The following is a 57,671-nucleotide window of genomic DNA, read 5'->3' as shown; positions in this document are numbered from 1 at the left end:
CAACGCAAACAAGACGCGTCCTCCACCATCCAACTCAACAATTCACCGAAAGAGATACCGGCCGCCTTGGCGATATCGGGCACGAGCGAGGTCGGAGTCATCCCCGGCTGGGTATTGATTTCCAGCCAGATAACCTCGCCATTTTCGGAGAAACGGTCATCGAAACGGAAGTCCGACCGGCTTACGCCCCGACACCCGATTGCCCGATGCGCCGTAAGGGCCATTGTTTGTATTTTTTGGTAAATATTTGGTAAAATTTTTGCCGGACACACGTGAGATGACGCGCCTGCAACATATTTTGAATCATAGTCGTAGAACTGATGGCCGATCGGAATGATCTCGCACACGTCCATGGCGCGATCGCCCATCACGGCACAGGTCAATTCGCGCCCGGCAATATAGCCCTCGACCATGACCTCATCGCCATATTTCCAGTCGGCGGAACCGATGACCTGCGGCGGATGCGACTGATCCTCCTTGACGATGACGACACCGAAGCTCGACCCCTCGCGCACCGGCTTTACCACATAAGGCGGCTCCATCGGGTGTTCCATGCCGATGTCGAAACGGTTCATGAGACGTGACGGCGCAACCGCGACACCCGCCGCAGCCGCAACCTTCTTGGCGCGATCCTTGTCCATGGCAAGAGCGGAAGCAAGCACGCCCGAATGCGTGTAGGGAATCTGGAGATATTCAAGGACGCCCTGGATGGCGCCGTCCTCACCGAAGGGACCATGCAGCGCATTGAACGCGACATCGGGCCTCAACTCGGCAAGAACGCTTGCGACATTGCGATCCACGTCGATGCGCGTCACGCGATAGCCGCGCTCCTCAAGGGTCGCGGCGCAAGCTGTTCCGGAAGACAAGCTGACGGGACGCTCCGAAGAGAAACCGCCCATCAAAACGGCGACGTGCTTTCCCGTCATGTTCGCATCCCCTCTGCGCAATCCCCTGCGCATCGATTAAACAGAATCCAGACAACCCAGCAGCACAGGCCGCAGGCACCCGCGGCAGGAAAATCCTGCCGAATCAAATCACTGTGTGGTTAACCCTAAAGAATCAGAGGATTGATTCCGTGACAAGACCCTATAGGAAGGGACGAACCTTACGTGTCGCTTGTGAAGGCAAAAAAGCCCGGAATTTCAGGTAGAAAATCCGGGCAACTTTTTTATCGGAACTTGCCGAGAAATGCTTCAACCGGCTCGCCCTCGCGGAACAAACCGAGACGTTTGATTTCCCAGTGAAGGCGAATGCCCGAATTTTCGAAAACCCTGGCGCGAACCGTTTCGCCCAAAGTCTCCAGATCATGCCCGGTTGCGGTGCCGGTATTGATCATGAAATTGCAGTGCATTTCAGACATCTGCGCACCGCCGACACGCAAGCCGCGACAGCCCGCCTTGTCGATTTCCTTCCAGGCCGATGTGCCTTCCGGGTTCTTGAAGGTCGATCCGCCCGTCTTCTCGCGCACCGGCTGCACCGTCTCGCGGTGATGCTGCACCTCGTCCATCGCGCGGCGGATCTCCTCGCGATCGCCCGGCACGCCCTCAAACAGGACCGACGTGAAGATCAGGTCCGGCGACGCCGCAGAATGGCGATAGGCATAGCCCATATCGGCATTGGACAGCACATGCACCTCGCCCTTGCGATCAAGCGCGCGCACTTCCACCACGCGCTCACGCGTTTCGACACCGTTCGCGCCCGCATTCATGCGCAAGGCGCCACCAATGCCGCCGGGAATGCCGTGATAGAAATGGAACCCCGCCAGTCCCGCTTCGAGCGCTGCCGCAGCCACGCGCTTGTCAGGCGTCGCCGCCCCAGCCCGCAACTGCGTCCGGGAAACCTGCTCGACCTCGCCAAAACCTTTCGCCGACAGCCGAACCACAAAGCCGGGCACGCCGCCGTCGCGCACCAGAAGATTGGAGCCGATGCCGACCACGAGAAGCGGTATCTCCTCCGGCACGGCTTTCAGAAATGCGGCAAGGTCTTCCTCGTCGGCAGGCTGGAACAGAACCTGTGCCGGTCCGCCGGCGCGGAACCAGGTGATCTTGTCCATGCCCGCATCGGGCGTCAGCCGGCCACGCAGGCCCGACAGTTTGCCGTCAAGCTTCTTCAGAAGCGTCTCGCCGCTTTCCATCTTACTTCTTACCCTGCTCGGCCAGTTCCTTCGGCAATGCATAGGCCCATTGCGTGATATTGCCCGCGCCGAGGCACACGACAAAATCGCCGGGCTCCGCGATGGAGGCAACCAATGGCGCCAGCGCTTCCGGCCCGCCTGCATAGCGCGCATCGCGATGGCCAGCCGTCTTGATGCGCGATACGAGCGCCTCGGAATTGACGCCTTCGATCGGATCTTCGCCGGCCGTATAGACCGGCGCCACGATGACCGTATCGGCATCGTTGAAACATGCCGCGAATTCGTCGAACAGGCTTGCCAGGCGCGTGAAGCGGTGCGGCTGCACGATGGCGACAACGCGACCCTTCGCGGCCTCACGCGCGGCTTTCAGCACGGCGCGGATTTCAACCGGGTGATGGCCGTAATCGTCGAATATCTCGACGCCGTTCCACGTGCCCGTATGGGTGAAGCGACGCTTCACACCGCCGAACGAGCCGAGGCCGCGACGAATATCATCGGCAGAGATACCCAGTTCATGCGCAACGGCGATTGCCGCCGTCGCATTGGACACATTGTGCTGGCCCGGCATCGGCAGGCGCAGATCGTTGATCTCAATCGTCTCGCCCTTGCGGGAGCGGATCACCACGTCGAACAGGCTCGCGGCCCCTTCCATGCGATGATTGACGAAACGCACTTCGGCCTGCGGGTTCTGACCGTAGGTGATGATGCGGCGATCCTCGATGCGGCTCACCAGAGCCTGCACTTCCGGATGATCGAGGCACATCACGCCGAAACCGTAGAAAGGCACATTCTCGACGAACTGGCGGAAAGCCGCGCGCACGGCATCGAAATTGCCGTAATGATCGAGATGCTCCGGGTCGATATTGGTGACGACGGCAATATCGGCGGGAAGCTTCAGGAATGTGCCGTCGCTTTCGTCGGCTTCCACCACCATCCAGTCACCATCGCCCATGCGGGCATTGGTGCCATAGGCGTTGATGATGCCGCCATTGATGACGGTCGGATCAAGGTGCCCGGCGTCGAGCAAGGCGGCAACCATCGAGGTCGTGGTGGTCTTGCCATGCGTGCCGCCAATCGCGACCGCGCGACGGAAGCGCATCAGCTCGGCCAGCATTTCGGCGCGGCGCACGACAGGCAGCAGCTTTTCGCGCGCGGCAACCAGCTCGGGATTGTTCTTCCTGATTGCCGTCGAAACCACGACCACTTCGGCATCGCCGATGTTTTCAGCCTTGTGGCCGACAAAAACCTCGATACCCTTCTCGCGCAGGCGCTGCACATTGGCGCTGTCGGACTGGTCCGAGCCCTGCACCTTATAGCCCAGATTATGCAGCACTTCGGCAATACCGCTCATGCCGATGCCGCCAATTCCGATGAAATGGACAAGCCCGATATTCAGCGGCATTTTCATGGCCGGTTTCCTTCTTTGAATTCCTGAACAGATTTACCCGCTGCAATAGCCTCTGCGAGATCGGCAAGCAACCGCGCTGCATCGGGCTTACCAACGCTTTTTGCAGCTTTTGCTTGTATTTCGAGACGTTCGGGCTCGTTCATCGCGGCCTGGAGTATCGTCGCCAGGCGTTCGGGCGACAATTCCGACTGGCGCACAACCTCACCACCGCCCACAGCCGCAAGCGCTGCCGCATTCGCCGCCTGATCGTGATCGAGCGCATGCGGAAACGGCACCAGCATGGCCGGGCGACCGATCACCGTGATCTCGGAAACGGTGGAAGCACCGGAGCGCGAAATCACGAACTGGGCATCCGCCATGCGCGCGGGCATATCGTTGAAGAACGGCGCGACATCGGCGGGAATGCCGAGCTTCTTGTACGCCTCACGAACAGCGGCCTCGTCTTCCTTGCGGGCCTGCTGCGTAATCAAAAGCCGCGCCCGATCCTTTTCCGGCAGCAAGGCCACCGCAGCGGGAATGGCGGTTGAAAAGAACTGCGCGCCCTGACTGCCGCCAAAGACCAGCAGGCGGAAACGTTCATCCGCCTTGGCCGGCTTGTAGGGCGTTCCGGCGGCGGCGAGAACTGGCGGACGCACCGGATTGCCCGTCGTGACCGTCTTGTCGGCATAGGCTCCGCCCGTCTCGGGCAGGAAGCCCCCGGCAATGGCCTTCACCCGACCGGCCAGCCCTTTATTGGCGCGGCCCATGACGGCATTCTGCTCATGCACCATGGTCGGAATGTTCATGTTGCTGGCCGCATAGAGCGGCGGCAGCGTCGGATATCCGCCAAAGCCTGCAACCAGCTTGGGTTTCAGCCGGCGGAACAGTTTGCGGGAATCGAGATTGCCCTGCCACAGCGACCAGAAAGTCTTCAGGAGCGCTATCGGATTGCGGCCTGCAATCGTTGCCGAGCGGATGACATGAACATGGTCTTCCGCAAACGCGCCTGCGAAACGCTGGGCGCGCGCATCGGTTGCCAGATGGACGTCCCAGCCCCGCGCCTTCAATTCATGCGCCAGCGCTTCCGCCGGAAACAGATGGCCGCCCGTTCCACCGGCGGCCAGTACGATTACGCCTTTCCCCATATTGCCCTCACAAAGCCGGAATGCGCCTGTTCACATCGGTGCCCATGCTGACCGTGTGGGTCATGCGCGCTTCCGGACGGCGGCGTGTCAAGGCAAGGAGAATACCCATCGTGATGGCGATGGCGACGAGCGAGGAACCGCCATAGGAGATGAACGGCAGGGTCATGCCTTTCGCGGGCATCAGATGCAGGTTCACCGCCATGTTGATGATCGACTGGAAGCCGAACAGGATGACGATCCCCGAAACGGCCAGACGGGTGAACGGATCGCGCTCGCGCAGCGCGATCGAAAGACCGCGCACGACGATGAAGGCAAACAGCAGCATGATGATCATGCACAGGATGATGCCGTATTCTTCCGCCGCGACCGAGAAAATGAAGTCGGTGTGGCTATCGGGAATGATCCGCTTGACGGTTCCTTCGCCCGGCCCCTGCCCGAACCAGCCGCCGCGCAGGATCGCTTCGCGACCGGCATCGACCTGAAACGTGTCGCCCTCGCCCGTCAGGAACCGGTTGATGCGTCCGGCCACGTGATCGAACATGAAATAGGCCGAAACGCCGCCGCAAACCGCAAGCCCGCCCAGGACCAGAATCCAGAACATCGGCAGACCGGCGAGGAAGAACATGGCCCCCCATGTGCCTGTGGTCAGCATTGTCTGGCCAAGGTCAGGCTGGAGAACGAGCAGGGCCGCAACCGTGCCGAACAGCAGCATGGCAAGAAAATTGCCGGGCATTTCGCCGCCGCGTTCGCGCTCCGAGAACAGCCAGGCGCAAACCACCACGAAAACGGGCTTCATGAATTCCGACGGCTGGATGGAGACGCCCGCCAGATTGACCCAGCGGCGCGCGCCCTTCACTTCGATGCCGAAAAACAGCGCGGCAACCATGAGCACGAGCGAAATGCCAAGCAGGATCAAGGCAAAGCGCCGGATCTGGCGCGGCGAGAGAAACGACACGCCGATCATGACCGCAACCGCCGGAAGCATGAAGAAAATCTGGCGCTCGACGAAATGAAAACTGTCCAGCCCGATGCGCGACGCCACGGCCGGGCTTGCGGCGAATGACAGCAGAATGCCAAGCCCCATCAGGGCCAGACATGCAGCGAGGAAGAAGCGGTCTATTGTCCACCACCAGTTGGCGACAGGACCGCGATCGACACGGCTTACCATCAGCTTTCCCCTCCAATTCTTTCGGCGCCCGGAAGCGCCAGAACGGCGCTGCGGAATGCATCGCCGCGTTTTTCAAAATTCTGGAACTGGTCGAAGCTCGCGCAGGCTGGCGACAGCAGCACGACCGGCTCGGGCGCGGCATCGTTACCGGCATCGTGGGCCGCGTGTTCAACGGCAACCGCAAGCGTGTCGGAAATCTCGAACGGCGCCGCATCGCCAAGCGTTGCCGCAAACTGTGCCGCGGCCTCGCCGATCAGATAGGCCTTGGCAATCCGCGGGAAGAACCCTGCCAGAGCGGCAATCCCGCCGGCTTTCGGCACGCCGCCTGCAATCCAGTAGATGTTCTGCGGGAAGGAAGACAATGCAGGCGCTGTGGCCTCCGCATTGGTCGCCTTGGAATCATTGACGAACAGCACTTTTCCACGGCGTCCCACCTGTTCCATGCGGTGGGCAAGGCCCGGAAAGCTCTTCAACCCGGCATGGATTTCCTCGATGCTCAAACCGACGGACAGACAGGCGACAATGGCCGCCAGCGCGTTCTGCGCATTATGCGCGCCGCGCAGCGAACCGATGCCCTCCAGCGAGGCGATTTCGTCGATTTCGCCATCCTGCGACCAGAACAGTTTGGCACCATCGGCGAAATAGCCCTTGCCGAGCCGCTTTTCCTTGGAAATCCGCACGACATCCACGCCGTCGCGATAAAGCCTGTCGGCAATGGCCTCGCAATAATGATCATCGACGCCGATGATCGCCGTATCGCTCGCCGCCACCAGACGTTCCTTGATCGCGGCATAGTTTTCCATCGAGCCGTGACGGTCCAGATGATCCGGCGTCAGATTGAGCAGGATGCCCGCCGTCGGGTTCAGCGACGGCGCGAGATCAATCTGGTAGGACGAGCATTCCACGACATAGAAACGGTCGGCGCGCGGCGGTTCCAGCGTCAGGATTGCCGTGCCGATATTGCCGCCAAGCTGCATGTCGCGACCGGAAGCCTTGATGATATGGGCGATCAGGGCGGTGGTCGTCGACTTGCCGTTGGTGCCGGTAATGGCGATGAACGGGCAATCGGGAGCGATATGATTGCGCTCGCGGACGAAAAGTTCCACGTCGCCGATGATTTCAACCCCGGCAGCATGGGCCAGGTCGACTGTCCAGTGCGGCTTTGGATGGGTCAGCGGAACACCGGGCGACAGCACGAAGGCGGCGAACTGCGACCAGTCGGCCTGCCTGAGATCGCCTGTGGCAATGCCCGCGCTCTGGGCACGGGCAACGCTGTCGGGATTGTCGTCCCAGGCGATGATCTTCGCCCCGCCGGCAAGAATGGCCCTGGCGGTGGCAATGCCCGACCCGCCCAGTCCGAAAAGGGCGACTGTCTTATCCTTGAGGGCGGTGATCGGGATCATTCTGTTTGCCTGTTATCTGAGCTTCAAGGTGGAGAGGCCGATCATCGCGAGGATGATCGCGACGATCCAGAACCGGATCACGACCTGGCTCTCGGTCCAGCCCTTCTTTTCGAAATGGTGGTGGATGGGCGCCATCAGGAAGACGCGCTTGCCCGTCAGCTTGAAGGAACCAACCTGAATGATGACGGAAAGGGCCTCCATGACGAACAGGCCGCCGATGATGGCGAGGACGATTTCGTGCTTTGTCGCAACCGCAACGGTGCCGAGCATGCCGCCCAGCGCCAGCGAACCCGTATCGCCCATGAAAATGGCGGCGGGCGGTGCGTTGAACCACAAGAAGCCAAGGCCCGCGCCGATGACGGCGCCGAGGACGACCGCAAGCTCACCCGTGCCCGGCACGAAATGGATTTGCAGATAATCGGCGAAGATCGCATTGCCGGAAAGATAGGCGATGAACCCGAAGGAAGCCGCGGCCACCATGACCGGAACGATTGCAAGACCGTCAAGACCATCGGTCAGGTTCACCGCATTGCCCGCGCCGACCATGACGAAGGCTGCAAACGGAATGAAGAACCAGCTCAGATTGATGACGAACTGCTTGGCGAATGGAAAGGTCAGCGAGGAGGAGAACGGCTCCTGCCCTGCCCGCATGATGATGAAAGCGGCGGCGGCGGCGATCAGGAATTCGATGCCCAGACGCGCCTTGCCGGAAAAGCCCTTGTCGGACTGCTTCGTCACCTTCAGATAATCGTCGTAAAAGCCGATGGCGCCGAAACCGACCGTGACCATCAGCACGACCCAGACATAGACGCTTGAGAGATTGGCCCAGAGCAGGCACGAGGCGAGAATGCCGGTCATGATCATGAGCCCGCCCATGGTCGGCGTGCCGGCCTTCTTGAAATGGGTCTGCGGACCGTCGGCGCGGATCGGCTGGCCTTTCCCCTGACGCACCCGGAGCGAATTGATGATCGACGGGCCGAACAGAAACACGATCAGCGCCGATGTAATCATCGCGCCGCCAGTGCGGAAAGTAATGTAGCGGAACACATTGAGCGGTGTCATATGTTCGGCGAAGAAGGTGAGAAACATCAACATCGTGGAGAAAGATCCCTCAAATACCGCTTATTCCGCGGGTTCCACCGGCGGAAACTGGGCAATCAGCGCCTTGACGATCCTGGAAAAGCCGATCCCCTTCGACGATTTCACCATGATGACATCGCCCGGACGGACCGCCTTGATCACCAGCGGCAACAATTCGTCGGTGCTTTGCCTGTACTCGGTCTGAATTTCAACCGGCAAGGCATTTTTAAGTGCCGACATGTCCGGTCCACCGATAAAAAGCGCATTCACATCGGCATCCACGATCGGACGCGCCAGATCGGCGTGGAGTTTGCCCGACTGGCGGCCAAGCTCCAGCATATCGCCCAGAACCGCGATGCGACGGCCGCGCGAGCCTTCCGGCGTCGTGGAATGCAAGAGCGACAGGGCCGCGCGCATCGAGGTCGGGTTGGCGTTATAGCTCTCGTCGATCAGCGTGAAGGTGCCTTCCGGGTGCTGAAGCACGTGGCGCGCGCCGCGGCCGCCCTCGGCGGACAGCGTCGCCATGGCCATCATCACCTTGGCGATATCCGCCCCGACCAGATCGGCCGCACCCAGCACGGCGAGCATGTTCTGCACGATATGGCGGCCCGGCATCCCGACCTTGACCGCAGCCTCATGCGTGCCGATCTTCACCGTCATGCACGAGCAGGTGGGATGCAGCTTCACTTCCCGCAGGCGATAATCGGAACGGGCATTCTCGCCGAATGTGGCAATGTGCTCGACGCCTGCCTTTGCGGCCAGTTCCTCCAGCTGCCTGAAGCGCTTGTCGTCGCGGTTGAGAAGCGCGTAGCCGCCCGGCACGATGCCTTCGAAAATCTCGGCCTTGGCGACGGCGATTTCCTCCAGATTGGCGAAATGACCAAGATGTGCGGGTGCAATCAGCGTAATCAGCGCCACATGCGGGCGCACCATCTTCACCAGCGGACGAATTTCGTCATGATGGTTCATGCCGATTTCAAAGATGCCGTAATCCGTGTCGGCCGGCATGCGCGCAAGCGTCAGCGGCACACCCCAATGATTGTTGAACGACGCCACGGAAGCGTGCACCTTGCCCACGTCCGAAAGCACATGGCGCAGGGCTTCCTTGGTCGTCGTCTTGCCGACGGAACCCGTCACAGCAATGATCTGCGCCTTGGAGCGGGCGCGCGAGGCAATGCCGAGCTTGATCAGGGCCTCGAGCACATCCTCGACCACGATCATCGGCACCTTGGAATTGCCGAATGCGGGCAGGCGATGCTCCGCCACCACAAGAAGACCCGCACCGGCGGCCATGGCGCTGGTTACGAAATCGTGCCCGTCGAACTGTTCGCCCTTGATGGCGAAGAATGCCTCGCCGGGCTTCAGCGAGCGGCTGTCGATGGAAATACCGGTTACGCCGCCGGGAAGGTTGCCGAACGGCCTGCCTTCCATGGCTTCGACCATATCGTCGGATGTCCAGAGCCATTCACTCATTGCGAGCGCTCCTCAAGACGGGCGGCAAGGGCGGCTGCAACTTCGGCATGATCGGAGAATGGCAGGGTGATGTTGCCGACGATCTGCCCCTCCTCGTGCCCCTTGCCTGCAACGACCAGCGTGTCGCCCGGCTGCATCATCGACACGGCGGTAAAGATCGCCTCGCGGCGATCGCCGATTTCGGTTGCGCCCGGTGCCGAAACCATGATTTCAGAGCGTATCTGGGCCGGAACTTCCGAGCGCGGATTGTCATCCGTGACGATTGCCACATCGGCCAGACGCGAGGCGATCTCGCCCATGATCGGGCGCTTGCCCTTGTCGCGGTCGCCGCCGCAGCCGAAAACCACGATCACCCGGCCCGTCGTGAACGGACGCACGGAAGTCAGGACATTTTCCAGCGCCTCCGGCTTATGGGCGTAATCGACATAGGCCGGCGCGCCATCTTCCGTCGCGCCGATGAGATCAAGCCGCCCCGGCGCGCCCTTCAGACGTTCCAGAGCGCGCATGGCCGCCGCCGCCGGAACGCCCGTAACCATGGCAAGCCCTGCCGCGACCAGCGCATTCGCCACCTGGAAATCACCGGCGAGCGGCAGTTCGATCTCAAAAATCTCGTCACCGATGCGCACTTCGACATGCTGGCGGAAACGCTCATGCTCCACGCGCTTGAGGGCGATGAAATTGCCTTTTCGCCCGACCGTCTTCACGTCGCAGCCGGCAAGGGTCGCCGCTTCGATGGCCTGTGCCGAGAATTGATCGTCGGAGAAGATGATGGCTGGCGCGCCCTTCGGCAAAAGCGTGTTGAAGAGGCGCATCTTCGCGCCCAGATATTCCTCGACGGTCGCGTGATAATCCATATGGTCGCGGCCGAGATTGGTGAAGGCCCCGGCAGCGAGCCTGACGCCGTCCAGGCGGCGCTGGTCGAGACCATGCGACGACGCTTCCATGGCCGCATGGGTCACGCCTTCATCGGCAAGCTCTGCCAGAACGCGATGCAGTTCCACCGGATCGGGCGTGGTCAGCGAATTATAGTCGCTGCGGGTCGGCGAGAACACGCCGGTCGTGCCGATATTCGCCGCCGGGAAACCGGCATAGGCCCAGATCTGGCGCGTGAAGGAGGCAACGGACGTCTTGCCGCTGGTGCCGGTCACGGCAACCATGACTTCCGGCTGCCTGCCGTAAAATTGAGCGGCGGCAATCGCGAGCGCATGGCGCGGATCGTCCACGTGCAGGACCGGCACGCCCGCATCGGCGATGGCTGTATCCTTGCCCGCGATAATGGCGCTTGCGCCGCGCTTGACGGCGTCGGCGGCAAAGGCCGCGCCATCCGCTTTCACGCCCTTCAGCGCCGCGAAAAGAAAACCGCGTTCGACCTTGCGGGAGTCCGACGTGACGCCGGCGATCTCCACCTCGCCGGCATTGCCGGAGGCCAGTTCCTTAAAGAGAGCGATTTCCTTCAGTTTCATGGTCCTACCAAATCCAGATCAGTTGTACGTATCGCTGCAAGGGCTGCGTTATGCGAATCAGTCGTATTCGTTGGAAACCATTGCTGGCGGCACTTCCTGTTGAAAATCAGGCCTGCCGCTCAAATTGCTAACCATTGCCGGCTGGGCTTCGAGTTGGAAATCGGGCTTCACACCGAGGAAGGACGCAGATCGGCGGATGATCTCCGAAACCATCGGCGCTGCATTGAGACCGGCGGTCGCGCTGAACTTGCCTTCTTCCGGCTTGGGTTCGTCGATGATGGTCAGCACCACATAGGTCGGGTCATCCATCGGAAATGACGCCAGAAACGCGTTGAAGCGCACATCTTTCGAGTAGCGGCCATGCACGACCTTTTCCGCCGTGCCGGTCTTGCCGCCGACGCGATAGCCCGGAACCGTCGCCCGCTTGCCGGAGCCGCCCTGGGCGGTGGCATTGAGGCGATAGAGATAGCGCATATCCGCGGAAACCTGTGGATGAATAACCTGCTTGGCCACCTTGTCGGCCTCGGCCTGCGTGCGCATCAGGAAAGTCGGCTCCATCAGCTTGCCGCCATTCATCAGCGCCGCCGCCCCCACCGCCGTTTGCAGCGGCGTCGTCATCATGCCATGACCGAAGGAAATGGTCATCGAATGAACCTTCTTCCACACGCGCGGCTCGACGGGGCGCGCCACTTCCGGCAGTTCCGTCTGCATGCGGTCGAGAAGGCCGATCTTCTTCAGGAAAGCGCGGTGCCCCTCGATGCCGACGGCATCCGCCTCACGGCCCGAACCGATATTGGACGAGAAGATGAAGACTTCCGGCAGCGTGAGCCAGCGGCCCTTGCCGTGGAAGTCGCGGATCGTCTGGCGGCCGAACACCAGCGGACGCGAGGCATCGAGCTTCGACTGCAAGGTGAACTTGCCGGAATCGAGCGCCATGGCGGTCGTGAAGCTCTTGATGGTCGAGCCCATTTCATAGGTGCCGGCCGACATGCGGTTGAGGCGATCCTTGTCCAGCGCATGCACCGGATTGTTCGGATCGAAATCCGGCACCGACGACATGGCGATGACTTCGCCGGTCTTGACGTTCAGCACCACCGCGCCGGCGGCGATTGCGCGATAGCGCTCCATGGCCTTGACCAGCACGTCGCGCATGATGTGCTGCACGCGAATATCGATGGAAAGGCGCACCGGCTCGAGCGACTGCCCGGTCGCAAGACCGACGGAGCGCAGATCGGTCAGCCCCTGGCTGTCGATATATTTCTCCATGCCCGCAATGCCCTGATTGTCGACATTGACGAGGCCCAGAATGTGCGAAGCGGTCGGGCCGCCCGGATAGAAGCGGCGCTTTTCGGTGCGAAAACCGATGCCCGGCACGCCGAGCGCCATGATCTGGCTCTGCTGCTTCGGCGTCAGCCCGCGCTTGATCCAGACGAAACCGGCTCCGCTTTTCAGGCGCTTGTAGGTCGCCTCCCAATCGAGATCGGGCAGCACCGTCGCCAGCATTTCCACGGTTTCGTCGGGATCGACGATCTTGCGCGGCTCGGCATAGAGCGATGCGGTCTTGATGTCGGTGGCGAGAATTTCGCCGTTGCGGTCGAGAATATCCGGGCGCGACGCCAGCTGGTGGACGGCAGGCCCCGCACTATCCTCGTTTTCGCCGCCAATGACGCCGAAATAGACAAGCTTGCCGCCGATGACGCCATAGATGCCGACAAAACAGGCAATGGCCATCCACAGGCGGTTGCGCGCGCGGTTGCCATGTTTCTTGCGCGAGCCGACAAAAGCCATGTTGCCGGCCAGCTTTTCATCGCCGACCGGCTCAACACCGTCACCTGCCTGCATATTCTTTTTTCTGAAAGGTCTGAGCCGCATGGTCAGTGCTTCGCCCCGCTCTTCTTGACGCTGCCGGTCGTGATCTCATCCTTTTCGAGCACGCCGCTTGCAAGCAGTTCATCGCTGCCGGAGATGATCTTCTGAATATCGTCGATGGGGCGTTCCGGAATTTCGCCCACACCCATGACAAGCTGTTCGGCTTCGATCGGCTGGAGATTGAGTTCCTTTTCATAGACACCGACGAGGCTCTGCAAACGGCCGGGCTGGGTCATCAATGCCCAGTCGGCGCGCAAAAGCGTGATCGTGTCCTTCTCGGACTCGATCTGCCGCTTGAGCTTCGCAATGACCGCGATCTGCTTTTCCGCGTCATATTTGATCGTGTAGGTGACGGTCGCCGCCACCAGCATCGCCGCTATCATGATGATGTCGAAAGTACGCAGCACTCGTTCAACTCCGGGCCAGTTCGTTCGTCTCGGGCAGTTTGGGCAGTCCGAAAAGCGATAGATCGTCTTCCAGTGGCGGATTTTCCGTCCTGATGCCTGCGCGCAGCTTTGCCGAGCGCGCGCGCGGGTTTCGTTCTTCTTCCTCGGCTGTCGGGCCGACAGCGCCCTTGACCGCGGGCGTGAAGCTCGGCAGGCGGACATGCATTTCCGGCATATGCCGCGATCCGGCGCTGCCGCCCGCACGGTCCGCGAAATAGCGCTTCACCATGCGGTCTTCCAGCGAATGGAACGTCACCACGACCAGCCGACCGCCCGGCTTCAGGATGCGTTCGGCGGCAAGCAGCGCCCGCGCCAGTTCGCCCAGCTCATCATTCACATAGACGCGCAGCGCCTGGAACACGCGCGTCGCGGGGTGAATGCGATCCTTCGGATTGCGCCCCACAAGCGTTTCAATGGCATTGGCGAGATCGAGCGTGCGCGTGAAGGGCTGCGCGGCGCGGCGCTTGTCGATCATGCGCGCGATGCGGCCTGCATGGCGCTCCTCGCCAAGAAAATTGAAGATACGGGCAAGATCGCCGGTCTTGAGACGGTTGACGACATCGGCAGCACTTGGCCCCTTTTTCGACATGCGCATATCGAGCGGACCATCCTTCTGGAAGGAAAAGCCGCGCTCGGCTTCATCGATCTGCATCGACGACACGCCAATATCGAGCACAACGCCATCCACCTTGCTGCCTGCTCCCTTGACCTTCGAGGCGGCTTCATCGAGCGCGGAAAACCGGGACTCGACCAGGGTGAGCCTGCCGGTAAACTGCTGTTCCATCGCACGGCCTGCTTCGATCGCGGTCGGATCGCGGTCAATCGCGATCACGTCGGCGCCCGTTTCCAATATGCGGCGCGTATATCCACCGGCGCCGAATGTCCCATCGACAATCACCGCGCCCGGTCCAGGCTTCAGAGCGTCGATCACTTCGGCGATCAGCACCGGAACGTGACGGACTTCAGCCCCACCGGCTTGAGAATTGTCTCCGCCGAGGCTTGCCATCATTCCGATCCTTTCCCGGGCACGCAGCCCGTCATCCAAAGCGAAAACCGCTTTAATCGTTTGTTCTCATGCATGTCTTTACCCCAAAACCGGCTCTCGCTTTGGGAAGACATGCTCTCGTGTCCTGCTCGCGGATTCCGGCCATTTGCCGTCAACGCGGCGACAGGACGGATTCGTTCATCCGTTATCGGATATTAAGCTTAATGAAGCGTTAGCCCTTGGTAGGGCAGTAGGGCAGTAGGGCAGTAGGGCAGTAGGGCAGTAGGGCAGTAGGGAAAAAACCGCTTATTTCCGGTCAAGGCAAATATTTTGCTTGCCCTGTCCACACCTTGGTCGCACCCTATTCCCCTACTGCCTTACTGCCCCGCTTTTCCCGGTTGACATCCGAAACATACCTCTTTATTTAATGCAAATGGTTTGCAACTGCATAAAGACGCAAGGCATTGATTATGACACCCCATGGAGCAAGCCCCTCCGGCGCCGGTGAAGTGACTTTTGAAGGCTGGCGGCGGGATCGCGGCGAAGCATCCATGTCGGATGTCCACCGCTCCATCCGCGTCAACCGCTCCGGTTCGACGTTCCGTCGCGCATTATCGTTCTTCGGGCCCGGCTATCTGGTCGCCGTCGGCTATATGGACCCCGGCAACTGGGCCACCTCGCTGGCAGGCGGCTCCCGCTTCGGCTACGCGCTGCTGTCCGTCGTCCTACTTTCCAATATCATGGCCGTCCTCCTGCAAGCGCTCTGTGCCCGCCTTGCCGTCGCCACCGGTCGCGATCTGGCGCAGGCCTGCCGCGATGCCTATCCGCGTTTTCTTGCCTGGCCGCTCTGGCTTCTGGCCGAGCTAGCAATCTGCGCCACCGATCTGGCTGAAGTCATCGGTACCGCAATCGGCCTCAACCTGCTGTTCGGCATTCCGCTTGAAATCGGCGTCATCATCACCGCCGCCGATGTGCTTCTGGTCCTTTATCTCCAGAACAAGGGCTTCCGCCGCGTCGAGGCGCTCATCATCACGCTTCTGGGCGTCATCGCACTGTGCTTCCTCATTCAGATCGTGATGGCGCAGCCGCAATGGGGCGCGGTTATCAGGGGCTTTGCGCCGACAACCGAGATCATTCGCAACCCGGACATGCTCTATATAGCGCTCGGCATTATCGGCGCGACCGTCATGCCGCATAATCTCTATCTGCATTCCGGCATCATCCAGACCCGTGATTATGGTCACACGACCGCAGAAAAGCGCGAGGCAATCCGCTTTGCGACGCTGGATTCCACCATTGCGCTCACATTCGCGCTTCTGGTCAATGCATCGATCCTGATCCTGGCGGCGGCAAGCTTCAACGCCACCGGCCATACCGGCGTGGAAGATCTCGACAAGGCCCATGCCCTTTTGAACCCGCTGCTAGGATCGGCGCTGGCGCCGGCACTCTTCGCCATTGCGCTTCTGTGCTGCGGCCTGAACTCGACCATCACCGCGACCATGGCCGGACAAATCGTCATGGAAGGGTTTATCGATATTCGCCTCAAGCCGTGGCTGCGCCGTGCCATCACCCGTTTCGTGGCCATTGTTCCAGCCGCCGCCGTAACCATCATGTACGGTTCGCAGGGAACGACCGAACTCCTGATCCTGTCGCAGGTGGTGTTGAGCCTTCAACTGCCCTTTGCCGTCATTCCGCTTGTCATGTTCACGGCGGAGAAAAAGAAGATGGGATCGCTGGTCGCGCCGCGCTGGTTGACGCTGCTGGCCGCCATCACCGCTGCGATCATCGTCGTGCTGAACATGAAACTCATCTACGACTTCCTCTCCGGCGCACCAATTTAAAGCCCCTCCCAAGGCTTTTATGAAGGGCGGTTTCGTATTGCATTGCGAAACCGCCCATTTCCTTACTTCACAGCGGCATTGCCGCCATCGGCATAAAGCGCCGATCCCGCGACGAAACTCGACATCGGGCCCGCCAGGAACAGTGCCGCCTGCGCGATTTCCTCAGGCTGGGCGATCCGCTTCAGCGCATGGAGGCCCGCCGCCCATTCCTTCTGCTTCTGATCGCCGCCCATCGGCGTATCGACCCCGCCCGGCAAAAGCGCATTGGCCCGGATGCCGCGGGCGCCGTAATCAGCGGTGATGCCCTTGACCAACCCCATGAGAGCGGCCTTCGCGGTTCCGTAAACCGACATGCCGGGAATGCCGACGCTCGTGCCGACAAATGTCGATGTGAAGACAATCGACCCGCCACCCCGTTCGAGCATCAACGGGATTTGCGATCTGGCGCCCAGAAAGGCGGAAGTCAGGTTTCCCGCCAGCACCATATCCCAATCAGCGGACGCGATATCGGCAAGCGGCGCGATCGGACCGACCGTACCGGCATTGTTGAGCGCGATATCGAGGCCGCCGAATTTATCCCGCGCCGCCGCAGCCAGCGCCGCATGGGTCTCGGCGTCCGAAACATCGCCGGCAACGCAACAAGCCTTGCCGCCAGACGCCGCGATTTCCTCCGCGACCCGTTCCAGACCGGCAAGCCCGCGCGCATTCAGCACAATCGCCGCACCTTCCCTGGCAAAAAGCAGCGCAGCCGCCCGTCCTATTCCCGACGACGCGCCGGTGATGATTGCGACCTTGTCTTTCAAGCTGGACATTTTGAACCTCCATGATTTCGTGGAGATCCCGATTAATGTGCCAACCGCAACGCAACCATCCGTTTCTTGCGTTCGAATGCCGGAACGTTTTTGAGGAAAAATGTCAGTCGGTCTGTAAGCCGGGTTCTGTATGGCCGGGCTTTCGCCCGACGTGGCAGCCATTCATCTGGGACGGATGTTGCCACCCGCCTCGTGCAACCCACCCGGACGGCTGATCCGGAAACCGATTGCCGACCCTTGCGAGCCGACGCGCCGTCCCTATTCGGTCTTGCTCCCGATGGGGTTTACCGTGCCGTCTGCATTGCTGCAAACGCGGTGGGCTCTTACCCCACCCTTTCACCCTTACCCCGTCATCCCTGCCGTTGCGCCGTGGAACGGTACGGAAGACGGGGCGGTCTGCTTTCTGTGGCACTTTCCCTGGGGTCGCCCCCGCCGGGCGTTACCCGGCATCGTGTTTCCATGGAGCCCGGACTTTCCTCACCTGCCGCCTTTCGGCATATGACAGGCGCGGCTGCCCGACCGACTGACAGCGCGCATATAGCAACGATAGCGCGACAGTGAAACCGGCTTCCCGAAAAAATCTGGTCCGCCTGAAACAGAAAAGCCGACAGTATCTCCACTGTCGGCTCTCCGTTCACATCGGGCGGCCTGTACTCTACGCGACCGCCGACGTAAATCCACATTCATATCAAAGCGCGCGCATATAGGCCTTGACCGAGTTGCAGTACTTTGCCGAAGTCGGGTTCATGCGCTTTGCACCGTGACCGGCATTGTATTTCAGGATCGTGCCGCAGGTGCTTCCGCCGCCGAGCTTCTGGGCCATGGCCAGATATTTCATGCCGAACTGGATGTTCGTGGAAGGCTCGTAAAGCCCCTTGGCGGACCCCGTATAGCCGAGGCCGCGCGCGGTCGAGAGCTTGATCTGCATCAGGCCGATTTCACCGGCCTTGCCGCGCACATTCGGCTGGAAATTGCTTTCGTGACGCACAACCGCATGGGCAAGCGCGGAAGGCACGCCATAGGTCGATGCATAACGGTTGATGAGGCTGGAATAGGCACCGCCATTCCTGGCGCTGCGGGCTGCCGTGTCTTTCGACGGCGCATGCTTGCCAGTAGTACCCTGAGCAGAACCCCGAGTGGACCCCTTGGTTGCCGGTGCCGCGGGGCGGGTGACGACCGATGCCTTTTTCGGCGCCGTGGCGGACTTTTGTGCCTCGGCGGCTTTGTTCTGCTGGCGTGCCTTGAAGAGAGCTGCGAGGTTTGTCGGTTCAGTCGAAGGAGCGCTCATAGCTGAATTCAGGCCAAACGAACTCATCGCGCCGACAAGGGCGCAAACAACAACAAATTTTGCTTTCATAACCTACCGTCTTGGAACGTTTCTTTTGTCGGACCGTCCGTCTTGGGAAGACGATCCTCTTATTCCTGATCCCGCCCGATATGGATTTTTAGGCCCGTTTCCGCTGGGATTGAGCGATGAATTGGCGGGCAAATGCAGCCGAAGATTGGTTGTAAAAGTAAAATAGTCTTAACGGTTGTAATATTTGTGATTCACGCAAAGCCGCGCGAAATCCTTGCAAAAACCTTTGGCAATCGGCTTGGATCGATCTATTTTTTTGAAATCATTACAGAAATCCAGCACAACGCTGAATAGAAAAATTGCCCGCCCGCACCTGGTCAGGCGGTAACATTTTGCAAGGAAAAAATTAGCCTGTAGAGGGTATCTATAGTGGATACATCGGCCACTCCGTCCACATTTTGTGTCCGAAAATGACGCTGAAAGGCCTTGATCACGGTTTCGGTGCCTTCATCGAAGACACCGGTTATCGCGATTTCATAGCCGTAAAGTGCCAGCATGGATTGCAATGCCTCCACCGGCTGGCCGTTTTCACCGCGGGCCAGAAAGCGCCCGCCCCGGATCGGGGTCGGCTCGATGTAATGGCCGATGCCCGCATCGTGGAGCCGTTTCCAGGGAAAGTTATGGCCGGGATCGGTCTTGCGCGCCGGTGCGATGTCCGAATGGGCGAGAACATTTTCGGGTTTGATGGCATAACGCTCGCAAATATCGCGGCTGAGGCGGATGACGGCCTCGATCTGCTCGTCCTTGAAGGGCGGATAGTCTTCGAGATTGCCCGGATTGACGATCTCGATGCCGATGGAAGCCGAATTGATGTCCGTTTCGCCCTTCCAGTAGCTCTTGCCCGCATGCCAGGCGCGCGCCTTTTCGCTAACCATCTGCACAACCCGTCCATCCTCATGGACAAGATAATGCGCGGAAACTTCCCTGTCCGGCGATTTGAGCACCTGCACCGCCTCTTCCGCGGTCGCGAGCCCGGTATAATGGAGAATGAGAAAGACAGGCACCTTGCCATCGCGACGCGGGCCGAAATTGGGTGAAGGGTCGAGTGTCGCCCCCGCGAAGTCGGGCCGTTCAAGCACCAGCTCCCGCAGCAATTCGTTTCCGATGTCGCGCTCGTCGCTCATGCAGCCTCCAGATTCTTCTCAATGCTCGCCCATGCAGCATTTATCGCCGCCAGACGCCTGTTGGCAATGGTTATGAATTCGAGCGGCAGACCTTCCGCGACCAGCCGGTCGGGATGATGCTCCTTGACCAGCGCGCGATAGCGCTTGCGGGCCATGTCGAAGGAAACGCCGCGCTCCAGCCCCAGAATGGCATAGGGATCGTCAGCGCCGCGCTGGACATGGCGGATCGCGATCCGGTCGAACGCAACCGCGTCATAGCCGAAAATATCGGCGACCCCTGCCAGAAAGGCCATTTCCTTTTCGTGTACATAGCCGTCGGCGGTGGCAATATGGAAAAGGCCGTCGAGAATATCCTCCAGCAGATGACAATCGCTCTGCCCCTCGCTGCACAATCCGGCAAGCTGGCGGGCATAGGATTCATAGCCCGCGACATCCTGCCTGGCGAGATCGTAAAGCCGCGCGACATGCGCCGTCTCTTGCTTCGGCACGGCGAATATGTCCTGAAAGGCGCGGATTTCGTCCTGCGTGACAACGCCGTCGGCCTTGGCCATCTTGGCGGACAGCGCGATCATGGCGATGGAAAAGGCCACCCGGCGGCGCGTATCGGCATCGCCCTCGAAAACGGTGCGCACGGCTTCGATAACGCCAGTAATGGCGTTTGACGCCACAGACGTGACAAACTCACCGATGCGGACCCAAATCGACATGGGACTTTTCTATCGAATTCCGAATGAACTGAAAACCGCCCACACGGCCAAAAGTCTAAAAAACAAATATTTAGGCTGTCGTGACAAGCCTATTGCTGCGGCTCGCCCTTACCGAAGGAGCGCTCGGCGGCGGCAGCGGCGGCTTCTCCCGCGGCCTGGGCCTGCTGATCCGTCTGTCCCACGGCTTTCGCCGCAGCGACTGCGTTCGTGCGCGCACGCTCGATGGCTGCGGCTTTCTGTTCCGGGCTCACGACACCGGAACTGTCACGAAGCGATTTTACCAGGTCGGGCCCTTTTTCAGCGCTTGCGCTTTGCGCAGGTTTGGCAGGCTGCGAAACAGCAGCACCCTTCTCGCTGCCATTGGCTGTGGCGGCGGTTTCCTCGTCCCCCCTGCCGCAGGCGGCAAGCACGACAAGAACGATTGCAGAAATGAAGAACAGGAAATGACGGTTCATGACAAAAGCCATAACCGAACCGAGCCTGCGTTTAAACACGCAAAACGCAGAATGCCCGTCTTTTCCCATCGCAGATGCTTTCACGTTCATTTCATCCCAAAGCCGAAGACCGAAGCCTGTTGGCGCGAATGGCGACCCGGAAACCGGATCGCCACCCGAATGCAGACGCATGATGCGTCACGACTTCACACCGTCAGTTGGAAGGCGCGGTGCCCGTGCCCGGCGTCGACGGGGCCGGAGTGGTCGGGGCTGGCGTCGTCGTATCATTGTTCGAGGGCGCTGCCGGCGCGGATGGTGCCGGTGCGTTGCTCGTGTCGTCCTTCTTGTCGTTGCAGGCCGCAAGGCCGAGAAGCGATACAGCGGCGACAGAAGCAATCAGAAACTTCTTCACGTTGGCTCTCCTTCCTAGATCAGGCTCATTGGCCTGGTTTCAGGCATCGAATGGCAATATTGCCAAACGCCTCTCTCTGTTTTCTCCGTGCGTGGCCGGTTTGCCCGGACAATCACCTTTACGGCCGTTCATCGACACAGAAATCCTGTCGACCGCGACCGTCACACAGGAAAACGGCAGCACCGCGAAAAAGTTCTCTCAAATAGTCTTACCGAGCGTAATAAAGCGGCAGTATTACAGGCGCGCATAAGCCTGCGCGGATTTTTTTGCAACCCGCAGTTATTTCATCAAATCCTGAAAATGTTCGAGAATTACATGGGCATCGAAATTCACAACCGGTTCGATCGGCGAAATGCGCTGCCATGGCCGCGCATGGTGAGCCGCATTCAACTTTGCCCGGCAACGGAATATCTTGAAGCGCAAAATGCTCCGCACCAGACTTGCCCGCAAGACTGGTGACGTTCGCCTCCGGATCGCGTAACCGTTAGAAGACTAATTCGCGACACGGAACCGCTCCATGAACCGACTGGCCAGCCACAGCATTCTCGCCCTCGGCGCTTTGCTTCTCTCCGCCTGCACGACGGTGGATTACGACTTTTCCGATGTGCGAAAATCAACCGGTTCGGTCGCGCGGATCGCACCGCCCTCCGGCCCGGTAAAAGCGCCGCGCTTCGGCGATCGCGACCCGCATGACTGGACGGGCAAGACGCCCTGGCATTATCCGATCCACGGCACCGATGTTTCCAAATATCAGGCCGATGTGGACTGGAGCGCCGTGCGCGCCAGCGGCATTTCCTTCGTCTTCATCAAGGCGACAGAAGGCGGCGACCGTTTCGACGAGCGCTTCAACGAGCACTGGAGCGGCGCGCGCCAGGCCGGTATTCCGCGCAGCGCCTATCACTTCTATTATTTCTGCCGTCCGGCCATCGAACAGGCGCGCTGGTATATCCGCAACGTGCCGCGCGATCCCGGCGCGCTGCCGCCCGTTCTCGACATGGAATGGAACCCGCAATCACCGACCTGCAAGCTGCGCCCCAATGCAGCCGTTGTGCGCAAGGAGATGCGCATCTTCCTGCAAGCGCTGGAAAAACATTACGGCAAGCGGCCGGTCATCTATACGACGGTCGATTTCTTCGATGACAACGATCTGCGGCAGATGGCGGATTATCCGTTCTGGCTGCGCTCCGTCGCCGGTCATCCCGACGAGAAATATGGCCCGCATCCGTGGACATTCTGGCAATATACCGGCACGGGCGCCATTCCCGGCATCAAGGGCGACGCCGATATCAATGTCTTCGCCGGCGATACCGGTTCGTGGAAAAAGTGGCTGGAAAGCAACAAGGTCCGTTAACACGGCGCAGTTTGGCTGCTCACACCAAGTTTTGCTTCATTTCCGGGTCGGGTTGGGGCAATAGCTTAGCCAATCCCTGGGGGAGCTATTTTGCTCCCAATCTATGAGTGTGAGTTACCCATGAAGTTGTTTGCTTCAGTTTTCGCAGCCGCCTTGCTTGCATCGACATCCATGTCGGCTGCACAGGCCGCCGCATCTCCGGCGCCTGCTGCGACGCCAACTGAAAACACCGCCAATCTTCCCAAGCCGGAATGCGAGATCGATTACGGCCAGTGGATGGACAATCTGACCAAGGAAGCCCGCGCGGCCGGTGTCGGCGACAAGGGCATCGCCGAATTGCACAAGGCCATGCTTGAGCAGAAGGTGCTCGATCGCGACCGCAAGCAGACCGTGTTCAACCTGACCTTCACCGAATTTTCCAGGCGGCTCATCTCGGAAGCGCGCCTGAAGAAGGGCCGTGAAAATCTGGTCAAATATGCCGATGTCTTCAAGAAGGTTGAAGATAGCTATGGCGTTCCGGGGCCGGTGCTTGCCGCTTTCTGGGGGCTTGAAACCGATTATGGCGCCATTCAGGGCGATTTCGACACGCTGAACGCGCTTGTCACCCTTTCCTATGACTGCCGCCGTCCGGACCTTTTCCGCCCGCAGCTGATCGCCCTGCTGAAGCTTTTCGATCAGGGCGTGGTCGATGCGGCGACCACCGGCGCATGGGCTGGCGAAATCGGCATGATGCAGCTTCTGCCCAAGGACTATCTTGAACGCGGCGTCGATGGCGACGGCGACGGCAAGGTCGATCTGAAGAACAGCGTTCCCGATGCCATGATGACCGCAGGCCGCATGATTTCGGAACTCGGCTGGCAGCGCGGCCAGCCCTGGCTCGAAGAGGTGCTCCTGACCAGGGATCTGCCGTGGGAAGAAGCCATCCGCACCAATCGCAAGCCGCATTCCTGGTGGGCCGAACAGGGCGTGACCGGCCTCAACGGGCCGCTCGGCCCCGATGATGGCGATGCCTCGCTTCTGCTGCCGCTTGGCCGCAAGGGCCCGGCTTTCCTGTCCTATCCGAACTTCGACGTGTTCGTGGAGTGGAACAAGTCCATCGTCTACGCCATGACCGCCGCCTATTTCGCGACACGCCTTGCCGGCGCGCCGGCTTTCGATCCGGGCAACCCGGTTCCGGGTCTGACGCAGGAGCAGATGAAAGAACTCCAGACCAGGCTTCAGGCGCGCGGTTACGATATGGGCGGCAAGATCGACGGCGTGTTCGGGCTCCTGACCCGCGATGCCGTGCGCGCCGAACAGATGCGCCTTGGAATGCCGGCCGATTCCTGGCCGACACAGGAACTGCTCGACAAGCTCTGATATTCGACAAGGCGCGGTGTTCAAAACCCGCGCCTTTTCCCGTCCTGAAATGAAATGCGCCCCATGCTCACAACGCTGATCGTCGTCCTCCCCGTCTTTGCGCTGATTTTCTCCGGCTGGGGTGCCTTCAGGCTGAAAATACTCGGGACCCATGCGATAGCGGAACTGAACCGTTTTGTCGTCTATCTGGCGCTGCCTGCCCTTCTCTTCGACATCATGGCCAATACCCATGGCAGCGAACTCTGGCAGCCGGGCTTCATTGCCGTGTTCCTGCTTTCGAGCGCCATCGCCTTCGCATTGCCATTCGTGGTGCGGCTGCGCGGGAAACTGCCGCTGGCCGATACCGCACTGGACGGCCTCAACGCCGCCTATCCCAATACCGGCTATATGGGCATCCCGCTTTCGATGATCGCCTTCGGCTCCGGCGTTCTGGCGGCGACAACCATTTCGATCATCATTACCGTCTGCGTCACCTTTGCCTTTGCGATCGTGCTGATCGAAATCGGCTTGCAGACCGAAAAGAAGCCGCTCCGTCTCGTCTGGAAGGTCGTGCGCTCGCTGATCCGCAATCCGCTGCTTGTCGCCCCCGCACTTGGCGCTTTGGTGTCCTTCCTGGGGCTCGCCATCCCGGCCCCGGCGGAAACTTTCCTGAAGATGCTGGGCGGCGCCGCATCCCCTTGCGCGCTGGTCGCGCTTGGCCTGTTTCTCGCCCAGCCGCGCAAGATCGAACGCGAAAGCGTCAATGCCATTGCTTTTCTCGTTTCGGTGAAGCTCATCGTCCAGCCGCTCGCAACCTGGCTGCTGGCGGTCTATCTGTTCGGGCTGCCTCCGCTGCTGGCGCAAAGTGCCGCGCTCCTTGCAGCACTTCCGACCGGCACCGGTCCCTTCATGCTGGCCGAACATTATCGCCGCGAGGCAGCGATAACCTCCAACGTCATCCTCTACTCGACCGTGATATCTATCCTCACCCTGTCGGCCTATCTGGCGTTAATTCGCTGAAAACCGCAAAAAACATGCCAAAAAACCTGTGGCAACTGCGGCGAAAACAGCACCAAACATGGCAGTTCGGTGTCTTTTTCATGAAATGTGAACAATTTTTTCCGGTCAGATATTTCAATGGTTTAGGTGGTAAACGATAGGTTTATTTCTCCATCACGCCAGATTGCAGAACGAAATCTTCTTTTGTTCGCGGCGTTTTGCCCTTAGATTCCGGTTTCCTACCAGCGCGCGTCCGGGCATCCGGGCGCATATGAAGGAGACAGACCAATGGGACTGACGCGATCTTTGAATGTCCTCATGATCTGTGCGGCATTTGCATTTGTTGCAGCGTTGATAGCAGGCGTTATCCCGTGAGGGAATTGGCCTAAACCATTACGGCGGCTTCGGTTTTTGAGGATAGGCCGACCCGCGCGAAAACCAGAAAGCCCGGCGGAACCGCCGGGCTTTCCTTATTTTCAGGCAACTGCCAAAACCGCCTCTGCCTTCGGCCTTATGCCGATCATGTGACAGATTGCAAAGGGCAGATCGGCGCGATTCATGGTGTAGAAATGGAAATCCTGCACCCCGCGCTCGATCAGGTCCATTACCTGTTCGGCGGCAATCGCGGCTGCAACCAGCTGATGCGTCTGCGGATCATTGTCCAGCCCTTCAAAACGTTCCGCCAGCCAGCTCGGAATATGTGTCGCCGAGCGCGCGCAGAAATTTTTGACCTGCTTGAAATTATGCACCGGCAGCACTCCCGGAACGATCGGGATATAGATGCCCGCGCGGCGCACGCGCTCGACATAACGCTCGTAAAGATCGTTCTCGAAGAAGAACTGGGTGATGGCGCGCGTCGCTCCATTGTCGACCTTGCGCTTCAGCATATCGATATCGGTCGCGAAATCCGGGCTTTCCGGGTGTTTTTCCGGATAGGCGGAAACAGAAATGTCGAAATCCGCGATGTTGCGCAATCCACCGACCAGCTCGGCGCCGTTCTGATAACCGCCCGGCGTCGGCACGTATTTTTCGCCGATGCCATTGGCCGGATCGCCGCGCAGCGCCACGAAACGGTTGACGCCAAGCGCCGCGAATTCGCGTGCAACCCGGTCCACATCCTCGCGCGTCGCATCCACGCAGGTCAGATGCGCAGCAGGCTTGATATCGGTTTCCTTGAGGATGCGGGCCACCGTGCGCACCGTGCGCTCCCGCGTGGAACCACCGGCCCCATAGGTCACTGAAACGAATTCCGGCTGCAAGGGCGCAAGCCGCGTGACCGTATCCCAGAGACGCTGTTCCATTTCTTCCGTCTTGGGCGGGAAGAATTCGAACGATACTCGGGTGGTCTGGCCGACATCCGGTCGGCGGGAAAGACCGTAAAAACCCATCAAACTGTCTCCGTCATGCTTAGTGTCTGTTTTTGCCGCATGTCTTATCCCACCGTAGCGGGATCAGAAATCAGTCCAGTGGGCTGATTTCCCCGCGAAGGCGGTTCCCCCTTCCGGGAGACATGCGAAACCGGATCGGCAATGAGAAGGCGCGGATCGCGGGCAAGCCACAGCTTGACCGTCAGCCCGTCTTCGCCATTGGCCGCCTTCGGCTCCAGTTCCAGCGTCTTTTCCGGTTCAAGCCCGGCGTCCCGCATCCAGCCCAGCATCTGGTCGTCGCTGAAGCCAAGCCGCAGATGTGCATGTTCCTCACGCAGGAACTCAAGCTTGTGCGGCGCAAAATCGACGATCAGCAGCCGCCCGTTCGGGCGCAATGCCCGCGCGGCCTCGCGAATGGCGGCAAGCGGATCGTCCAGAAAGTGCAGAACCTGATGGATCGTCACCAGATCGAAGCTCTCGCGCTCGACCGGAAGCGCATAGACATCGCCCTGACGAACCTGCGCATTGCCGATTGCCGCAAGATCGAGATTGGCGCGCGCGACCGCCAGCATGTCGCGATTGATGTCGATGCCGACACCGCGTAGGTAAAGCGGGGCAAAAAGCTCCAGCAAACGGCCAGTGCCGGTGCCGACATCCAGCATGGCCTGAAACGGCTTGTCACCAACGATCTTCTTGAGCGCCACTTCCACCGCATTTTCGGAAACATGCAGCCTGCGAATCTGGTCCCAGCTGCCCGCATTGGCGCTGAAATAGGCGGCGGCCTTTTCCTGACGGCTGGATTTGACCTGCGACAGCCGTTCCATGTCGCGCTCGATCAGCGCATCGGCGCTGTCGAGGCGCGCCAGAAGCCCGCGCCCAAGATCGCCGCTGATCGCATTGTCGGCGAGGCGGAAATAGGCCCATGCGCCTTCCTGATAGCGATCGATGAGATCAGCTTCGGCCAGAAGCTTCAAATGGCGCGAAACACGCGGCTGGGACTGCCCCAGGATCGTCGTGAGGTCGGAAACGGTGAGATCACCGCGTGAAAGAAGCGCCAGAATGCGCAAGCGGCTGGGTTCAGCCACCGCCTTCAGCACATCCACCATCAGATCGAGTTGCAGTTGCAAACCGGCCATGCCTTCCGCTCTTTGTTGACGCCATCGCGTTTACGGCCCACCGGGGCAATCCGTAAAAGATATAAAGATATGTTTATATGGAAAGCGATTTTTGCGCAAGCGATTTTCGTGGCAGAATGAAACAAGCGAAGGATTCGCACATGATAACCGACTAAAGGGGGAGCCATGCGTGCAGGCACTACACGCCAGAAGGCAATCGCCAAATCGTTGACGCTTCTGCTTCCGGCAGTGCCCTATTCGGATTCCGAACCGATCCGTGCCGCAGCCCTCAGCCCGCATATGAAAACGCTGCCGCCCTCCACCGCCGTCTGGCTGGCAACGGTCGCGCATGTGCGCCACACGCATACGGATTACGATGCGCTGCGCGATGAAGGATATGACAAGGATTCAGCACGCTTCTTTGTGCTGGACGCGATCAATGCCAAGCTGACCGAATGGCGCGCGACCCGGCTTCTGTCGCCGGAAGACGACGAAGCCGTGGAGATGTGAGATTCAAAATTCCTTACGCCTGAGCCAATCAACAATCAGGTTTAAGAACACATATGGCCAAAATTGATGCAGCTTTAAGCGAGAAAATGAAACTGAAGCGCACCAAAGCATATGAAAGTTTCACTTATCTATCGACCAACAAACAGTTTATACATCCTCTCATAAACCGTCTGCGTTCGCTCCGCCGCAAATATGAATGATGTTTCAAGCCTCAGCATAGAGTTTCGCGGTCGCTCGAATTCTATCGGCGAGATCATAGATTTCATCCAAACTATCTATCTTAATCTTGTCCTCTTTCTCGCCGTCGAACAGACCTACATACTTTGTGGTTCGGTTAAACCAGAGACGGACCAGAGGCTTTCTATTATTATTATCGGCCAGAATCCCACAATAACTTTTCTGGTCCCTCATCACAACGCGTGCCGGCCGGAGAATATCCCGAACGATCACGCGCACGATCATAAAGCCCTCTGTTTCTTCCTCCGTGGTAACGACTTCTTCTTCGGTCTCCTCGTCTATTGTCAGTTCGGACACTTGGGTTTCTGCCAAAGCATTCGAGAGTCGCGACTGGACCGATTCGCGAATAATCTCGCGGAAAGCCGCCTTGACCATAGGAGCGAACTGTTCCCTGACCTGTGCCGTGAAACGTCCTGTATAAAGGCCGGACGTAACCATGCGGATGAGATCCTCCGGTGGTTCCTCCATGATCTGGCCGATTTCCTTCTTTATCGCCGACGTATATTTCAGCCGATGCGCCGATTGCAAAATCCCATCGACATTGAATTCCGATTTGGAAAACTTCTTCAATTCAGAGATCATCTGCCCTTGAAGATCAGAAAGATCAAAGGTCAGAAATGGTCGCTCATCCAGCTTGTTCGGTGCGACAAGATCACTGTGAAAATGGAAAGTCCGCCCATTCGTCAAAATCGCGAATTTTGCGTTTGTTACTGAAAAATAACGATAAAGCTGAGCTAGATGCACCTTATCGAGTAAGGTCGTTATCGGCTTGCACTCTATCAGAATACGGATTTCATTATCGATCTTGATCGCATAATCAACCTTCTCACCCTTTTTGCCTACAGCATCTGCTGTAAATTCGGGCACAACTTCTTCAGGATTGAAAACATCATAATCCAGTGCTGCCAGAAACGGCAGGACAATGGCTGTTTTGATAGCCTCTTCAGTTACCATTGCACTGGAATGAGTCTTAATGCGCTCTGAAAGAACGCGAAGTTTTTCTTCCACACTCATATTAACCCCGCCCCTTGAAGTACCACTTCAAGATGACAGAAGGCGCCGGAAAAGCAATAACCTATGCGAGCAAATCAATTACAAAATCACCAAAACAAGTATAGGAAAACGCCGCCCGAAGGCGGCGTCTGGATAGCCAAAAGAACACGGATTATTCTGTGCCGTGGCCTTGCAGATAGCCATGTTTGCGCGGGTTCGGCATGATAAGGCTGACGACGAACACAATCACCATCATCACGGTCACATACCAGAAGAAGCCGCTTTCCATGCCCTGCTTCTTGAACCACAGCGCCACATATTCGGCCGTGCCGCCGAAGATCGCATTGGCAATGGCATAGGAAAAGCCGACGCCCAGCGCCCGCACTTCCGCCGGGAACAGCTCCGCCTTCACGATGCCGCTGATGGAGGTGTACATGCTGACGACCGCCAGGGCGATCACGATATAGATGAATGCCAGGGTCGAACTCTGCACCGACCCGATCAGCGTCATGAGCGGAATGGTGGTCAGGATCGAAATGCCGCCAAAGCCGATCATCATCGTCTTGCGGCCGATCTTGTCGGAAAGAGCGCCGAAAAGCGGCTGCATCAGCATATAGGCCAACAGCACGAAGGTCATGGTTTCGCTGGCCGTTTCCTTGCTCATGCCGGCGGTGTTGACCAGATATTTCTGCATATAGGTGGTGAAGGTATAGAAGGCGAGCGAACCGCCAGCCGTGAAGCCGACGACGACGAGGAAGGCCCGGCGATGGTTCTTCCAGATATTGGCGAAGCTGCCTGCCGCCTTGTTGTTGCGGGTTTCTTCCGTCGAGGTTTCATGGAGCGTCCGCCGCAGGAAAAGCGCGACAATGGCCGCAACGCCGCCAATGGCGAAGGGAATGCGCCAGCCCCAGGCATGAAGTTCATCCGCCGTCAGGAAAAACTGCAACACCACGATCACCAGAACAGCAAGCAACTGACCGCCGATCAGCGTGACATATTGGAACGACGAGAAGAAGCCGCGCCGTCCGGCCAGCGCCACCTCGCTCATATAAGTAGCGGTGGTGCCATATTCGCCGCCGACGGAAAGCCCCTGCAAGAGACGCACGATCAACAGCAGGAATGGCGCCAGAATGCCGATGCTCTCATAGGTCGGCAAAATGGCGATGGCGAAGGAGCCCAGGCACATCATCGTCACGGAAATCAGCATGGATGTGCGCCGGCCAAGCTTGTCTGCAATGCGGCCGAACAACCAGCCGCCGATGGGACGCATCAGGAAGCCGGCGGCAAAAATCGCCGCCGCATTCAGCAGCTGGCTGGTCTGATCCTCCGCCGGGAAAAACTGCGACGCGAAATAAAGCGCGCCGAAGGAATAGACGTAAAAATCGTACCATTCCACGAGATTGCCCGAGGCGCTGGCCACGATGGCAAAGACGCGGCGGCGCGTGTCATGGGCATCATGTGCCGCTTCGACCTCGCCATTGGCATCGACATGCATTTCTGCATTGTTCATTCTGGACACTCCCTGTTGCAGCTGCCGCTTTTCGAAAGACGGGCTGCGCGATCACCTGTCTCGCCTGGGAGGGACAAAACGGCGATCCTTTCATTCAACAATCAAGGAACCCGTGCGCCGCAGACGCAAGGGTCCGATAAAAATTCCTCCCGGTGCAAATCTTGCCGACAAAAAGCGCGATCCAAAACCGGCGGCTCCAGTTGTTCCGAACATTGAAAAAGTCAAACGGAGTGAAGCCCGGAAGCCGGCCCTCACGCATCACGACCGCTTCCCGATGATGCGACATCGGGGCAAACGGCGACGATTTTTGTCAATCTAGAGCACGGTTCGCTTTCTTCGAGTCTCGAAAAGCGCCGCGGACGGCGGCGCCGGTGTTCAAAACCCTGCAAAACGGATCGGAACTGCCTGATCGGCGTTTGGGCTGAAAAGAACATAGAATGAAAATAGTTTGCATGCAATCGATTGGGAGTGGACCCGACCGAAATGGAGAAGGCAGCGCGGAACATTGTTTCGCGCTGCCTTCAACCTGTTGAAATATTGCAATTTTTACCGGCCCGTCGAAGCTGAAGGGGCCGGTAAATTTCTCGTGAAATGTGCCGCCGGGCCAGGGAGGCGAAGCCTCCGACATCAAGGTCAGAACGAAACTTTCAATCCGACCGTTCCATTGACACCAAAACTATCGCCCGGATGCGAGAGGCTGGTCTTGAGCAGGGTTTCGCCATAAAGCGCATATCTGCCAGCCGCCCAGTCATAGGTGCCGCCAAGGCCGATGCCGCCCCACAAGGGATCGTTATCATTGACGAAATCCAGACCGGCAAGGTTGACCTTCGTGCCATTGAGGAAATCGTAATAGAGATTGGCAATGCCATAGACGCTGGCGCGGGAGGCAAGGCCGTCGCGCCCCTGCCAGCGCTCTTCAGAATCGGCAGACAGGCCGAGCCGTCCGATCAGGCTGTCGCCGCTGCGAAGCCGGATACGAGCGTCGAAACCATCGTTGAAACTGTCAAAATCGACGGACGAATAGACAAGCTGCGCCTGCGGCGTCAGCGTCCAGCCCGGCGCGATTGCGGTGCGTTTTCCGGTTTCAAGGCTGAAAGCATAGCCAAAGCCCTTGTTGCCATTGGCGAGCCCTTGCGCAGCGATATCGGAGAACAGGTCGCTGTCGAACCAGGTGGCCTGCCCCTGTCCGTCGACATAGAACCCGTTATCGCCATACCATGTCAGCGTGCCGCCCACACCATAGGCGTCCGTGTCGATCGTGCCGGCGCCATAGACCGAGGTGACATCGGCGGAAGCCTTGCCGTAATGGCCGGTTATGCTGCCGATGAGGCCGCCCGCCTCGCTCTCGTAGAACTGACCGTCGATGCCGGCCTGCAATTTCCAGATATCGGTTTCGTGGCTTGTCCCGGTGGTCGTTCTGCGCACATCAAGACGATTATGCGCCCCTTCGACCCTCCCCCAGACGGAGCTGTTTCCGTCGATCACGACCCCCTCGCCGCTCTCGCCCGTCCAGTAACGATTGCCGACACGCTGCTGCAAGGTGGGAAGTGCATTCAGCTCCTGCAACACCTGCGGATAGACCTCATAAAGCGGCGCGCCCGCTTGATAGAGCGGCTTGGCCGGCTCTGGATCGTGGGATGGTTCTGCGGGCGGCGTATTGCCCGGATCGACTGGCGTGACCGGAACTTCCGGCTCCTTCGGCTTCAATTCAGACCGGAGATACCAGTCGCCGTCAGTCGGGTCGGTAACGCCGTTCTTCACAAGGCGATAAGCGTAAGCGCCGCTGACAACAACCTGCTGGCCGTTGATCGGATAATCGCCCTTAAGGGAGAAAACACCGTCCGATTGACCGCCAACCTCAATGATCTTTATGCCTTCTACGGTCGGGGCGCCTTCACCATCACGATTGATGACGCGGACATTGGCCGTGCCGGACGTATCGCCGGTGACAACCAGGCGATCGGTCTGGGAATTGTCGTCGCCGAGTACAGTCTCGATCTCGACAAGCCCGCCCTTGCCTTCCAGATTGCCGTTGATCGTCAGCGTACCAATGGAATTGCCGGGGGCGATGATTCCGTCCGCATCGAGCACAGTTGAGCCCACCGTGCCAATGCCCTGCAAACGGCCGCCAAGCACATTCATCGTGCCGCCAAGCGTACCGTTCACGGACAGGATGCCATTTTTGACATTGGTTACGCCGATAAAGGCCGTCTGGTCGCCATTGAAGCTGGTGCGCCCCGAGCCGATCTGGCTGATCGTTCCCTTGCCTTTGACTGCGACGTCAAAAACATAATCTTTTTCAATATGATTGAAGTTGAGAGCGCCCGCCCCGGCACCGAACTGGATCGCGCTTGCTTCGAGGGCGCCGGCCGCAGCGGCAGCCTCACCTTCGGCGCCGCCAATATTGAGTGTACCCTTGCCGGTCGCGCTGGTTGCAACCTTGATAGCGCCCGTTCCGTTGCCGGTCCTGACTTTGCCACCGTTCTTTACGGTCAGCGTGCCCGTACCGGCTGTTCCAAGCTGAAGATCACTACTGCCACTGTCCAGATTGACCAATGCGGAATCCTGACCGGAAACCGTCGTTACCGCTGTACCATCCTTGAGAGTGCCTATCAGCAACTGACTGGCCTGCACCAACCCGCCATCGCTGACCGATAGATCACCTTCCATGAGATAATAGGTGTTCGCGGTAGCCCATTTCGAGCCGGCTCCTGTAACAAGGATCGAACCAGACCCCGTTCCCTTCATCAATTTGTTCTTGCCGCCGACGAGAACAAGGCCATCGTTTACAATCTGGCCTCCATCGGCAACGGTAACAAAGCCTTCGCCGTCCTGAATTGTGAAGCTTTTAGGACTGAACGAAGATCCCTTGCCGGTAACGACAAGGTAGCCTTGAGAACCGTTCACCTGCGCCATCGTCAACGAGTTGTCAGCGGTGAAGACAGCGCCCGATTCAACGCGGATTGTTCCGACGGAATCGACCCCGCTCGCCAATGTCATGATGTTTCTCATCACATTGAGGACCGTGCCCTGCCCTTTTACAACGAGGCTTGCTGACGACGATGGATCCTGTGCGATATATAGTCCACCAGTGCTCGGTGTTCCGCTTGTCACCTGAGCACCGTTCTGGATATAAATCGCACCACCATTGATGCGAATTCTATTCTTGTACTCGCCGCTGGAATTGATGTTGAGGATACCCTCGCCATTCTTGACAAGTTCGCCGGAACCAAAATGCTTTCCAACAAAAGTCAATTCTGCATCAGCGCCAATATTCAGCACACTGTCTTTTGATGTTGTAAGCCCATACGAGCCCATATCGATGGTGAGATTCTTTGTAATTGCCGGTAACGCCGTAGGGTTAGCCAGATCGACACTCCCTGTGAACGTAATGGTTGAAGAAGCATCACCGTCGTTGTTTGCCTGGGCAATGGCGGCAGCCAATTCCGCCTCGTTCGATACAGAATAACTGGCACTATGCGCAGCCGGCGCAGCCAAGAACATCACCCCCGCGACAGCTAGCGCACTATAAGAGACTGTTGAGCGCCAGCGACATGCCAAACGCCAATTATTCAAAACGTCCCGCACCCAAAAGTTGAATGAATCAGGGAGCCCGCGACCATAATCGCCACCAGATTGCATATTGATATCCCCTCTATCCCAGCAAAGGCCGTCATTCCCCTGGGAGAAAGCAAATTTTTACAGTAATATTCTTATTGAATAATAAATGAATACATACAACAACCTTAAAGTTGAAAAATCAAATATCGTATTTACTTAAATTAGTCATTTCTAATAAGAATAATTTCTACCAACATTAAATCTTCACCGATGAGAGACAACTAGGAAAATTCGGGGGAAACGCAGCAGAACCTTGCCATCCCTGGTCGCGGGATAATGTTCCTTGAGCGCAACTTCGTACTGCGTGAGATAATCGCGCTGCTCGGCCTCATCGAGCGGGTCAAGGAAGGGACGCAGCCCCGTTCCCTTCACCCATTCCACGATGGCCTTCACGCCGTCGAGCGGGTGATTATAGATCGTGTGCCAGATATCGATGCGAGAAGCATGACCGGCAAAGGCATCATAATAGGTGCTGACGGACGGCAATGGCGCGCGCGCCTTGTCGCCGATCTTGGCCACGAACGCCTTTCTGCCTGCAATCTCGCGCATGGCGACATGGGTTGGTTCGCCCATATTGTCAGGCATCTGCACCGCCAGGACGGCGCCCGGCTTCAACAATGAAAGCAGCCGTTGCATCTGCTCGATATGATCCGGAAGCCATTGAAAAACAGCATTGGAGAACAGAACGTCCGTATCCCGGTCCGGCTCGAAGGTCGTTACATCACCGAGCCAAAAGGGCACATTTGGCAAACGGGCCCTCGCCTTCCCGATCATGTCGGGCGACGTATCGAAACCGGACACCTCGGCATCCGGCCAGCGCTCGACCAGAAGCTCTGTCGAATTGCCCGGCCCGCATCCGATATCGACCACCTTGCGCGGCCTGTCGATCGGTATCTGCGCCAGAAGATCGCGCGCCGGACGGCTGCGTTCGTCTTCGAACTTCAGATATTGCTGCGCGGACCAGTCCTTCATCGTGCTTCCTTTCGTCCAGCAAAAAGGCCGGTGCGATGCACCGGCCTTCGAGAGCAGTTACCGCGTCAGCGGCTTATATGTCACCCGTTTCGGGTTGACGCTGTCCGGCCCGAGACGGCGGATCTTGTCGGCTTCGTAATCCTCGAAATTGCCTTCGAACCATTCGACATGGCTGTCGCCTTCGAATGCGAGAATATGCGTTGCCAAGCGGTCGAGAAACATACGATCGTGGCTGATGATAACCGCGCAGCCAGCGAAATTTTCCAGCGCATCTTCAAGCGCGCCGAGCGTTTCGGTGTCGAGATCGTTGGTCGGTTCGTCGAGCAGCAGCACATTGCCGCCGGACTTCAGCATCTTGGCAAGGTGAACGCGATTGCGCTGACCACCGGAAAGGTTGCCGACCTTCTGCTGCTGGTCCCCGCCCTTGAAGTTGAACGCGCCGCAATAGGCGCGACTGTTCATTTCAAACTTGCCGAGCTTGATGACGTCATTACCGCCGGAAATCTCTTCCCAGACGGTCTTGTTGGCATCCAGCGCGTCGCGGCTCTGGTCGACATAGGACAGATGGACCGTCTCCCCGATCCGAACCGAACCATTATCCGGCTGTTCCTGTCCCGTCAGCATCTTGAACAGCGTCGATTTACCGGCGCCGTTGGGGCCGATCACGCCCACAATGCCACCCGCCGGCAGCTTGAAGGAAAGATCGTCGATCAGCAGGCGGTCGCCAAAGCCTTTCGACAGGTTCTCGACCTCGATGACCACCTGGCCCAGACGCTCGCCAACCGGGATGATGATCTGCGCATCGCCGGGGCGGCGTTCTTCCGCGCTCTTCACCAGCTCGTCATAGGCCTTGATACGGGCCTTGGACTTGGCCTGACGCGCCTTGGGGCTCGCCGAAATCCACTCGCGTTCACGCGACAGCGCCTTTTCGCGCGCCGCTTCTTCGCGGCCTTCCTGCGCCATGCGCTTGGCCTTGGCTTCCAGATAGGCGGAATAATTGCCTTCATAAGGAATGCCGCGACCGCGATCGAGCTCAAGAATCCAGCCCGTCACATTGTCGAGGAAATAGCGGTCGTGGGTGATGATGAGCACGGAACCCGGATATTCACGCAGATGCTTTTCCAGCCATGCCGTGGTTTCAGCGTCCAGATGGTTGGTCGGTTCGTCGAGAAGCAGCAGGTCAGGCTTGGAAAGCAGAAGCTTGCACAGCGCCACGCGGCGCTTTTCACCGCCCGAAAGCTTGGTGACATCCGCATCGCCCGGAGGGCAGCGCAGCGCTTCCATGGCCATCTCGACCTGGCTTTCCAGATCCCAGAGATTCTGGCTGTCGATGATGTCCTGAAGCTTTGCGCCTTCATCCGCCGTTTCGTCGGAATAATTCATCATCAGCTCGTTGTAACGGTCGATGATCGCCTTCTTGTCGGCGACGCCTTCCATCACATTGCCGAGCACATCCTTGGACGGATCGAGCTCCGGCTCCTGCGGGAGATAACCGCAGGTCGCACCTTCCGCGAGCCAGGCCTCGCCGGTATATTCCTTGTCGAGACCGGCCATGATCTTGAGAACGGTCGACTTGCCGGCGCCGTTGGGGCCCAGAATGCCGATCTTGGCATCGGGATAGAAGGAGAGATGGATATTCTCCAGAATCTTCTTGTTGCCATAAGCCTTGTTGAGGCCGGACATGTGATAAATGAACTGGCGTGCCATAAAGCGCGTCGTCTCCGCAGGTTGAGAAGCGCGGGTCGCCGATCGTGCGAACCGCGCGGAAATTGCTGAGTGTCTGAATCAAAAAGCGTCAGGCCGTAGCGAAAATGATGATTTTTGAGAACCGGAGCGCAGTGTACATAAGTACATGAGCACCGGAAGCGCAGAAGATCGTCATTTGCAGCCAGGCATGGCGACTTTTGGATCAGACACTGACGCGTATGTAGGCCAAATATGCCCCGGACGCAAACGGCAACCCGTGAAATGGCAGCCGTCTGAACCGCAAATCAAACTCTGATGAAAACCATCAATAATGAAACCGGGCGCGGATATTTCCGTCACCCGGTTTCCCCTCTGGCCACCGCCCGCGAAAGTTTCCTCCCCTTCATCGGACGGCCTGCAAGTTATGACGTGGAATCCTGTTTAGACGCCCCTGATTGCCCTTCAAAACTCCGCCTGCAAAGCTAGATTTGCTTAAGCTTTTGCGCTTTTCAAGCAGAATCTGCACAAAAAACGCGACTGCCTAAAATTCATTCACCCTCCGTTCCAATGCCTGTTTTTATGACGCCGCACCGGGGATGATTGACTATTTGCACGGCATAAAATCAGATGGCGCAATGACATTCAAAACCATTCACCATCTCGCCGTTTCCGGCCGAACGAAACTTCCGTTCCGCTGCGTCCGCGCGGACATGCCGCGAGGGGTTGTCCAGCTATGCCACGGCCTTGCCGAACATTCCGCGCGCTATGAGCGCTTTGCCCATGCCCTGGCCGCGGCGGGCTACCACATCTATATCCACGACCATCGCGGGCATGGCGGCAATATCGGCGCTCATGCGCCAAGGGGAATGTTCGCACGGAAGCTCGGCTATTGCGTGGCCATCGAGGATGTGCGGGCGCTCAACCGGCATATCCACGAGAACCATCCGGGCCTGCCGGTGGTGCTTTTCGGCCATTCCATGGGCGGGCTCATCGCGCTCAACTATGTGCTGGATCACGCCGATACAGTCGATGCGGCGGCAATCTGGAACGCAAATTTCGACGGCGGCGCGGAAAGCGCTGCGGCCCTCGCACTCCTTTATATGGAGCGCATGCTGAAAGGCTCGGACGTGCCGAGCAGCATCCTGCCGAAAATGACCTTCCGCGCCTGGGGCCGGTCCATAAAGGGCCACCGCACGCTGTTCGACTGGCTTTCGCACGACCCGGCGGAAGTCGATGCCTATATCGCCGATCCCTTGTGCGGCTTTGATGCCAGTGTGGCGCTGTGGATCGATATTTTCCGCATGATCCGGCGCGGCGCCGACAATCGAAACTTCGCGGAAGTTCCACGCAACATGCCGTTCAATCTCGTGGGCGGGGCGGAAGACCCGGCAACGGCAAACGGTGCTGCTGTGCGCAGGCTGGCGGAGAGAATGCGGAAAATGGGTTTCGAGCGTGTGCAATGCACGATCCTGCCCGGCACCCGCCACGAGAGCCTCAACGAGATCAACCGGGATCAGGTGACGCAGAATTTTCTGGATTGGCTGGCGGAAGCTCTTCCGTATCCGGCGATGTCCGGCTAAAAAACGGCAGTCAACCGATCACACGACCATTTACTAGGGCCAAAACTCACGATTACTTGAACCGTCTTGGCTTTACCATCCAATCAATGCTATGGAGCGCGCCTTGCGCACTATCGGGTTTCCGGGCAGGAAAGCCGGGCTTATGCAGATAGCGCGAGGAATGAAGGAACACTCCGCTTGGAAACACCGATGATTTCTGTGGTTATCCCCTGCCGCAACGAAGCTGACAATCTCGCCTTTTTGCTGGATGAGGTCGATGCCGCCATGCAGGGCCGCGCATATGAAGTCATCGTCGTCGACGACGGTTCGACGGACTCGACCAGCGATGTGCTCGCGGGCCGCATCCATGCGGGCAAGCCGCTGCGCCATCTGCGCCATGACCGCTCGTCCGGCCAGAGTGCGGCCGTGCGCTCCGGTGTTTTTGCAGCGCGCGGCAAGATTGTCGTGACCATGGATGGCGACGGGCAGAACAACCCCGCCTATCTCCCGGTTCTGGCGGACGCCCTGATGAAGGCCGGGCCTGACTACGGCATTGCCGCCGGACAGCGCCTCAAGCGCACGGATACGAAACTCAAGCAGCTTTCGTCACGCTTTGCGAACAATCTGCGCGGTGCGATCCTCAAGGACAAGACGCGCGATTCCGGCTGCGGCCTGAAGGCGCTGCATACCGATCTTTTCCGGCAATTGCCGTTCTTCGACGGATGGCATCGCTATCTGCCTGCCTTGGCGCTGCGCGAAGGCTACGATGTGGTGCATGTGGATGTGGTCGACCGCGAACGCCGCCACGGCAAATCCAATTACGGCATTCTGGACCGTGGCGTGCGCGGCATTCTGGACCTTTATGGCGTCTGGTGGCTGCGCAAGCGCCGCAAGGTTGTTCCCCGCGTGAGGGAGATCACCCATGACTGATATTTTCAACAGCCTGTCGCAATGGCTGCACGAGGTCTTCGTGGCGCAGTGGGACGGCTGGATCGTGCTAGGCTTCGTCGCGCAGGCCTGCTTTACCATGCGCTTCGTCGTGCAGTGGCTGGCGTCCGAAAAGGCAAAGCGCAGCGTCATGCCGGTTGCCTTCTGGTTCTTCTCGCTTTTCGGCGGCACGCTGCTTCTGATCTATGCGATCCAGCGCAAGGACCCGGTCTTCATCGCGGGGCAAGCGCTTGGCCTCGTCGTCTATATCCGCAATCTCTGGCTCATCGCCAATGAAAAGAAGCGGCTGACAGCCGGGGAATAAATCCCCCCGGCATTTCACTCAGACCGGAAGCGTCCGCCCGACGGAACGATAATCAAGCCCCGTGCCCGCAATATCCTCGGCCTTGTAGACATTGCGCAGGTCGATCAGCACATGTCCGGCCATGACATGGGCGAGCCGTTTCAGATCGAGCGCGCGATAGGCATTCCATTCGGTCAACAGGGCAACAACACCGGCACCCTTCGCCGCTTCATAAGCCGAATTGCACCAGACGACACCGGGAAGCACGGCCCTGGCCGCATCCATGGCTTCCGGATCATGCGCCTGAACCTTGATCCCGGCCTTCTGAATGGCGGCGATAATGTCGAGCGCGGGGGATTCACGAATATCATCCGTGTTCGGCTTGAAGGCGACGCCCAGAACCGCAACCGTATCCGCACCGCTTTCCTTTGCCGCAGTCACGATCCGTTCGGCCATGGATTGCTTGCGCGCCTCATTGACCGCGATGACCTGCTCGATCAGCGATTGCGGCGCATCATATTTCTTGCCGGTTGCCGCGAAGGCGCGCGTGTCCTTCGGAAAGCACGACCCGCCGAAACCCGGACCGGCATGCAGGAATTTCGAGCCGATGCGGTTGTCCATGCCGATGGCGCGCGCCACTTCCTGCACATTGCCGCCGGTCTTCTCGCAAAGATCGGCAACCTGATTGATAAATGTCACCTTCATGGCCAGAAAGGCATTGGCCGCATATTTGATGATTTCCGCATTTTCCAGCGACGTGACGACCATCGGCGTTTCACGCAGGTAAAGCGGACGATAGAGGCGCTGCATCGCGGCCCTGCCGCGCTCGTCCTCCACACCGACCACCACACGGTCAGGCCGCATGAAATCCTCGATGGCCGAACCTTCCCGCAGGAATTCCGGATTGGACACCATGGAGAACGGCACGCCCGGATTGGCAGCCCTGATGCGGTCGCGTATGCGCGCATTGGTGCCCACCACCACCGTCGATTTGATGACGACCACGGCGCCCGGCTTCATGGCGGCGGCGATTTCATCCGCGGCCGCCTCGATATATTGCAGGTCCGCCTCGCCATCGCCGCGACGCGACGGCGTGCCGACCGCGATGAAGATGACATCGGCATCGGCGACGCTGACGGCAAGATCGGTGCTGAACTCCAGCCGGCCATCGCGAATATTGCGGGTCATCAGCTCATCGAGCCCCGGCTCGAAGATGGTGACTTTCCCGGCTTTCAGCCGCTCGATGATCGACGGATTCTTGTCGACGCAAGTGACGTGAAAGCCGAATTCGGCAAAACACACGCCCGAAACCAGACCCACATAGCCCGTTCCGATCATCGCCAGCTTCATATGTTCAGTCCTTCAGTTGGGATTAAAGCCACTTGTCGTAGTCTGAGACCAAGAGATGCAGCGGCTTTTCATTTTCTTCGATATCCGAAAAACGGCCGATCGGCTCGCGGAAAATATTATCGGTCAGATCGTCATTGACGGTCGAAACCTCGCCGATCAGCACGTCGCCGCCCTCGCCCCAGAAAGCGTGCCAGTTGCCCGGCAGCAGCGTGACGCTTTCGCCCGGCTGGAGCTTCAGATGCGCGCCCGCCTTCTGCGTCACAAGGCGTCCATCGGTTGCGACCGTCACATCGGTTTCCTCGTCCACGCTGCCATCCGGCAGCGAGTTGAACAGTTCCAGCACCAGCGTGCCGCCGCCGCGATTGATGATGTCTTCCGCCTTCACCACATGGCGATGCATGGGCGAAAGCTGGTTTTCACGCGAAATCATGATCTTTTCGGCATAGAGCATGCCGCCGCCGCGCTTGAGGTCCGCGGCATTGCCGTTGCGCGTGGTGAAGAGGAACAGGCCGAGATCGGCAAACTTGCCCTGCCCGTAATCGGTGATATCCCAGCCAAGACGCGCCTCGCGGATGGCATGGGCATCGGACGAGGTGCGCGCCTTCAATTCCTCGGGCGACCAATATGCGAATGGCGGCATGACATAGCCGAAAGAGCGGATGAATGCGTCGCTTTCACGAATGATCTCGTTGATTTCAGAACGTTTCATGGCCACCGATCCTCCCATGGGATGAAACAGATTGGGATATGGTTGACGTGGTAACTGGCTTTTAAACCAATTTGCAATCCCGGAAACGTCGTGAACGCGATATTTTGACGTGTCGTCTTTACGCGAAAACCATGTCGCATCCCAATGCGCGTTTGGAATAGTTCAGTGATTGAATCAGCGTAACGGAAGCCAGTTCACAGACCTCGGGAGATGTGGGCAAGCCATTGAGATAACGGGACAAGCCGCGCTTCTGGAAGACAAAGGGAACACCGGATCGAGCCATGGTCGCTGGGAGAACAGCGCAAGGCCGATCCAAGATGGAAAGCAAGGGTTCGATTCTATGGACGTTCGCAATAAAGCGCTGGGGGAAATGCTGGGGCTGTTGACCGGGCGCGACCCCAATTTCAGCCTGGAGCAGAAATTCTACACCGATCCCGACTATTACAAGCTCGATCTGGAGAACATCTTCTACAAGGACTGGCTGTTTGTCGGCCATGATTGCGAGCTGCCGAAGACCGGCTCCTACATGACCGTGCAGATCGGCGCTTATCCCGTCGTCATCGTTCGCGATGCTGAGGGCGGCATTCGCGCTTTCCACAATTCCTGCCGCCATCGCGGCTCGCGCATCTGCGCGGCTGAAAAGGGAACCGCCGCAAAGCTCGTCTGCCCCTATCACCAGTGGACCTACGAACTGGACGGACGCCTGCTCTTCGCCCGTCAGGTCGGCCCTGACTTCAAGCCGGCCGAATACGGCCTGAAACCGGTGCATTGCGAAACCGTCGCCGGCTATATCTATGTCTGCGTGGCCGACGAAGCGCCTGATTTCGGTGCCTTCCGCAATCTGGTCGAACCCTATCTCGCGCCGCACAACATCAAGGATGCGAAGGTCGCCTTTGAAAGCTCGATCATCGAAAAGGGCAACTGGAAGCTTGTCTGGGAAAACAACCGCGAGTGCTATCACTGCGCCGCGAACCATCCCGAGCTTTGCCGCACCTATCCGGAAGCGCCATCGGCCACCGGCGTGCAGGGCGTGATGGAAGACCCGGAGATCAATCAGCTCTGGAAGAATTGCGCCAGCGTCGGCCTGCCCGCGGAATTCAACATGTCCGAAGACGGACGCTATCGCATCACCCGCATCCCGCTTCTGCGCGACGCGGTGAGCTATACCATGTCCGGCAAGGCGGCGGTCAGGAAGCCGTTGAGCGATCAGGTGGCAGGCAGCACGAATATCGGCGCCATGCTGCTGTTCAACTATCCCTCGACCTGGAACCACCTGATGGCGGATCACGCGATTTCCTTCCGGGTTCTGCCGATCAGCGCCGAGGAAACACTCGTCACCACCAAATGGCTGGTCCACAAGGATGCGGTGGAAGGCGTCGATTACAACCTCGATGAACTCACCCATGTCTGGATACAGACCAATGATCAGGACCGGCAGATCGTGGAGGAAAATGCGGTCGGCATTCGCTCGCCCGCCTATCAGCCCGGCCCCTATTCGGTCGAACATGAAGGCGGCGTGATGCAGTTCCTCGAATGGTACACCAACACCATTACGCCGCGCCTGCGCGGTGAAACGGCAAAGCTCAGCCGCGTCGCCTGATAGTGTAATATGAATCGGGAAGTGAGAAGGCCATGCAGCCTCTGAAATATCTGGACGAGATGCTGCCGTGGAACGACAGGTTGCAGATGCTGGAATGCATCTCGGCCATCGAAGAAGCGCCGGATGTAATGACCTTCTCCTTCAAGACCGCCGAGGACAACTGGTTCCGCTATACGCCGGGCCAGTTCGTCACTCTGGAATTGCCGATAGAGCGCTCGGACGGCCTGGGGCCGGTATTGCGCACCTATACGCTGTCCTCAACCCCGTCGCGTCCCTACCATATCTCCGTGACCGTCAAGGCGCAGAAAGACAGTATCGGCACGCGCTGGATGCTCGACAATCTGCGTCCGCCGATGAAGATCAAGGCTTACGGGCCGAACGGCGATTTCTCGCTCGCCAACCATCCGGGCGAAAAATATCTCTTCATTTCCGCCGGTTCCGGCATCACGCCGATGGTTTCCATGACGCGCTGGCTCTTCGACTGCGCACCGGCAACCGACGTCGCCTTCATCAATTGCGCGCGCACGCCGGACGACATCATCTTCCGCCGCGAACTGGAACTGCTCGCCGGTCGCATGGAAGCCATGCGGCTGGCCTTCATCGTCGAACAATCTTCCGCGCGGCACGTCTGGCCGGGCCTGCATGGGCGCATCGACCGCGCCCGGCTTGAGCTGCTGGCGCCCGATTTTCTGCATCGTGAAGTCTTCTGCTGCGGGCCGGAACCGTTCATGAACGGCGTGCGCGGCCTCTTGGAAGATGCGGGCTTCGACATGGCCAACTACCATCAGGAAAGCTTCAACCCGGCCAGCGAGATTTCGTCGGTCCCGGTGCCGTCATCGCTTTCCGAAACGCCTGCGGCAGCGCCCGCCGCCCCGGCGGTCGCCCCGGCCAGCGTCGTCTTCAGCCTTTCAGGCGTTGAAGTCGAATGCACCGAAAACGATACGATCCTGCTTGCCGCCCGCAATGGCGGGCTCAAGATTCCAAGCGCCTGCGAGTTCGGCATCTGCGGCACCTGCAAGGTCAAATGCCTCGGCGGCGAGACGGAAATGAACCACAATGGCGGCATCCGCGATGACGAGATCGCGGAAGGCTATATCCTCGCCTGCTGCAGCCGCCCTCGCGGTCGCGTGGAGATCGATGCCTGAGCCTAACACTACAGTTGCAAATTCGTCAGGCCGTGGCGAAAAGAGTGATTTTCGAGTACCGGAGCGCAGCGTACTTAAAGGTACGTGAGCACCGGAACGCAGACAAATTGCTCTTTGCAGCCCGGCATCACGAAGAATGCAACTGTAGTGCTAAGCTTTCTTCAGAAACTCAGTCCGCAGCACCAACCCCTTGACCTGCTTGGTGCTGCAATCGACTTCAGCCGGATTTCCGGTCAGGCGAATGCCCTTGACCAGCGTTCCGCGCTTCAATGTCGTGGAGGTTCCCTTGACTTTCAGATCCTTGATGAGCGTGACGGAATCGCCGTCATTCAATTGAGTGCCGTTGCTGTCGCGGACGATTACGTCTGTCATGATGGGGTTCCTGTCTGTTTGTGGTTTGAGCCGTCCCTATCACCAATGCCGATGTTATACCAGAACGCGCATATTTGCTGGTTTCGCGAAAATCGTCTGGCTATAGTCCAACAGACAGCAATGAAGCGGAGCGCCTTATGATCGGCCATGCACTTGTGGTTATCGACGTCCAGAATGATTTCTGCCCCGGCGGTGCGCTGGCGGTTGAAGGCGGTGACGACATCATCCCCACCCTCAACCGGCTGATCGACGAAAGCGAACACGTGATCCTGACCCAGGACTGGCACCCGGCCAATCACTCAAGCTTTGCCTCGACCCATTCCCATGCCAGGCCTTTCGACACGATAGAAATGGCCTATGGCCTGCAAACGCTCTGGCCCGACCATTGCGTGCAGGGCAGCCATGGGGCGGATTTTCACCCCAAACTGCAATGGACGCGGGCACAACTTGTCATTCGCAAGGGCTTTCGCATCGGCATGGACAGCTATTCCGCCTTCTATGAGAACGATCACAAGACGCCCACCGGCCTTGGCGGATATTTGCGCGAACGCAATATCGGCGCGCTGACGCTGGCGGGTCTGGCCACCGATTTCTGCGTCGCCTATTCGGCCCTCGACGCCGCCGCCGAAGGCTTTCAGGTGCGCGTGCGCCTTGATGCCAGTCGCGGGATCGATCTCAACGGCTCCATGGACATCATGCTGCAAAAGATGAAACAGGCTGGCGTCGAACTGATCGACGAGCCTGTTTCAGCATCGCATCTACTCTAGCTCCCCGTCCGGCATCGCCACGAAGATCAATACGGCAATGATGGTGATGAAGAAGCGGAAGGCGGATTCGATCCCGTTCCATGTCTGCGACATCCACATGCCGAACCATTCTCCGCCGACGGACATGAAGCCCACCTGCCAGACCAGAAAGCCGAGCGACAGCCCGGCAATGGCCCATTTCTTGGAGCGGTTGAAACTTGCCGCCCGCTCGCCGACACGGCCCAGCATGGCAAACGCTCCGATCCAGCACAGGATCGCGGTCAGCGTTTCCGCCGCTATGATGAGAATATAGGCGGCATTGTGCAGCGTCGGATTATCGATGGCACGATATTTGATCGTGGCATCGGGGAAGATCGTGTCCATCATCAGGACATGCTGCACAAACCCGAAATTGGTGTCGTAGTCGGTGATGTTACCGAATGAAACCAGCGTTGCGAAAAAGGCGATTGCCGCCACGAAGGCGGTTTTGCTCAACCGTGTCACGACCATGGAATTCCCTTTCCGGAATTAGCCGCCGCGCGCCGATCATGCTCCCTTTAGAAAACGGTCTGCGGCATGAGCGCGATGTCACGCGCATGCGGTGATGGTCCTCAACTCCGGCGATTCGGTCAAGGCCAACAAAAAGGGCAGCCGAAGCCGCCCTTTTGATCCACTGATATGAGGGCGTTCAATGCCCTGGGGCCTCTTCGGCTTCTTCCTGCCAGTTGGGGTTGAGCCGGTTATAGCGCAGCGACGACATGAAGGAGAGGCCGATCAAGGCCGCGCCGATAAGGCCGGTGATGACTTCCGGAATATGTACCAGCGTCTGGACATACATGATGACCGCCAGAACCAGGATGGCATAAAACGCGCCATGTTCGAGATAACGATACTGTCCGAGCGTCTTGCGCTCCACCAGCATGATGGTGAGCGAACGCACATAGAATGCGCCGATGCCAAGGCCGATGGCGATGACGAAAAGGTTCGTGGTCAGCGCGAATGCACCGATCACCCCGTCGAACGAGAAGCTGGCATCGAGCACTTCAAGATAGATGAAGGCGCCGAGGCCGCCGCGATGCACCATATCCATCTGTTCCTGCGTCGCATCCAGAATCTCGCCCAGCCCTTCGACGGCAAGGAAGGTCAGAAGGCCGAACAGGGCGGCAATCAGGAATGTGTGCGAATGCTCGGCATCGAGCTGATAAGAGAAGAAGATGATGAGAGCGATGGCGACGCCGATCTCGACACCTTGAACCGAAGCGAATTTGGACATCCGGCTTTCGATAAGCTTGATCCAATGCACGTCCTTTTCGACGTCGAAGAAATATTTCATGCCGACCATCAGCAGGAATGTGCCGCCAAAGGCAGCGATGCCGGTATGCGATTCCGAGATCACGCGGGCATATTCATTGGGTTGCCAGATCGCCAGCTTCAGCGCCGAGATCGGGTCGGTCCACATAGCAATCGCGACAATGGCCAGCGGAAAGACGATGCGCATGCCGAAAACGGCAATGATGATGCCCCATGTCAGGAAGCGATGCTGCCATTCCGGCGTCATGTCGCGCAAGATGCGCGCATTGACGATGGCATTATCGAAGGACAGCGAGATTTCGAGAACGCTCAAAACCGCGCAGATGATGAAGACGGAGACCATTCCCCCAAAAGTGCCGGTCATCTCGAAACCGAGCCAGACTGCACCTGCGAGACCCACTACGGTAAAAACCATGGGCCAGATGAAATAACGAAGAGTGGCCATTTCCAACCATCGAATTATTATTGTTATCAAACGGAAACAGGCACAGGCCGTCGTACCGGACGGGGCGATCACCGCTTCCCGTCATGCGCTCTCCTGACCGCCCCTCTTCCCGCAAAGGCGTATCGGCTATGTAAGTAGGAGGCCAGGCGCAAACAAGAGAAAGCGTGGCAATAATTTGTCTGATTTGCGGATTTGATGTGTTGAAATATTTCGTTACTATTCACCGAGACTAAAGTAGCAATCACAGGCGCCTGCCCCGGCAGTAGAAACCTCTCAAACGCTTTGCCTGTACGAATTGTCGCGTGGCAAAAACAGTATCACACCATAAATTCATAAAAGAGGCTGCGAACCGCTGTCGGTGACGGCCCTGTCATGACATGAGGAAATTCAAAAGATGATTGCGCCGGAAGAGCTACAGCGTCGAATTGAGAAGAGACTGGCCGAAAGCAGTTTCTCACAGCCGGAGCTTCTGATCCGGCGGGCACACCGCATGGCGCGAGAGGGCAAAAATGGATCGGCCTCCGTCGCGGGCGAGCTGCTGAAGGATGCGGGGGCGAATATCGGCCTGCGTGAACTTTCCGACATCATCGACCACAAACCCTGGCTGCTTGAAGCAATCATCAATGGCGCGGGGAAGAAGGGCGGCAATTCCGACCATCATTAAAGCGTGTCGTATGACTACGATAAATTGCGACACGCTTGAGAGCGCATTGCCAGCATTTGTCTTTCACACATTGCAAAGGGGAGAAACGAATGACGATAACCGGACCTCAATGCCGTGCCGCCAGGGCGCTCGTGGAAATCTCGCGCGATCGCCTGGCGCAACTGTCGGGGATCGACGCGGCGACCATTGAACAGTTCGAACGCAAGCTCGGCAAGCCATCGGATGCCATGATCGAGGCCCTTGCCGAAGCGCTCGGAAAGGCCGGAGCGCAGTTCATCCCGGAAAATGGCGGCGGGGCCGGCGTCAGGCTGAAGTTCAGCCGGTCGGAAACCCGACGCATTGCAAATCTTGAAAACGAAGGCGGGCCGACGGCGTCGGACGATGTTCCCTGACCCCATGAAAAAGGCGGCCGCTGGCCGCCTTTCCCGATCAAAGGGCAATGGCCCTATTTCTTCTCGGTGATCGAAGGCGCATCCAGCCTGGCGCTCATCTTGACCGTCGTGATATCCTTGCCCGCGACATCGAAGTCCTTGAAGCTGAAAGACCGCAATACCTGATCGTCGTAAGTCTTGATGTAATAAACATCGTTCTTCATATCGGCGATTGCTGTCCACTGGGTATATTCGAACATATTCTGATCTTCGATCCATCCCTTGGGAATGTCGAAATTATTGGCGATATGTTCGGCCAGACGAACGCTTTCCGGGCCGCTCGGTACTTTCTTGGCGGAAAGAACGAAGGCGCTGGCGCGCACGAAACGCGACGGCGGCGTGGTATCGCCGGGCACGCCATGCATGCCGGCACCTTCACCGAAGGACTGGATCGTATCGCCAAGAATCTGCAACGGCTTCGGATTCTCGCGCGAGAAATAAGCGTAGTTGCGCAGATTGGTCATGTGCCAGTCGAAAGACGGCGAATTGGTCATCACGCCGATCTTGTTGTCATAGACCTTGAGCTTGCCGTCGACCGGCTCGATGACGATGGAGGCGCCGGTCGCATCATGCAGCGTGTAGTGGACCGGCGGGGTAAAGCCCATGTCCTTCTGCTTCACATCGACCACGGCAATGGTGCTCAAGGCATCCTTGACTTCCGCCACCGTCGAGAAATTGGTCAGCGCCCAGGTCAGGAAATCCCATGGGGAAAGGCTGTCTTCCGGCTTTGCCGTGGACGGGGCCTGATATTTGGCATATTCTGGGAAATAGAGAATGCCGCCCGCAAGCCCCTTCTCGTTCATCCCGTCGGTGAGGGCGACGATACCGAAGGCATTCATGCCGATCGTGGCATATTTGCCCTTCCACTTTTTGCCCGCCGCGCCCTCCGGCGCGCTTGCCGTTATCTCGTAATTGCGCGGAATGGCAATCATGTCGGACTTCATGTCGAACGCGAATTCCATCGTCCGGCCATAAACCATGCCACCATCGCTGGTTGGAAGCACGAAGCTGGTGCAGGCAAGCGCGGCCTGCGGAACAATCAGACCTGCTGCGATAAGGAAGGTAGCTGCGCCCCGCGCCAGTATCCGGCGCGATGTTTTCCAGCAAGACTTTTCCATGACGACCTCATAGCTGAGTAAAAATGAACGAAATAACGGAACAGCAGCCCACCGGCCGATATTCGGCGGAAGCGCTCACGTCCCGCTGAATAAGATGGCCCTCACCCCGCCAAGTCAACAGAGGAAAACTTTATCTTACTCACATTTTTCAGTTTATTTCTTCTCATGATTAACATAATTATCATTTCACACCGTTTCCGGCAATTCTTTTATGTATTGCTAAAACAAGTTTCCGAGGGGATTCATCGTGTCCAGGCGAAATTACGACATACACAGGAAAAGTTTACTTGGTGGAACGATGCGTAATGCTATATTAGCTTTGTCTGTTTTAGTAACAACTACATCGATCAGCCTGGCAGCCGACATCGTGTCACCCACCCAGCCCGAAATCCAGGACCAGCAAAGGTGGCGCGTCATTTTCAGCCCCTATGTGTGGGGTGCATCGCTGAATGGCAGCGCCGGCCTGCTGGGTCGCAGCACGGATGTGAATGTCCCCTTCCGGGAAATTTTCGACAATCTCGACATGACTTTCATGGGCAATGTGGAAGTCAACAATGGCACGATGGGTTTTTACATTGACGGCCAGTACGTCAAGACCAGTCAGGACGAGAACCTGCGCGACAACGAGCTTGCGCTCGACCTCACCTCGACCACGCTGACGGGCGGCGCCTATTACCGCGTCTATGAAAAGGATCTGGGCGGCACCACGCTCTACGGAGATCAGCGCGTTTTCGCCATCGAGCCGACCATTGGCGTTCGCTGGACCCAGTTGAAGGCCGGCCTTGAAACCGGCCCGTTCAACGAGCGCCGCAAGACGGACTGGACCGACCCGTTCATCGGAACCCGCGTCTTCTACGATATCAACGATCGGTGGAACATCTTCGCCGAGGCCGACATTGGCGGTTTCGGCGCGGGCACCAAGCTGAGTGCCAATGGCCAGATCTATCTGGGCTATCGCACGCTTGTCTTCGATGTTCCCACGACATTCCGTGTCGGTTATCGCGCGCTTTACCAGAACTACAAGGACAGTGATACGGTCGAGAAATTCAAATATGACGTGACCCAGCACGGGCCGGTCATCGGCTTCTCCGTCTCGTTCTGACTCTTGCCAGAATTGGTTTCGTTTGTTTGGCCCGTCGGCCTTGCCGGCGGGCCTTTTGTTCGCCGTGCCCGTTGGTCCGTTCGAACACGACAGTTGCAGCTGTAGTACTGAGCATTTTCGAGCCAAAAGCGTGAAACGTCTACGCGGGGAAATCAGTCCACTGGACTGATTTCTGTTCCCGCTTCGATGCGTGAGGCAAATGCGACAAAACAAATAGATAGAGCGGTTCCGACGATTCCGTTAAAGCAGGAACCGCTATAAGTAAAATTCAACAACTTCCCCTAATAATAGGCCAAACATTATGTGGGGGAATGAATGACTTATATTTTCGAACTGCCGATCTATCTTTCTTTTGCGGCATTCGTCGTCCTTGGAATTGTGTTCTATGCGGTCGGGCGCTTTGCGCTTGATATGCTGTCCAAACACGCGGCCAACGACATTCTTTCCATTCCGATTGGCGCCTTCATCAGCACCATCGCCACAGCCTGGGCCCTGTCGCTGGGCTTTGTGGCCGCCGATATATGGAGCGTGAATTCGCGGGCCGACCAGGCTACCAGCCAGGAGCGCTCGGCCATTTCCCGCCTGATCGGGACATCCGGCACGGAGATCCTGAACGCACCGAAGCTCAAGGCTGCACTTACCGGCTATCGCACCGCCGTCATCGACGATGAATGGCGCGACAGGATCAATGTCGAACCGGCCGGTTCCGTTGAAACGGCGTTGCAGAATATCCGGCGCGAAATCATCAATCTGGCGCGCGCCGATATACCGTCTCCGATCATCTCCCAACTCATCAACGATTTCGATGAATTGCAGGATGCGCGCAATATGCGCCTGGCCGTGGGGTCGACCTCGATCGACTATTACAAATGGTATCTCGTGCTTTCGCTGACATTTCTGACGGCGATCACCATCGCGGCAACCCATGCCGACCGCGTGCGGGCTGGTGTGAAGGCGCTTGTCATTTACGCGCTCACGGCCTCGTTCTGCCTCTGGATTCTTGCAATCCACGCCAATCCCTATCAGGGGCTGGAACGCCTTGAACCGTCCCTTCTTTTCACCAGCCACAAGCGCGGCTAAGATATCGGGAGATTCGATCTATTTTATCTTGCTGAAATTGCAGGGAAATCTTTCCAATCGAATACGGAGCGGCGATTTGATGAAATTGCTCGGTGCTGGTGTCCTCCTCGGTTTGATGCTTCCCGCCGGACTGGCTTCGGCGCAGAGCTTCCGCGTCTGCCATGGCTATGACTGCCATTACCGGACCGGGGTTACGCTGACCGCAAAGGATGAGCAGCGCCTGCGGAACCTTCTGCAAAAGGGGAACAGAAGCGCCGAGGGCGAGCGGAAGGCGCTGCGCACCGCCGTTGCAATCTTCGAGCAGCGCAGCACCGCGGCCATCGGCATTCGGGACAAGCCGAGAATGCAGTTCGGCAAGGCCCGCATCAAGGGCCAGATGGATTGCATCGATGAATCGACCAATACCGATCATTTCCTGCGCTATCTGCAATCGCGCGGCTGGCTGAAGCACCACACCGTTGCGCGGCGCACCTCTCGCGGCGCATTCATCGATGGCCGCTACCCGCACTGGACGGCGGTTCTCGAGGACAGGCAGGGCCAACGTTGGGCCGTCGATTCCTGGTATGAAGCAGGCGGCGGGCCACCCGATATCATGCCGCTCCAGCAATGGAAACAACGCGGATATATGGGCGAGCGGTAAAAGCGCGTTCACCCACCTTTCCAGCAATGCTCATCGCCTTATATCGCGTTGCGAGGGCATTCATTTATTCACTATGAAACGGGCATCACAGGGGGACGATCCATGCCGATCCTGAAGCGGTCTTTTTCCAGCATCTGCACCACGGCGCTGGTTGCCGGCAGCATGTTTGTCGCGCCGATTGCCGAGGCATGCACGCGTTTTGTGTATCATGGGGCCAACGACCAGGTGATGACCGCCCGCTCCATGGATTGGAAGGTGGATGTCGCGACCAATCTCTGGATATTCCCCCGCGGCATGAAACGCTCCGGCGAGGCTGGCAAGAACTCGCTCGAATGGAGCTCGAAATATGGCAGCGTCATCGCCTCCGGTTACGATATCTCCACTACCGACGGGTTGAACGAAGCTGGGCTTTCCGTTGGCGTCCTGTGGCTGGTCGAATCCCAATATCCCGAATATGACGGCACCACGCCCGGCCTCAGCATCGCGGCCTGGGCGCAATATGTACTCGATAATTTCGCGACGGTCGATGAAGCCGTCAAGGCGCTCGGCGCCAATCCATTCACGATTGTTACCGACAAGGTGCCCGGTGAAGACAGGCTGGCCACGCTGCATCTTGCCATATCGGATGCCAGCGGCGACAGCGCGATCATCGAATATATCGACGGCAAACAGGTGATCCACCACGGCAGACAATACCAGGTAATGACCAACTCGCCGACCTTCGACGAGCAGCTGGCGCTCAACGCCTACTGGACCCAGATCGGCGGAACTGTCATGCTGCCGGGCACCAATCGCGCTTCCGACCGTTTCGCCCGTGCCTCCTTCTACGTCAACGCTGTCCCCAAAACCGAAGACCCTGTGCAGATGATCGCCAGTGTTTTCAGCGTCATCCGCAACACCTCGGTTCCATTCGGTCTGACGACACCCGATCAGCCGAACATTTCCTCGACGCGCTGGCGGACTGTCGCCGACCAGAAGCGCAAGCTCTATTTCTTCGAATCCGCCTTGACGCCGAATGTCTTCTGGGTCGACCTGAAGAAAATCGACTTTTCGCCCGAGACCGGCAAGGTCAGGAAACTCGACCTGGGCGTCAATCAGACCAACACGTTCAACGGCGTCGTCAACGACAGTTTCAAGGAAAGCGAGCCCTTCAAGTTCCTGGGTCTTTGAGCCGGTTTCACAGATTTCTGCTGAACCAATCGCGCCCGGCTGCGTTAGTTATCCATAACCAACCCAGAACGGAGGACCAACCAATGGACTGGAATCGTGTTGAAGGAAACTGGAAACAGGCCAAGGGCAAGATCAAGGAACAGTGGGGCAAACTCACCGATGACGATCTCGATCAGATCAATGGTCGGCGCGAGCAGTTGGAAGGCAAGATCCAGGAGCGCTATGGCATCGAAAAAGACCGCGTGCGTTTCGAACTGGACGATTGGTACAATCGTCAGACCTGGCTTTCATAAAACCGTAATTTCCGACAGCAAGCCCTGCCCTGCGGCAGGGCTTGCTGCTTGTTACCGGCAGCTATCCACGCGTTGCAGGGATGCGGAAAGCCCCATCAATGAAAATGTGTAGCGGGTCTGCGTGCCGCGGGCCGATGTGGCCTGCACATTGAGCGTCTTGCCAGCACGCATGGCGCGCATCAGCTTCGCCTCATCGGCGATATTTTCGGCCCAGGCGCGATTGCCTTCGCTGAAGAATGGAAAGCGAGCGCCATCCACCATCACATTGACCGTACTGTCAGCCTTCAGCTGGTACCCCATCACCAATTGGGGGCTGTATTGGCCGTCAGCTTTTGAAATAATCACGAAATTATCGCCGTGCCGCACACCGGCGGGATGAAAATTGATCGGCACCGTCAAGGCATAGCATTTATTGCCCGCAAGCTCGGTGCTCTGGTAAACACCCCAATCGCGGAACTCACCCAAATAACTTGTCTTCGCCGAAGCCACGAGAGAACTCGCCACCAACCCTGCCAATGCCAGCGCAACGGTGGTTGCATTTTTTCTCATCGCCCGAAACCTCCATATTGTTGCCAATTCACGTCACTTAAAAAATTGTTTCATTGCGTTACTATTTTCTTAACGAACTGCTAAAATTTGTTGAAACTCTTCGGCTTAATGAAAAACAGAACACCGGCCTGCTTCTGCAGGCCGGTGTTCTGAAAAATTGACAGGATCTATAAATCTAGAACCGGAACTGAAAGCCCAAGGAATAGCCGATCTCGCTTCCATCATTATGTGCGAAGCGGGCATTAATTTCACTGAACATACCGATACTGTCTGACACAGCCAACTGGGCTCCCAGTTGGGCACGTCCAAAATCCTTGTCGGCATCGCCAAGAAGCGCAATGCGATCGCGGCCATCGGTCAGGCTGGTCAGCCGGATCGTTTCAGGACGCCCATCGGCCAGTTCATGCACCCATTTCACGCTCGTATATGGTTTGAGGACCATACCGTTTGCGAATGCCATCGTGCCATGCAGACGCCAGCCAATACTGGCCTCAAGCGAATCAAAACCCTGTTTTGTATAGTCGAGCGCTGTTCTGAGAGCACCCGCTTCGCTGAAGCCATCGATGCGGTAGTGCATATAATCAAGACCGGCCACGGGGCCGCTCTTGATACCGTACCAGCTAAAATCATGCCCACCTTCGATGCGCGCGCCCAAGGACAAGGCGGAGGTATCGGACTGCAATTGCTGGTTCAGCAGAACAGGCCCATTCATCGCCTGCAAGAAGACTGAGCGATCATTATCGAAGCTGGTTCGCCCGATATTCATGTCGCCCGCAAACCAGTTTGAGGCAGCATCGTGATAAAGGGCATAGACCGCTCCCTGCCAGCTGTCGCCGTCAATCGAACCGTCATTGGCCAGTTGGTCCCGGCTGCGCTGAAAGCTGAGGCTCCCACCAAGCGTCCATGCTTCATTGTAGCGATAATCGCCGAGAAGATGAAAGCCGACACGCTTGGCATCAGAAGCGTCCGGCACGTCGAAGCCACCGCCGGGGTATATTTCCCCTTCCACACTGGCTTCGCCGCTAAATGTTCCGACAGTGCGATCGCTGTCGAGCAAGTTGAGCCAACGGCGATCATGCAGGCCCGCCAGTGCCTGATGCTGACGCTGCAATTGATCCGTCATCTGCCGGATCATTGTGCCGCCGGAAGCTGTCGACGCCAGCAGATCGGCACCTGTCAACTCCAGAACCAGACGTGTCAAAAGCCTTGAAAAATCCTCAAGCCTCTGGTCAATACGTGCCTGACCGAAAGCATTGGTGAGAACATCCTTATTATCGAGACCCGGCATATGCCAGGTCGCCCCGCCGGGAATCGCAGGATTGTCTGTCTGCTGATAGCCATCGAGATCGCCAAGTTCCCAGTTTGTCGCCTCAATGAACAGGACCGGGATATCGAGGCCAGTGAAGCTTTCGCCGTCGCTACAGCAGCCGGTTCCGGCCGGATATTCATGGTTGAGACCAGGATTGGTGAAGAGCGGAATATTAAGCTCGTTCGCGATGCGCAGAATCTGGTCGCGATAAGCAGTCAAAGCCGGATTATCGACGCTGTTGCCGCCCGCATGAGCATACATCCTGTCGCCGGTGATGAGACTATCGAGGTTAATCATGCCGACCATATTGGCGCGCTGCTCGTCGCTAAGCGCGGCAACATAGGCCCTCGATCCGCGCAGGCCTTCCTCTTCCGCGCCAAACCCAACCACTTCCAGACCGTTCTCCAGCGGGATACCGGCCAGATTGCGGGCAATCTCGGTCAAGACCGCAGCACCCGAGGCGTTATCATCGAGCCCCTGCAGCGTCGGGCGGCCATAATAGGTGTCATAATGTGCCCCCAGGACCAGATACTGGCCGCTCGTGCCGGGCGCAGATGCAATAACATTGTGTGATCCGCGATTGCCCGCCCAAGTAAAATCCTGCCTGGTTGTCGCGTAACCAAGGCCAAGGCGCGACTGCATCCAGTCTGTTGCACCAGCAAAACTGGTCGTACCGCGATAACGGCCAGGATATTCAGTAATCAGGCGCTCAAGCGTCTCATTGGCATAATGCCCATAGTCATAGGCAAAAGCTTCTGTTGCAAAACCCGTGCTTGCAATACTCGTCGACAAAACGAGCATACGCATCATGCGCCGAAGCACCGATGTTCGCGTCATTTTCATCCGACGTGACGCGACTATTGCTGCCCCCCAACGTTTATTGGGTCGTATGTCCCATTTATAATTCACCGTGCACCCCATCATTATTATAATGTATGGGGTAAATATTATTGAAACAGGCTCACAGCGTCACGGAAATAGTGTAGAGAATTCACATATAACTTACGTTTGAAGGAAAAATTCGAGTCGTTAAAGACCGATTTTTAAAAAGAAGAATAAGTACGGTACGACCATACGAATGGGAATGCACCCATTGATATAAAACAGCTAAAGGGAAGATGGTGGGCCCGGAGGGAGCGCCCACCATCGCTCAAAAGCCTTAGAAACCGGGCTTTCAGGGATGGCTAGGGGACACAATGTCCCCCTTCTCGATCCCTGCGTCTCATATAACGAGATAACATGCAACCGTTTCACTGCTCCTATGCGTGCCACACTCTTTCTTGCAAGGCCTCGGTTCGTTGTGAATAGCGGTATTCTTTCGTTTGACGAGGGCGCATCATACGTACCACTCATGCTAATGATGAGGTGCGCTACTCCCGCGTGTTTTTCTGGGGCGGCACATTAAGCAGGAAGCATATCGCAAGAGGGGAATTATGTTGTTTCAAGCCGATCCTGATTTTATCGCCGGTCTCGACGACAAGACATTGGTGAAGCTCCTGAAACGCCTCGTATTATCTGAAAGCCGTCTTGCTGGGATACCCCTACGAGGGGCGGCTGTACCCCTGCAAATCACGATAGCTGACGGTGGCGAAGATGGTCGTGTCGAGTGGAGTGGTGGGCAGTCATCGACTGCCTATCTGCCAAGTCGCTTTACCGCGTTTCAATCAAAGGCCCAAAATCTAACGGAGAGCCGTGTTCGCGATGAGATTCTAAAGGCGGCTAAAGCGCAACCACCAGAACTGAGCCCGGTCATTCATGAGGTTCTCGCACGCAACGGGGCCTGAATAGCCCCTAGATTTGTGGACGCTTTCTTCCCTATTTTTGAGGCAAGGAGGCCATGATGGGGTCTGGCAATTTCAGTGACGAGTTCAAGCGCGATGCTGTCGCGCAGATTACCGAGCGCGGCTA

54 protein-coding genes and 1 other RNA gene (2 of these 55 only partly in view) are annotated in these 57,671 nt (G+C 58.1%); 20 read left to right on the top strand and 35 right to left on the bottom strand.

Annotated elements, in window-relative coordinates:
• Positions 1–12: the 5' end (the start) of a cell division protein FtsQ/DivIB gene (locus AVM02_RS02775; protein WP_411505504.1), read on the bottom strand. Its footprint begins 924 nt before the window's first position; the window shows 12 of its 936 coding nt (coding positions 1–12); it begins with the start codon at positions 10–12; its stop codon lies beyond the left edge, outside the window.
• On the bottom strand, positions 1–926 hold the 5' portion of the coding sequence (locus AVM02_RS02770) for a D-alanine--D-alanine ligase (protein ID WP_411505503.1). 1 nt of this gene lie to the left of the window's left edge; 926 of the gene's 927 nt are visible here — the first part of the coding sequence; it begins with the start codon at positions 924–926; only part of the stop codon is in view: it crosses the left edge, with 2 bases visible at positions 1–2. The genes AVM02_RS02775 and AVM02_RS02770 overlap by 13 nt, the downstream gene beginning before the upstream one ends.
• Before the next feature lie 242 nt (positions 927–1,168).
• A complete protein-coding gene (gene murB / locus AVM02_RS02765; RefSeq protein ID WP_411505502.1) occupies positions 1,169–2,134 on the bottom strand; it encodes a UDP-N-acetylmuramate dehydrogenase in 966 nt (321 codons plus the stop codon).
• Between the two features lies 1 nt (position 2,135).
• On the bottom strand, positions 2,136–3,542 hold the full coding sequence (murC, locus tag AVM02_RS02760; protein ID WP_411505501.1) for a UDP-N-acetylmuramate--L-alanine ligase: 1,407 nt from the start codon (positions 3,540–3,542) through the stop codon (positions 2,136–2,138).
• Positions 3,539–4,666 (bottom strand): undecaprenyldiphospho-muramoylpentapeptide beta-N-acetylglucosaminyltransferase, encoded by a 1,128-nt coding sequence (murG, locus tag AVM02_RS02755; protein ID WP_411505500.1) that lies wholly within the window; start codon positions 4,664–4,666, stop codon positions 3,539–3,541. The genes murC and murG overlap by 4 nt, the downstream gene beginning before the upstream one ends.
• A 7-nt stretch (positions 4,667–4,673) precedes the next feature.
• Entirely contained in the window at positions 4,674–5,834 is a 1,161-nt protein-coding gene (gene ftsW / locus AVM02_RS02750; protein ID WP_411505499.1) for a putative lipid II flippase FtsW, read from the bottom strand.
• On the bottom strand, positions 5,834–7,237 hold the full coding sequence (murD, locus tag AVM02_RS02745) for a UDP-N-acetylmuramoyl-L-alanine--D-glutamate ligase (protein ID WP_411505498.1): 1,404 nt from the start codon (positions 7,235–7,237) through the stop codon (positions 5,834–5,836). The genes ftsW and murD overlap by 1 nt, the downstream gene beginning before the upstream one ends.
• 12 nt (positions 7,238–7,249) lie before the next feature.
• Positions 7,250–8,332: a phospho-N-acetylmuramoyl-pentapeptide-transferase gene (gene mraY, locus AVM02_RS02740; protein WP_411505497.1), complete on the bottom strand. Its 1,083-nt coding sequence runs from the start codon at positions 8,330–8,332 to the stop codon at positions 7,250–7,252.
• A 27-nt stretch (positions 8,333–8,359) separates the two neighbouring features.
• Entirely contained in the window at positions 8,360–9,790 is a 1,431-nt protein-coding gene (locus tag AVM02_RS02735) for a UDP-N-acetylmuramoylalanyl-D-glutamyl-2,6-diaminopimelate--D-alanyl-D-alanine ligase (protein WP_411505496.1), read from the bottom strand.
• A complete protein-coding gene (locus tag AVM02_RS02730) occupies positions 9,787–11,253 on the bottom strand; it encodes a UDP-N-acetylmuramoyl-L-alanyl-D-glutamate--2,6-diaminopimelate ligase (protein WP_411505495.1) in 1,467 nt (488 codons plus the stop codon). The genes AVM02_RS02735 and AVM02_RS02730 overlap by 4 nt, the downstream gene beginning before the upstream one ends.
• A 57-nt stretch (positions 11,254–11,310) precedes the next feature.
• Positions 11,311–13,125, bottom strand: coding sequence for a peptidoglycan D,D-transpeptidase FtsI family protein (locus AVM02_RS02725; protein WP_411505494.1), 1,815 nt, complete (start codon positions 13,123–13,125; stop codon positions 11,311–11,313).
• Between the two features lie 2 nt (positions 13,126–13,127).
• Complete coding sequence (locus AVM02_RS02720; RefSeq protein ID WP_411505493.1) at positions 13,128–13,529, bottom strand: hypothetical protein; 402 nt, start codon at positions 13,527–13,529, stop codon at positions 13,128–13,130.
• Positions 13,530–13,533: 4 nt separating this feature from the next.
• A complete protein-coding gene (gene rsmH / locus AVM02_RS02715; RefSeq protein WP_411505492.1) occupies positions 13,534–14,577 on the bottom strand; it encodes a 16S rRNA (cytosine(1402)-N(4))-methyltransferase RsmH in 1,044 nt (347 codons plus the stop codon).
• A gap of 446 nt (positions 14,578–15,023) precedes the next feature.
• On the opposite strand from rsmH, the gene AVM02_RS02710 reads away from it, so the two are divergent.
• Positions 15,024–16,394 (top strand): Nramp family divalent metal transporter, encoded by a 1,371-nt coding sequence (locus tag AVM02_RS02710; RefSeq protein ID WP_411505491.1) that lies wholly within the window; start codon positions 15,024–15,026, stop codon positions 16,392–16,394.
• A gap of 62 nt (positions 16,395–16,456) precedes the next feature.
• Here the strand turns inward: AVM02_RS02710 and AVM02_RS02705 are convergent, their stop codons facing one another.
• The 7 genes from AVM02_RS02705 to AVM02_RS02675 form a co-directional block, all read right to left on the bottom strand.
• Positions 16,457–17,206, bottom strand: coding sequence for an SDR family oxidoreductase (locus tag AVM02_RS02705; protein ID WP_411505490.1), 750 nt, complete (start codon positions 17,204–17,206; stop codon positions 16,457–16,459).
• Positions 17,207–17,305: 99 nt separating this feature from the next.
• Positions 17,306–17,733: RNase P RNA component class A (gene rnpB, locus AVM02_RS02700), an RNA gene on the bottom strand.
• A 161-nt stretch (positions 17,734–17,894) separates the two neighbouring features.
• Entirely contained in the window at positions 17,895–18,563 is a 669-nt protein-coding gene (locus AVM02_RS02695; RefSeq protein WP_411505489.1) for a lytic transglycosylase domain-containing protein, read from the bottom strand.
• Between the two features lie 317 nt (positions 18,564–18,880).
• Positions 18,881–19,687 (bottom strand): N-acetylmuramoyl-L-alanine amidase, encoded by an 807-nt coding sequence (locus AVM02_RS02690; protein ID WP_411505488.1) that lies wholly within the window; start codon positions 19,685–19,687, stop codon positions 18,881–18,883.
• Positions 19,684–20,394, bottom strand: coding sequence for a TerB family tellurite resistance protein (locus tag AVM02_RS02685; RefSeq protein WP_411505487.1), 711 nt, complete (start codon positions 20,392–20,394; stop codon positions 19,684–19,686). The genes AVM02_RS02690 and AVM02_RS02685 overlap by 4 nt, the downstream gene beginning before the upstream one ends.
• 89 nt (positions 20,395–20,483) lie before the next feature.
• Positions 20,484–20,849: a hypothetical protein gene (locus tag AVM02_RS02680; protein WP_411505486.1), complete on the bottom strand. Its 366-nt coding sequence runs from the start codon at positions 20,847–20,849 to the stop codon at positions 20,484–20,486.
• Between the two features lie 193 nt (positions 20,850–21,042).
• Entirely contained in the window at positions 21,043–21,240 is a 198-nt protein-coding gene (locus AVM02_RS02675; RefSeq protein WP_104756186.1) for a hypothetical protein, read from the bottom strand.
• An 87-nt stretch (positions 21,241–21,327) separates the two neighbouring features.
• Between AVM02_RS02675 and AVM02_RS02670 the strand changes: the two genes are divergently transcribed.
• The 4 genes from AVM02_RS02670 to AVM02_RS02655 all read left to right on the top strand — a co-directional run bounded on the left by AVM02_RS02670 (position 21,328) and on the right by AVM02_RS02655 (position 24,949).
• On the top strand, positions 21,328–21,699 hold the full coding sequence (locus AVM02_RS02670) for a hypothetical protein (RefSeq protein ID WP_411505485.1): 372 nt from the start codon (positions 21,328–21,330) through the stop codon (positions 21,697–21,699).
• Between the two features lie 58 nt (positions 21,700–21,757).
• Positions 21,758–22,591 (top strand): GH25 family lysozyme, encoded by an 834-nt coding sequence (locus AVM02_RS02665; RefSeq protein ID WP_411505484.1) that lies wholly within the window; start codon positions 21,758–21,760, stop codon positions 22,589–22,591.
• 120 nt (positions 22,592–22,711) lie between these two features.
• Entirely contained in the window at positions 22,712–23,950 is a 1,239-nt protein-coding gene (locus AVM02_RS02660) for a lytic murein transglycosylase (RefSeq protein ID WP_411505483.1), read from the top strand.
• A 63-nt stretch (positions 23,951–24,013) separates the two neighbouring features.
• Positions 24,014–24,949, top strand: a complete 936-nt coding sequence (locus AVM02_RS02655) for an AEC family transporter (protein ID WP_411505482.1) — start codon at positions 24,014–24,016, stop codon at positions 24,947–24,949.
• 455 nt (positions 24,950–25,404) lie between these two features.
• Here AVM02_RS02655 and metF read toward each other — a convergent pair whose 3' ends face one another.
• Entirely contained in the window at positions 25,405–26,316 is a 912-nt protein-coding gene (gene metF, locus AVM02_RS02650; RefSeq protein WP_411505481.1) for a methylenetetrahydrofolate reductase [NAD(P)H], read from the bottom strand.
• Between the two features lie 44 nt (positions 26,317–26,360).
• Positions 26,361–27,431 (bottom strand): ArsR/SmtB family transcription factor, encoded by a 1,071-nt coding sequence (locus tag AVM02_RS02645; protein WP_411505480.1) that lies wholly within the window; start codon positions 27,429–27,431, stop codon positions 26,361–26,363.
• Between the two features lie 165 nt (positions 27,432–27,596).
• Here AVM02_RS02645 and AVM02_RS02640 point away from each other — a divergent pair, with 165 nt between their 5' ends.
• On the top strand, positions 27,597–27,920 hold the full coding sequence (locus tag AVM02_RS02640; protein WP_411505479.1) for a DUF2293 domain-containing protein: 324 nt from the start codon (positions 27,597–27,599) through the stop codon (positions 27,918–27,920).
• A gap of 204 nt (positions 27,921–28,124) precedes the next feature.
• Here AVM02_RS02640 and AVM02_RS02635 read toward each other — a convergent pair whose 3' ends face one another.
• The 5 genes from AVM02_RS02635 to ettA form a co-directional block, all read right to left on the bottom strand.
• Complete coding sequence (locus tag AVM02_RS02635; RefSeq protein ID WP_411505478.1) at positions 28,125–29,171, bottom strand: type I restriction enzyme HsdR N-terminal domain-containing protein; 1,047 nt, start codon at positions 29,169–29,171, stop codon at positions 28,125–28,127.
• A 151-nt stretch (positions 29,172–29,322) separates the two neighbouring features.
• Positions 29,323–30,660: an MFS family transporter gene (locus AVM02_RS02630; protein ID WP_411505477.1), complete on the bottom strand. Its 1,338-nt coding sequence runs from the start codon at positions 30,658–30,660 to the stop codon at positions 29,323–29,325.
• A gap of 633 nt (positions 30,661–31,293) precedes the next feature.
• On the bottom strand, positions 31,294–33,915 hold the full coding sequence (locus tag AVM02_RS02625) for an autotransporter outer membrane beta-barrel domain-containing protein (RefSeq protein ID WP_411505476.1): 2,622 nt from the start codon (positions 33,913–33,915) through the stop codon (positions 31,294–31,296).
• Between the two features lie 570 nt (positions 33,916–34,485).
• Positions 34,486–35,253 (bottom strand): trans-aconitate 2-methyltransferase, encoded by a 768-nt coding sequence (gene tam, locus AVM02_RS02620; protein WP_411505475.1) that lies wholly within the window; start codon positions 35,251–35,253, stop codon positions 34,486–34,488.
• A 57-nt stretch (positions 35,254–35,310) separates the two neighbouring features.
• Positions 35,311–36,960 carry an energy-dependent translational throttle protein EttA gene (ettA, locus tag AVM02_RS02615; protein WP_411505474.1) on the bottom strand — a complete coding sequence of 550 codons (1,650 nt, stop codon included), beginning with the start codon at positions 36,958–36,960 and terminating at the stop codon, positions 35,311–35,313.
• A 614-nt stretch (positions 36,961–37,574) separates the two neighbouring features.
• Here ettA and AVM02_RS02610 point away from each other — a divergent pair.
• The 3 genes from AVM02_RS02610 to AVM02_RS02600 all read left to right on the top strand — a co-directional run bounded on the left by AVM02_RS02610 (position 37,575) and on the right by AVM02_RS02600 (position 39,750).
• Entirely contained in the window at positions 37,575–38,519 is a 945-nt protein-coding gene (locus AVM02_RS02610) for an alpha/beta fold hydrolase (RefSeq protein WP_411505473.1), read from the top strand.
• Between the two features lie 177 nt (positions 38,520–38,696).
• The gene (locus AVM02_RS02605) at positions 38,697–39,428 is read left to right on the top strand and encodes a glycosyltransferase family 2 protein (protein WP_411505472.1); all 732 of its coding nucleotides are present in this window, start codon (positions 38,697–38,699) and stop codon (positions 39,426–39,428) included.
• Complete coding sequence (locus tag AVM02_RS02600; protein ID WP_411505471.1) at positions 39,421–39,750, top strand: lipid-A-disaccharide synthase N-terminal domain-containing protein; 330 nt, start codon at positions 39,421–39,423, stop codon at positions 39,748–39,750. Before AVM02_RS02605 ends, AVM02_RS02600 begins: the two co-directional genes overlap by 8 nt.
• An 18-nt stretch (positions 39,751–39,768) precedes the next feature.
• Here AVM02_RS02600 and AVM02_RS02595 read toward each other — a convergent pair whose 3' ends face one another.
• Positions 39,769–41,079: a UDP-glucose dehydrogenase family protein gene (locus AVM02_RS02595; protein WP_411505470.1), complete on the bottom strand. Its 1,311-nt coding sequence runs from the start codon at positions 41,077–41,079 to the stop codon at positions 39,769–39,771.
• Positions 41,080–41,101: 22 nt separating this feature from the next.
• Positions 41,102–41,788 carry a D-lyxose/D-mannose family sugar isomerase gene (locus AVM02_RS02590; RefSeq protein ID WP_411505469.1) on the bottom strand — a complete coding sequence of 229 codons (687 nt, stop codon included), beginning with the start codon at positions 41,786–41,788 and terminating at the stop codon, positions 41,102–41,104.
• 340 nt (positions 41,789–42,128) lie between these two features.
• Here AVM02_RS02590 and AVM02_RS02585 point away from each other — a divergent pair, with 340 nt between their 5' ends.
• Both AVM02_RS02585 and AVM02_RS02580 read left to right on the top strand, forming a co-directional pair.
• Entirely contained in the window at positions 42,129–43,388 is a 1,260-nt protein-coding gene (locus tag AVM02_RS02585) for an aromatic ring-hydroxylating oxygenase subunit alpha (protein WP_411505468.1), read from the top strand.
• Positions 43,389–43,420: 32 nt separating this feature from the next.
• Entirely contained in the window at positions 43,421–44,533 is a 1,113-nt protein-coding gene (locus AVM02_RS02580) for a 2Fe-2S iron-sulfur cluster-binding protein (protein WP_411505467.1), read from the top strand.
• A gap of 150 nt (positions 44,534–44,683) precedes the next feature.
• On the opposite strand, the gene AVM02_RS02575 is transcribed toward AVM02_RS02580, so the two are convergent.
• Positions 44,684–44,905: an alkylphosphonate utilization protein gene (locus AVM02_RS02575; RefSeq protein WP_006467255.1), complete on the bottom strand. Its 222-nt coding sequence runs from the start codon at positions 44,903–44,905 to the stop codon at positions 44,684–44,686.
• Between the two features lie 137 nt (positions 44,906–45,042).
• Between AVM02_RS02575 and pncA the strand changes: the two genes are divergently transcribed.
• On the top strand, positions 45,043–45,672 hold the full coding sequence (gene pncA, locus AVM02_RS02570) for a bifunctional nicotinamidase/pyrazinamidase (protein WP_411505466.1): 630 nt from the start codon (positions 45,043–45,045) through the stop codon (positions 45,670–45,672).
• Here the strand turns inward: pncA and AVM02_RS02565 are convergent.
• Both AVM02_RS02565 and AVM02_RS02560 read right to left on the bottom strand, forming a co-directional pair.
• Positions 45,664–46,161: a DUF2165 family protein gene (locus tag AVM02_RS02565; protein ID WP_411505465.1), complete on the bottom strand. Its 498-nt coding sequence runs from the start codon at positions 46,159–46,161 to the stop codon at positions 45,664–45,666. The two genes, pncA and AVM02_RS02565, sit on opposite strands and share 9 nt — an antisense overlap.
• 178 nt (positions 46,162–46,339) lie before the next feature.
• The gene (locus AVM02_RS02560) at positions 46,340–47,407 is read right to left on the bottom strand and encodes a DUF475 domain-containing protein (protein ID WP_411505464.1); all 1,068 of its coding nucleotides are present in this window, start codon (positions 47,405–47,407) and stop codon (positions 46,340–46,342) included.
• 394 nt (positions 47,408–47,801) lie between these two features.
• Here AVM02_RS02560 and AVM02_RS02555 point away from each other — a divergent pair, with 394 nt between their 5' ends.
• Entirely contained in the window at positions 47,802–48,071 is a 270-nt protein-coding gene (locus tag AVM02_RS02555) for a hypothetical protein (RefSeq protein WP_411505463.1), read from the top strand.
• 89 nt (positions 48,072–48,160) lie between these two features.
• A complete protein-coding gene (locus tag AVM02_RS02550; protein WP_411505462.1) occupies positions 48,161–48,463 on the top strand; it encodes a helix-turn-helix domain-containing protein in 303 nt (100 codons plus the stop codon).
• A 53-nt stretch (positions 48,464–48,516) separates the two neighbouring features.
• Here the strand turns inward: AVM02_RS02550 and AVM02_RS02545 are convergent, their stop codons facing one another.
• Entirely contained in the window at positions 48,517–49,620 is a 1,104-nt protein-coding gene (locus tag AVM02_RS02545) for a choloylglycine hydrolase family protein (protein ID WP_411505461.1), read from the bottom strand.
• A 298-nt stretch (positions 49,621–49,918) separates the two neighbouring features.
• Here AVM02_RS02545 and AVM02_RS02540 point away from each other — a divergent pair, with 298 nt between their 5' ends.
• The 5 genes from AVM02_RS02540 to AVM02_RS02520 all read left to right on the top strand — a co-directional run bounded on the left by AVM02_RS02540 (position 49,919) and on the right by AVM02_RS02520 (position 53,905).
• Positions 49,919–50,722, top strand: a complete 804-nt coding sequence (locus tag AVM02_RS02540) for a hypothetical protein (protein ID WP_411505460.1) — start codon at positions 49,919–49,921, stop codon at positions 50,720–50,722.
• Between the two features lie 315 nt (positions 50,723–51,037).
• Entirely contained in the window at positions 51,038–51,802 is a 765-nt protein-coding gene (locus AVM02_RS02535; protein ID WP_411505459.1) for a hypothetical protein, read from the top strand.
• 79 nt (positions 51,803–51,881) lie between these two features.
• Positions 51,882–52,442: a hypothetical protein gene (locus tag AVM02_RS02530; protein ID WP_411505458.1), complete on the top strand. Its 561-nt coding sequence runs from the start codon at positions 51,882–51,884 to the stop codon at positions 52,440–52,442.
• Positions 52,443–52,544: 102 nt separating this feature from the next.
• Complete coding sequence (locus AVM02_RS02525; RefSeq protein WP_411505457.1) at positions 52,545–53,612, top strand: linear amide C-N hydrolase; 1,068 nt, start codon at positions 52,545–52,547, stop codon at positions 53,610–53,612.
• An 83-nt stretch (positions 53,613–53,695) separates the two neighbouring features.
• Positions 53,696–53,905 (top strand): CsbD family protein, encoded by a 210-nt coding sequence (locus tag AVM02_RS02520; RefSeq protein WP_411505456.1) that lies wholly within the window; start codon positions 53,696–53,698, stop codon positions 53,903–53,905.
• A gap of 51 nt (positions 53,906–53,956) precedes the next feature.
• On the opposite strand, the gene AVM02_RS02515 is transcribed toward AVM02_RS02520, so the two are convergent.
• Together AVM02_RS02515 and AVM02_RS02510 are read right to left on the bottom strand one after the other, a co-directional pair.
• A complete protein-coding gene (locus AVM02_RS02515; protein WP_411505455.1) occupies positions 53,957–54,454 on the bottom strand; it encodes an invasion associated locus B family protein in 498 nt (165 codons plus the stop codon).
• Positions 54,455–54,629: 175 nt separating this feature from the next.
• Positions 54,630–56,600: an autotransporter domain-containing protein gene (locus AVM02_RS02510; protein ID WP_411505454.1), complete on the bottom strand. Its 1,971-nt coding sequence runs from the start codon at positions 56,598–56,600 to the stop codon at positions 54,630–54,632.
• A gap of 596 nt (positions 56,601–57,196) precedes the next feature.
• On the opposite strand from AVM02_RS02510, the gene AVM02_RS02505 reads away from it, so the two are divergent.
• Positions 57,197–57,547 carry a hypothetical protein gene (locus tag AVM02_RS02505; protein WP_411505453.1) on the top strand — a complete coding sequence of 117 codons (351 nt, stop codon included), beginning with the start codon at positions 57,197–57,199 and terminating at the stop codon, positions 57,545–57,547.
• Positions 57,548–57,671 lie beyond the last annotated feature (124 nt).

The organism is Brucella anthropi (assembly GCF_046630315.1).
Lineage (GTDB): Bacteria > Pseudomonadota > Alphaproteobacteria > Rhizobiales > Rhizobiaceae > Brucella > Brucella anthropi_A.
This window is presented reverse-complemented; position numbering and strand designations above follow the sequence as displayed.

Coding starts and splice junctions, on each gene's coding strand:
- murB (WP_411505502.1), bottom strand. CDS start 2,134: ATGGAAAGCGGCGAGACGCTTCTGAAGAAGCTTGACGGCAAACTGTCG.
- murC (WP_411505501.1), bottom strand. CDS start 3,542: ATGAAAATGCCGCTGAATATCGGGCTTGTCCATTTCATCGGAATTGGC.
- murG (WP_411505500.1), bottom strand. CDS start 4,666: ATGGGGAAAGGCGTAATCGTACTGGCCGCCGGTGGAACGGGCGGCCAT.
- ftsW (WP_411505499.1), bottom strand. CDS start 5,834: ATGGTAAGCCGTGTCGATCGCGGTCCTGTCGCCAACTGGTGGTGGACA.
- murD (WP_411505498.1), bottom strand. CDS start 7,237: ATGATCCCGATCACCGCCCTCAAGGATAAGACAGTCGCCCTTTTCGGA.
- mraY (WP_411505497.1), bottom strand. CDS start 8,332: ATGTTGATGTTTCTCACCTTCTTCGCCGAACATATGACACCGCTCAAT.
- AVM02_RS02735 (WP_411505496.1), bottom strand. CDS start 9,790: ATGAGTGAATGGCTCTGGACATCCGACGATATGGTCGAAGCCATGGAA.
- AVM02_RS02730 (WP_411505495.1), bottom strand. CDS start 11,253: ATGAAACTGAAGGAAATCGCTCTCTTTAAGGAACTGGCCTCCGGCAAT.
- AVM02_RS02725 (WP_411505494.1), bottom strand. CDS start 13,125: ATGCGGCTCAGACCTTTCAGAAAAAAGAATATGCAGGCAGGTGACGGT.
- rsmH (WP_411505492.1), bottom strand. CDS start 14,577: ATGATGGCAAGCCTCGGCGGAGACAATTCTCAAGCCGGTGGGGCTGAA.
- AVM02_RS02710 (WP_411505491.1), top strand. CDS start 15,024: ATGACACCCCATGGAGCAAGCCCCTCCGGCGCCGGTGAAGTGACTTTT.
- AVM02_RS02705 (WP_411505490.1), bottom strand. CDS start 17,206: ATGTCCAGCTTGAAAGACAAGGTCGCAATCATCACCGGCGCGTCGTCG.
- AVM02_RS02695 (WP_411505489.1), bottom strand. CDS start 18,563: ATGAAAGCAAAATTTGTTGTTGTTTGCGCCCTTGTCGGCGCGATGAGT.
- AVM02_RS02690 (WP_411505488.1), bottom strand. CDS start 19,687: ATGAGCGACGAGCGCGACATCGGAAACGAATTGCTGCGGGAGCTGGTG.
- AVM02_RS02685 (WP_411505487.1), bottom strand. CDS start 20,394: ATGTCGATTTGGGTCCGCATCGGTGAGTTTGTCACGTCTGTGGCGTCA.
- AVM02_RS02680 (WP_411505486.1), bottom strand. CDS start 20,849: ATGAACCGTCATTTCCTGTTCTTCATTTCTGCAATCGTTCTTGTCGTG.
- AVM02_RS02665 (WP_411505484.1), top strand. CDS start 21,758: ATGAACCGACTGGCCAGCCACAGCATTCTCGCCCTCGGCGCTTTGCTT.
- AVM02_RS02660 (WP_411505483.1), top strand. CDS start 22,712: ATGAAGTTGTTTGCTTCAGTTTTCGCAGCCGCCTTGCTTGCATCGACA.
- AVM02_RS02655 (WP_411505482.1), top strand. CDS start 24,014: ATGCTCACAACGCTGATCGTCGTCCTCCCCGTCTTTGCGCTGATTTTC.
- metF (WP_411505481.1), bottom strand. CDS start 26,316: ATGGGTTTTTACGGTCTTTCCCGCCGACCGGATGTCGGCCAGACCACC.
- AVM02_RS02645 (WP_411505480.1), bottom strand. CDS start 27,431: ATGGCCGGTTTGCAACTGCAACTCGATCTGATGGTGGATGTGCTGAAG.
- AVM02_RS02640 (WP_411505479.1), top strand. CDS start 27,597: ATGCGTGCAGGCACTACACGCCAGAAGGCAATCGCCAAATCGTTGACG.
- AVM02_RS02635 (WP_411505478.1), bottom strand. CDS start 29,171: ATGAGTGTGGAAGAAAAACTTCGCGTTCTTTCAGAGCGCATTAAGACT.
- AVM02_RS02630 (WP_411505477.1), bottom strand. CDS start 30,660: ATGAACAATGCAGAAATGCATGTCGATGCCAATGGCGAGGTCGAAGCG.
- tam (WP_411505475.1), bottom strand. CDS start 35,253: ATGAAGGACTGGTCCGCGCAGCAATATCTGAAGTTCGAAGACGAACGC.
- ettA (WP_411505474.1), bottom strand. CDS start 36,960: ATGGCACGCCAGTTCATTTATCACATGTCCGGCCTCAACAAGGCTTAT.
- AVM02_RS02610 (WP_411505473.1), top strand. CDS start 37,575: ATGACATTCAAAACCATTCACCATCTCGCCGTTTCCGGCCGAACGAAA.
- AVM02_RS02600 (WP_411505471.1), top strand. CDS start 39,421: ATGACTGATATTTTCAACAGCCTGTCGCAATGGCTGCACGAGGTCTTC.
- AVM02_RS02595 (WP_411505470.1), bottom strand. CDS start 41,079: ATGAAGCTGGCGATGATCGGAACGGGCTATGTGGGTCTGGTTTCGGGC.
- AVM02_RS02590 (WP_411505469.1), bottom strand. CDS start 41,788: ATGAAACGTTCTGAAATCAACGAGATCATTCGTGAAAGCGACGCATTC.
- AVM02_RS02585 (WP_411505468.1), top strand. CDS start 42,129: ATGGACGTTCGCAATAAAGCGCTGGGGGAAATGCTGGGGCTGTTGACC.
- AVM02_RS02580 (WP_411505467.1), top strand. CDS start 43,421: ATGCAGCCTCTGAAATATCTGGACGAGATGCTGCCGTGGAACGACAGG.
- AVM02_RS02575 (WP_006467255.1), bottom strand. CDS start 44,905: ATGACAGACGTAATCGTCCGCGACAGCAACGGCACTCAATTGAATGAC.
- pncA (WP_411505466.1), top strand. CDS start 45,043: ATGATCGGCCATGCACTTGTGGTTATCGACGTCCAGAATGATTTCTGC.
- AVM02_RS02565 (WP_411505465.1), bottom strand. CDS start 46,161: ATGGTCGTGACACGGTTGAGCAAAACCGCCTTCGTGGCGGCAATCGCC.
- AVM02_RS02560 (WP_411505464.1), bottom strand. CDS start 47,407: ATGGCCACTCTTCGTTATTTCATCTGGCCCATGGTTTTTACCGTAGTG.
- AVM02_RS02555 (WP_411505463.1), top strand. CDS start 47,802: ATGATTGCGCCGGAAGAGCTACAGCGTCGAATTGAGAAGAGACTGGCC.
- AVM02_RS02550 (WP_411505462.1), top strand. CDS start 48,161: ATGACGATAACCGGACCTCAATGCCGTGCCGCCAGGGCGCTCGTGGAA.
- AVM02_RS02545 (WP_411505461.1), bottom strand. CDS start 49,620: ATGGAAAAGTCTTGCTGGAAAACATCGCGCCGGATACTGGCGCGGGGC.
- AVM02_RS02540 (WP_411505460.1), top strand. CDS start 49,919: ATGCGTAATGCTATATTAGCTTTGTCTGTTTTAGTAACAACTACATCG.
- AVM02_RS02535 (WP_411505459.1), top strand. CDS start 51,038: ATGACTTATATTTTCGAACTGCCGATCTATCTTTCTTTTGCGGCATTC.
- AVM02_RS02530 (WP_411505458.1), top strand. CDS start 51,882: ATGAAATTGCTCGGTGCTGGTGTCCTCCTCGGTTTGATGCTTCCCGCC.
- AVM02_RS02525 (WP_411505457.1), top strand. CDS start 52,545: ATGCCGATCCTGAAGCGGTCTTTTTCCAGCATCTGCACCACGGCGCTG.
- AVM02_RS02520 (WP_411505456.1), top strand. CDS start 53,696: ATGGACTGGAATCGTGTTGAAGGAAACTGGAAACAGGCCAAGGGCAAG.
- AVM02_RS02515 (WP_411505455.1), bottom strand. CDS start 54,454: ATGAGAAAAAATGCAACCACCGTTGCGCTGGCATTGGCAGGGTTGGTG.
- AVM02_RS02510 (WP_411505454.1), bottom strand. CDS start 56,600: ATGACGCGAACATCGGTGCTTCGGCGCATGATGCGTATGCTCGTTTTG.
- AVM02_RS02505 (WP_411505453.1), top strand. CDS start 57,197: ATGTTGTTTCAAGCCGATCCTGATTTTATCGCCGGTCTCGACGACAAG.